Genomic DNA, 52,952 nt, shown 5'->3' with positions numbered 1-52,952 from the left:
CTCTGGCAATCTCTTGTCTAATGTCTAACAAGTCCCTGAGAATTGAACTAGCAGTTTCCATGCCTCCTGCACCTTTACCGATAATTGTCTGGGTGCCTGAATGCTCAGATGTGAAAGCAATTGCGTTTAATGTTCCATTCACACAGAGTGGATCATCGTTTGATACTTCTTTTGGTCCTACAACAAGTTCTTTGTTGCAAGATGCGATTAGTTTAATTGCACAATTATTTTTGGCAGCCTTTTTGATATCATCTACTGTGACTTTTCTAATTCCTGTACAGTTGATGTCTGGAAGTGTCACTTTCATTCCCATAATCCAATTAGCAAGGATGACTAGTTTTGCTGCAGCGTCTAATCCGTCTAAATCTAGTGATTCATCTGCTTCAACATACCCTTTGTCTTTTGCATCTTTGAGAGCTTCTTCATAAGTTACACCTGTTCCCATATTTGTTAAAATGTAATTTGTAGTTCCATTGAGAATTCCTGCAAATGATGTAATTCTTTCACCACTAAGGCTATTTTTTGCATAATCTAGAATTGGAGTTCCGCCTCCAACTGTCCCGCTAAATTTAAACATCACTTGATTGTATGTTGCAAGTTCTAGCAATGATGGGAATGCTAATGCCAGTGGCCCTTTATTTACAGATATCACATGCATGCCTTTTTTCATAGCAGTAGTTATGTGAGTCATTCCAGGTTCTGCATCTTTGTAATTGCTTGCTGTAGTCTCAATTAACACATCAGCTTCTACGTTTTTTAGCATGTCAATTCCAGACATTGAATTTTTAGAATCTGAATAATTTTTTACCGTTCCAAAATTTTTCTTTGCATCAATTAGTTTACTAAAATTTAATCCTGATGGGTCTACTGCACTTCCTTTACTATCGAAGACTCCTACCACCCTTGGCTTTAATCCATATTTTGCATATAGATCATCTGCTCTTGATTCAAATAATTTTACCAAGCTTTGACCTACAACCCCAAAACCGCATAATATGATTCTCAAATCATTTCTTTCCTTTTTGTTTCGTTTTTGTGGTTCATAATATTCTTCTTGATTTTATTATCCTTAATTGTGTTTTATTAATAATTTTTGAATATTCTTTCACAATTAACACGCCTTTGTTAATTGATGACTATTGTATATCATCATCTTTTTCATGTTGTAATGAAATTGAATTAATACAATATCTTTGATTTGTAGGCTGAGGGCCATCGTCAAATACGTGACCTAAGTGTGCTCCGCATTTGTTACAATTAACTTCAGTACGAATCATCCCATATGCATTATCTGAAACGTATTCTATCTTTTCTTCAGATATTGGTTTCCAGAAACTTGGCCATCCTGACCCTGAATCAAATTTTGAATCTGATGAGAATAATTCTTCACCACAGCACGTGCATTTGAAAGCTCCTTCTAGTTTGGTATTGTTGTATTTACCAGTAAATGGTGGCTCTGTTCCATGATTGATACAAATTTCATATTGATCAGGAGTTAACTGTTCTTTCCATTCTTCAGGTTTTTTCACAATTTTTTCTGTCATGATATTTTTTAATTATTCTGATATTAGTATATTTTTCTATTTTTTTAATTTCTTTCGCTTTTCTTCAGTTCTTTTTTCAGATTCAAATCTTTCTAAATCATATTCTTTCATGTCAACATATTTCATAATTTTGCTGAGATTTGGATGAACTTTGTTAATTTGTTTAAACATTTGTTGTGCAACTCTTCTATAATCTACATGTCCTTGTGGAACGGTTCTTAATTCGATTAAGTGACATGCTTCTCTTAAATTCATTTTCATAAAATATGGGTAGTTGTATCCAAAGTTTACGACATACTGCCCTTGTTCTGGAAGTTTAACTCTAATCTTATCAAATGTTTCTTTTGTTTTGTTCATACAGTCTTTGAACTCTTTTTCAATTCCTAAAACTTTAATTTCATTTGGAATGCTGTATCCATGATCTGTTGTTAGTAATTGTCTCTCAAGTGTAAGTGCCCTGTGTCTATGAAAATCTCTAAACATTCCAAAATTGTTACATAAATCAAAAGTATAATAGATATTTTCAAAGGCCCTTGATGGTCTATGACGTCTATTTGTACGGATTTTTGTAAATTCATTAATGATTTTAATTTTTTTGTCTTTTGATATTTTTTTTACTTGTTGTAGTATATCTTGGTATGATGTGCTAGGTGACTGTTCATACATAATACTTGTAATTATTGTGTCAATAGAATTTTTCTCTGATTCATAGTATACCAGTTTAGTAACTGTGCCTTTCTTTGGATTTGATTTAATTTCTTTAGATGTGATTGATTTTGATTTGTTTTTTATATCTCTGAGATATTTTTGGAATGCTTTTCCATATTTGTCATCTGCTCGTCTCACAAATGATTTGATTGTAGTATCCAGTTCTTTTTTGATTTTTGAGGCTAAATCTTGCTCTTCTTTTAGTTCAGATGAACCTAACACAGTAAGTAGATATTCAAACGCTCTTCCGTTTCCAGTAATTCCAACATTGGTCAAAGTTGATGCAGGTAAAAGTCCTCTGAGAATATCGAGAGCTTTGGCTTTAGTTGACCCTCTATAGATCATGTTTGCAGATTTTATATCTGATTCATTTTTTAATTTTGAAAACAATTTCTCTTTTCCATCTTTTGAATCTTTGAAACTATATTTTTCAATTGGATATTTTTCTCTGACATAATTTATCATTGGTTCAATGTTTTTTGAATAAACATCAAATGAAAAATTACAACTCTCCTCATACATATCTGCAAAACGAGATTTCATTATTTCAGGATCTCTGTAAAATCTATACTTTCCATTTTCTTTTTTGTTCCATGCAACATATCTTGATGATTTTTCTAAATATGATAATCCTATTCTTCTATCTTCAATTTTTTTTACTGCAATGTTTGATAATCCTTCAATGGCAATTTGTGCTTCTCCTAACTCTGCAACAGAATCATCACCATACTCTAAGAGAACTCTGTTGTAAAATTCTTCACCTCTAGTTTTATTTTGTAAAAATTCGTCAAGGAAAATTCGTCTCATGCTTTTGTCTGTTCTACTATATCTTGACATCAATGCACCACGATCAACTTGTCGTGGAGTAATTATTGCAAAGACATTGCCTTCCGTGTTTGAAAAGTGATCTGACAGAATATTTTTTTCTTTAATTGAGAATTCAGACACTACGAATATGCTGTTTCACAATTATTAATAGTCTATTTCTTTTTTCCAATTTGAATCAGATCGGGTCCTTTGTCTCTATTTTTGTCTTGACCTTTTGCTTGCCATCTCAATAACACTTGCTTGAATCCTTCTGCATCTTCTTCATTTTCAGTGTATAGAAGCGTTGTAACCCAGAATCCTTTTTTAGCTGTTTTTCCTCCAATTGAATTCATCCAGAAATCATTTGGTAATGTCTCCATTGCTTTGTTATTTGGATCCTTTGTGGCTTCAGTCCATCGACTTGCGACAAAATTCAAAATTTGTTCAAGTTCTTCTTTTTGAATCATGAGCCTACTATTTTGTCTCTAAATTTTAAAATTGCTAAATTTCAGGCGATGCTGAGTTAGTTAATTTAATCTTACTAAAACTAAAACTATTTCTTACACTTTGCCGGTTATACAAATCTCTAAAGTATCACACATGACAAACGACGATATCGAAATTATCGGTAAAAATGTCAAAGACATGTACGGAACATTCATGGGTAAAGTCGTAGGAACAATAACTGACTTTGACGGAAGTATTCAATCCGTCGGAATTGACTGCGGTTCACAAGGATTACAGCAAATCCAATATGAGCAACTAGTCGTTCAAGGAGAAGTTGTTATATTTATTCCAAAATGGAGACTCGACTCACAAAGACTCATTCGTGAAAAACAATTAACTCTACGTCGATTGAAAGCATTGATTGACATAGTTTCTGAAAATGATGACATGAAAACAGATGCAGAAATCATTCATGAAAAATACAAGTCAAAACTTGTATCATTAGATGAAACAGAACGTGAAATCAAAGCAATACTTGAAACAAGATTGACAGAGTTAGATGATCAAATGAAGTCTGCAAAAATGTTATCGTTTGATGCAAAAGTACAATTTAAGAGCAATGAAATCTCTGATGCAACATTTGAGACTGTGAAATCATGCACAACTGAGGTAATTGAGCATGTAACTCACGAAACAGCAGAAATCGCAAATGTAAAGAGCCGAATTGCAGACCTTGAATTGGAAGTGCAGCAGATAACAGCCCCTTCAACACCAGACATCCAAGAATCAGCCCGTTCATATCTGGAGACCACTGAACACGAACAACAAGTTGTTCAGACAATACTTCCAGAAGTACCAGTCGAATCAACAATAATACCTTCAGGACTAATTGAGGCACCTAGTACCCCTATACCAGAACCTCCAAAAGAATCTGAGGTAGCATTTGCATTTCCAGAACCACCCCAACAGGTGACAGCAGAAACTTCAAACGACGACAATGATAACGATTGGCTTGCAAGAATGGAAGCACAATAATTTTTTTATATTATTTTTTAACACTTAGAAAGATCTAACTTCATACACTTTTTGATGTCTGAGATTTTTAATATTGGGCTTGGAAATAATGATGATACTTTAAGAAAAAAATCTGATGCTGACTTTGTATCGTTTTGGGATGAACAGGCAAAGAATTTGTCCTGGTTCTCTCTTTGGGAAAAAACGCTGGATTGGAAACCTCCATTTGCCAAATGGTTCGTTGGAGGCACGATTAACGCCTCTTATAACGCACTAGATATCCATCAGGCCTCAAAATCTGATAAATCTGCAATTCTATGGGAGGGGGAAAATGGGGAATCACGAAATCTCACATATGGGCAGATGTTTACTCAAGTACAAAAGTTTGCAAATGTACTAAAATCCCTCGGTGTCAAAAAAGGAGACCGAGTTACAATTTATCTTCCGATGGTTCCAGAACTACCAATTGCAATGTTAGCATGTGCTAGAATTGGTGCTATCCACACTGTAATTTTTTCAGGGTTTAGTGCAACATCAATTAAAGACAGAGTAACTGACTCAAACTCCAAAATCATCATTACTGCTGATGGTGGATACAGACGGGGGAAAATTGTTCCACTAAAGGATGTAATTGATGAAGCAATAAGCGAATTGGATTTTGTTGAACATGTGGTAGTATTTGAGAGAGCAAAAAATAAAATTTCAATGTCATCTAAAGATAAACTCTGGACGGAATTAATTGACAGTGTTTCAGATTCTTGTCCTGCTGAAGAATTACCTAGTGATCACCCTCTTTACATTTTGTATACTTCGGGAACTACAGGAAAACCAAAAGGTGTGTTACATGGTACTGGGGGATACTTGACACATTTGTATTCGACATTCAAATGGGCATTTGACATTAAAGATTCAGACGTATTTTTTTGTACTGCTGACATTGGTTGGGTAACTGGACATAGTTATGTTGTTTATGCTCCGTTTCTTCATGGTGCAACACAAGTGATGTATGAAGGAGCACCTGATTTTCCTGATCCATCCCGAATGTGGAAAATTTTACAAAAATATAACGTTACAATTTTTTACACAACTCCAACTGCTCTGAGAATGTTTATGAAATTTGGAGATGATATTCCAAATTCTTTTGATCTATCGAAATTAAGATTACTTGGAACAGTTGGGGAGCCGATAAATCCTGAAGTTTGGAAATGGTATTTCAAAACTATAGGAAAAGAAAAATGCCCAATTATTGATACTTGGTGGCAAACTGAAACTGGTGGAATGCTAATCTCTTCTCTGCCTGGATTGGAGACTATTCCACTAAAGCCTGGTTCAGGAACTCTGCCAATTCCAGGCGTAAATATCACTATAGTTGATGAAAATGGAGATGATGTTCCTGCAAATACTAAAGGATATCTTGTAATCAAGAATCCTTGGCCGGGAATGCTTTTGACATTGTGGGGTGATGCTGAAAAATACAAGACAGTTTACTGGTCAAAATATGAAAATTGCTACTATCCTGGTGATTATGCTATGAAAGATGATGATGATTATATTTGGTTGTTAGGTCGTGCAGATGATGTTCTCAAAGTTGCAGGTCATAGAATTGGTACTGCTGAACTTGAAAGTTGCATGGTTTCTCATCCAAGTGTTGCAGAATCTGCGGCATGTGGTATTCCTGATGAAGTTAAAGGTGAGGTGATTATTGCATTTGTTGTACTAAAACAAGGTGTTTCTAATGACACTGATATTTTAGAAAAAGAATTATCAAATAAAATTAGAACTGATATTGGTGCAATTGCAACTCCAAAACAAATCTATTTTGTTTCTAAATTACCTAAAACTCGTAGTGGAAAAATAATGAGGCGATTACTAAAAGCAATTGGAAATAATGAAAAAATAGGTGATGTCAGTACTTTAGAAGATGGTACTGCAGTAACTGAAGTTCAACAAGTTTTTGATGAATTGCAAAAATCTATTAAAGCACATTCCAAATAACTATTTTTTTAAATCATCTAATTTAATTTTAGATAACATTTCAAACATTTCCTTTAGTCCATCATATTCTGATTTTGAATTTTCATCAAATTGATCGTATTCTTTTTCTTTAATTTCCTCTAATCTTTTGATTGATTCTTTGAAAAATTCTTCATATTCTTTTATTTTTTCATCTGACATTTGTGCTAAATCAAAAATCACTGTATTGCTTCCTAACAGATTTTTATTTTCATCATATAGACTAGTTGCCTGTAATAATCCTGAAAAAGTATCTCCATTTTGTTTTTTGAAGGTTATTTTTCTATCTGTCACCTTACCTGTCTCAAACCATATTTTTAGTGAATTATTCATGTCTCCCCAAGAGTCTTTTGGTACGTGCTCAAAGATTGGTTTCCCAAGAATTTCTGATTTTGCATAGCCTAGATTTGCCGCATATGTTGAATTACAATCCAAAATTACGCCTATGGAATTGATTCTTCTCCACATTATTGGGGCGTCTTTCAGAGTTTTCCTAGCTTCTGTTTGAGTCATTTTTTAAAATTATATTGACTAGTTATTAAATTGAAATCTTAGAACCATTGATCGAGATTTTGACTCTTTTTCTCCAATGCTTTTTTCAATCTGTTTAAAGTAGATTGGATTCTGTCTTCGGAGAAACTTCTTTCTTTAAGATACTTCATGACTCCTTCATAATCTACTTCATTAAACACAATCTCATCGACATCTGCTACTTCTGGATTTAAGAATATTTTTCGTATTTGTTGGAAATCAATTCCTGATAACTGTTCTTGAATTTGGGGGATGTCTTCCAACCTTGAATGCTGTTTAATTAACTTCATTGCAGTCTTTGGACCTACTCTCTCAAATCCATTTGGATTAAAATCAGTTCCAATTAAAATTCCAACATCAATTAGTTCTTCTCTGGTTAATCCAATTCCATCTAGTGTTTTCTGAGTCTCAATAATTTCTGGCAATACATCGATGTACGTATTTCTATTTGGAATTTTTCTTCTTCCACTACTTGTAAAATTTCTTACTAGTCTTTTTGCTCCACATAATATGGAGTCATAATCTTGACTAGCTGATGCATATGCTTGTCCTGTGTTTGTTAGATGTGCTGCAGTTGCTTCACCTTCTGATGGTGCTTCAATGTATGGGATGCCAAAATATGTTAGAAATTGTTTTGATTCTTTTACCATCCCATCTCGCATACTAGTTGTTTGTTGTGCAAATTTTCTTGCATCTTCCATATTTCCTTCTGCAATAGCTTTTTCATATTTCACAGTGGCATCTCTTTTGATTTGCTTTCTTCGCTCAATTTCTGCAGTTTTCAATGATGGTGGCTTTCCATCAAAAACATATACTGGTTGAATTCCTAATGAAAGAAAATTCACATTTCTATACAGTAATCCACTTAGATGACTGGTAATTCTTCCTTCAGAATCAGTTAATTGTAATCCGTCTGGGCCTCTAATACTTGCCAAGAATTGGTAAATTGCATTGTATGCATCTATTGCAATTACTTTATTTGAAAATGCCTCTAGGGTGGTTTTCTCTCTTACTACCAAATCCTTTAGGTTTAGTCCCATAGAATTTGTTGCGTCTATGAGGTATTTTGTGTTTATCTTTTAACTTTGATCGATGTTTTATTATGATTTTTGAAATCGATTTTAATATACAGATAATCTCTTGATGATTATTGCCAGTTGACTTGCCTTTACATCTGAAAGACAAAATTTTTGAAATAAAATATGATTCTAATGAAACTATTTCCAAAATTGTTTCTTATTTTCCATTTAATGAATTAGAAAAACAAGAAATTGTTTCTAATTTAGATGATGATGCATTTGATGGGTTTCACTCTATTTTTTCAAACACTGTAAGTGATGAGAAATGGAATAGAACAAAGGATCAAATCAAAAAGAAATTCAATGATGAATTATTTGATATTGATCATCTTTGATCTTTATTGTTTTTTCTGATTTGCTTTATTATGGAGTTATTCTGAGAATAGATGCCGAGATAGCCAAGTAGTACGGCGGCCGTCTCGAAAACGGCTACGCGCAAGCGTGCGGGGGTTCGAATCCCTCTCTCGGCGTACTTGACATACTAATTTCATCTTTTGAAATTATAATGAAATACATGAAGGTATAATAGAAACAATAAAATTAATTTTTAATATACTATGGATAGAATAGATCGTTTAGTTTTAACTGGAATTTTCTTAGGTACTGGAATTCCAGTACTATTGATGATTTTTGTAGCGAATGGAATTCTTGATTCTCCAATCCCATAACTTGTTTCCTACAGAATTAAATTTCTAAACTTTTAGTTTTTAATGCAAATGCTCCACATTTTGGACATCGATGTTTTTTCAAATAATCTGAATGAGTTTGACCTAGTTTTTTAGAATACGTACATTGTTCCCCGCAGTCTAGACATTCAGCGGGTAAATCTCCTTTCATAGGTTGATTGGGAAACTACCAGTACAAATAATTTCACATTTTGAATATTATTCTAAAAATTGGTATAATCTCTAGAAGTATGTTACAACATTAAATCTAAAATAAGAAAAAATGAGATATATAGAGAATTAATCCATGTTTGTTTAATATCATGAAATGTAAATATTGTGGAAAAAATTCCCTTGTAAAAAATGCCATTTTTTGTTCTAAAAAATGCAATACATACTATTCTGATGAGTTAACAAGAAAAAATAATTCAAATTTTGTTCGAGTAACTATAAGCATGGATGGAGATATATCCAAAAGTCTTAGAGCTATTCAATCTAATCTTATTCTAAATACCAATGAATCCATCTCCTTTTCTCAAGTTGTGAATCTTGTGCTGGGAGAGGGAATTAAAACAAAAAAGATGGTCTTAAAAGGCATCTGACCCTTATCTTCAAAATAACGTCTGACTCGCCCCAAATTGAATTTACGATGAGGTTCCAATTTCTACATTGCCATTCTTGATCTTTTATTTTATAATTTATTCAAAATGTTTAAACTAACATGATTGCTCAAAATTACCATGACATCTGAGATTGAATCAAAAATTCAAGATTCTGATCTTTCTAATGCTGAATTGATTTCTCATTTTCGGGAAAAATGTAAAATTTGTGGTCATCATCGAATAATGCACAATGATTTGGGTGCATGTGAGGGTGTCATGAACAAACCATGTACATCTGGCTGTGATAAATTTGAAGCAGAATGATTAATTTCTACTATTTGTAATTTTTATAATTCTTTAATATGATATTTTTACAAGTATCTTATGGGTTCAGAAAAACAACCAGAAAAAATTTTTCCTTTAGGTTATGAACCTGATGATATCCCTGTTTCTGATAATCCAAATATCCGAAATCAATTACTTGATTTCATTTTAACTTCTGGGCCGACTGAAGTTGTCGACACTGATTTGTTTGCAGTAATGGCAAAGAGGCGTTCTACTCGAAAATTCTCTGACAAACCTGTTGAAACTACCAAGGTTGATAAAATAATTGCAGCAGCAGATACTGCTCCAACAGCAGGAAACTTTCAAGGATTTGAAGTATTTTATATCAAAAGTCCAAAAATAAAAAAACTCCTAGTTGAGGCGTGTAACAAACAACCATACGTTGATGCACCTGTTGTGTTAGTTTTCTGCAAAAATCCTTCTAGAGTAAAGTTTGATTTCCCTGATGATATTTTGAAAAAATTTGCCATTCAGGATGCAACTCTTGCTGCAGGATATTCGCAACTAGCTGCTCAAGCTTTAGGATTAAGTTCTATTTGGATTGGAATGTTTGATGAACAAAAAGTAATGGATGCTATCGAAACTGATTTAGTCCCCTCATCTGTCCTTTGCATAGGATATCCTGAACAAACAAAGTTTGCTAAACCTAGAAGAAATCTCAAAGATTTGGTTCATGTAAAGTGGTAATCTATAACTGAAATTCTCCAGCTTTAAATAATCATAGTTTATTGTTTATTTCATGACTGATGCATATGTGATGCTAAATTGTGAACTTGGTGCTGAAGAGGCAATTATAGAACAACTCAAAGAACTTGAACAGGTAGTTGATGTTTTTGAAACCATTGGTACTCATGATATGATGGTAAAATTACAAGCAGAAAATTTTGAAAAAATAAGAGAAATTGTTTCATGGAATATTCAAAAACTAAAGAACGTACGTGCTACTTCTACTCTGATAAAAAAAGATAATTAAGAATAGATCCCTAGTAATTCTAATGGTTGATGAGAAAAACGAAATCGATAAATTAATTGATAATATGATTTCCAGCGGCGATGAATTAGTTAATAATCTTAAATCTGTATTGCCTACTTCTTTATCTGAATCAATGGTGATGTTTCATGAATCCAATGTTACTAATCTCAAAAAGATCAAAGAATTTTTAAATAAATAGTATTATTGTGCCTGATGATTACTACTATATCTTTTTTAATCATTATTTGAAATTCATGTCATGGGCAGATCCAGAACTATTACATTTTCTGTAGAAAAGAAAACAGGCGATGCATTTGATGCAATTTTGAGGATACCTCCAAAAATGATGCCTGATGCAAAAATCAATGATTCTGGTTGGTGGTCATTTACTGGACCTCATGGAAAATCAATGCTAAAATTTGCTGAAAATAAATCTCTTGGAATTTTAGATCATCAATATGTTGATGAAGAATCTAAATGGGATGTTCCAATGAGAGTTGTTTCAAACGGTGATGTTTCTGAAGTTGTAATTACTTTGAACAAACCTGATGAACTGACTGATGTTCAATTTGATCAAAGAATGAATGAACTGGGTGAGATGTTCAATTCAATGAAAAACATCATCGAGTCTGAATCTTAGAATTTATACTTTTTTTAGCCTGAACTAGTACAAATCATTCTTCAAGCTTAAATGTAAATTTTGTAATGTGGAATAGAGAAAAAATGCCTTATGAAGAAGTATATTTCCAGAAAATGGAAGATGAAAAATTAGAGAAACTAAAATCTAAAAAACAGAATTAATCCTTGTCTGGATTCTTGGAATTATCGTTTTGATTATTCCCTGGTCCTACAATATCTTCAGGTTTAACTCTGTTATCCCAATCTCCTCTAACTCCTTTAATGAGCGAAAGAATTCCAGCTGCAATGAATCCTAAAATGAAACCAAAGAATACGGTCTGGTCAAATATCTTAAATGAACAATTAATTTCTACTGGGGGGGAATTATCGGAATATTCGTAACATGTTCCAAACTCATTTGATTCTAGAGTGGCGGCTTGAAAATTCTCTCCAAATATCCCTAGGATGAGAAATCCTACAAAGACTAGGGCAATCCCTATAATGATAAATCTCATGTCACTCATATTTTTTTTTCTGATTTATCGTATTTACATTTTGACCTTGAAATTTACTAGTGTTATTTTTCAAGTAATGCCTTGAGATTTTCAAGTGATGCTTCATAAAATGCTGCCAAAAACACTATAAAATCTAAAAATTCTTTTTCAGACATTTTCTCACTATTAAGATATGATTGCCATGTCAACTCTACCCAATTTTTAGATTTTGGTTTGATTGAAATTGTTGCAACATATGCTCTTAATGGCAATCCTTCAGTTGCGATATATGTGAAATACTTGCTTTTTTTCCATGCAACAACATGTTCTTCAATTTTATTACCATCTTCAAATGTGATTAATCTAATAGCGCCTACGTCTGTTTTCTTTTTTGTCAAGTATACTGTTTTTTTAACATCTACAACCCATGTGGGCAATCCTACAATATTGCTAATTTTTCTCCAAACCTTATCTTTTGATGCTTTAATCCTGATTGTTTTTTTAACCGTTCCAGTATGATGTGCCTTTTTTACCATACTCCTATCGTGATATTGCACAATTTTAAATTTTAGCTGAACAACCATTTTTAATCCCCTGAAGAGAATAATATCAAATGGTCTTTGGATGGGGGAAAAAGAAACAAGAAGATACATCTGTTGATGAAATACCTCAAAATAAGGAAATTTCACTTGAAGATGTTCCAAAAATTATAAATGATCTTTCTAATTTGAGAAAGTCCCAAACCTTATCTGAAATAAATAATCTGAGAAACAAAACTGTTCCTCTAATTGAAGAATTGATGAAAATCGGTAATGTCCTTGAAAAAGATAATCTCAACATGGATGATGTAGACAAACATTTGGCAATTATTGTAGTTAGAGGTAAAAAACAAGTTATTGATATGATCAAAAAAGATGTTGTTTCATTACCAAAAATATCTTCTTTTGAAGATGCTGAAAAATTAAATTCTGTATTGAGTCTTATTCTTAAAAAAGTGGGTGATGTGTTGGGACGTCAAACTAGAGTAATTCATATTTTTGCCAAAAAATATGCATCCCAACTAAAAGAAAATCTTTCAGTGATGAATTCCAATCACTCTGAAATTAATGATTTATTGAAAAATTATGATTCTACCAAGTCCCTTTCTCAAGAAACACTTGATATCATAAAGCAAATTAAAAATTTTACAAAGTTACGTAAAGAGCAATCTCAAAAAATTGATGATATTACAAAAAATACGATTAAACTAAATGAAAAAATATCGTCCATTCAAATAAAAATCGATGAGATAAAGTCCTCTGACAATTATAAAAAATATCAAAACTTAAAAAACACTTTAGATACACACGTAAATGGAAAATCTAAAATCAAAAATCAAATTAACACACAATTTACAAAAATCTCTCGTCCTCTAAGTAGATATGAATATGCTTCATCATTAGATAAGGATCAAAAAAGCATTCTATCTAATTTAGTTTCTGAGCCATTTGATATAATGACTAGTGAAAATAAGGATTCTATTATTACTATACTTGAAAATGTCCGAAAAGGAGTTTCATCGGGTTCTATCTCTGTAAAGGATGTTGAGAAAACATTTTCTCAGATAACTGAAACAGAAGAGTCCTTGGATGTATTTGTGCACCAAGTTTCAGAGTACCATAAAAAATATCAAAAGATCCAAAATGACCTGAATTCCCTGATGCCTAAAGAATTAATTTCATTAGAAAATGATCTTGCCAAAAATACCTCCGCCTTGGATGAATCACAACTAAAATCTGAAACTTTTCAAGGTGAAATTAATGAAATTGATTCAAAAATCCCTGAACTAGTCTCTGAAATTGAACAAAAACTAAGACAATTTTCTAATACTCGATATACTGTTTTAACATCTTAAAATTAAATTAGTTCTATACTGAATACTTGATATGTTATTTAACAAGAAAAAATATGAACGCAAAGTTTTATTGAAAAAAGAAGTTCTTGATAGTATATTGTCCTTTTGTCAAATGAAACATCCTAATGAAGGAATTTTAATTTTAAAAGGAAAATCAAAAAACGGTGAAATCAAAATAGATGGATTAGTTATTCCGCCTTTTAGTGAAACTGGACCTACTTTTGCAGGATTCCCACATTCTTTTTTACCTTTTGATATGAGTTATGTTGGAATTGTGCATTCTCATCCAAGTGGTTCTGCAGAACCTTCAGTAACTGATTTGCATAATTTCTTTGGATTGGTTTCAATGATTGTCAAATCTCCATATGATGATGATTCTATTTTTGCATGGGATAGTAATGGAAATACTATTCCACTTTCTATTGAATAATTTTACAAAAAACCTGCTGACCAGCCTGAAAAAAACTGAAGAAACTTTATATCCGTTTTAAAGATACTTTTATTGAATTGAATCCTCAGCTAAAAAGATATTATATTTTCCTAGGTGCTTCTTTGGTGTTTAGTATTGGGTTACAAATTGGTCTTGGATATCTTGGTGTTCCATGGTATATCAGCATAGGTGCAGTAATGGCAATTTTCATTTTGTTGCCTATGATTATGAGGCGAAGACAAATGAGTAATGGCAGTAATTATGGTGGAGATTCAGGAACTGGCAGTGGTGGATTCTTTGGTATGGGTTCACAGGGAGGATCTAGTGGAGTTCGATATGTTTGCCTTGTTTGTAATAACAAGCACAAAGGCGGCACTTGTCCACGATGTGGTTCTAAAATGCAAAGAGCAGACTTTTAGTTGATTAGAGATGGCATTAGAAGAATTAAGAAAAAAAGTTCTATATCAGAACTCTATTGAAATTTGGATTGGAATAAGTGAAGAAAAAAACATAGACTGGTTTGACACTGATAACTATCAAAAGTTTATTGCATTTCTTCTAAAAAATAACCAAAACATGAAACAAATGTCTATTTGCTTTGATGAATCAGATAAGGCATCATATGGCGGTCACAGCAAAAAAGTATTTGCCAACAATTTGGCAGCAATTAATGATAAAAATTCAGCCTGCTATTCAATTAAACTAAATGATGGTGCTATTGAATTAATTCGAAAATTCGATCTCTAATTTACTATCTTTTCAATTTTGGATTAACTATTGCATCAAGTGCATTCCCAATAAACACAAAAGCTAATCCTGTAATGGCAATCATTATTCCAGGAGGCATAATCCACCACCACATTCCTCTAGATGCTGCTCCAAACGTATTGGCATCATGTAAAATTTGTCCCCATGTGGGAAAAGATGGATCTCCTAATCCTAGAAAACTCAACCCTGCTTCAGTTGTAATTGCAGCTGGAACTGAAATTGCAATACTTGCAAATGCATATGGCAATAATTGTGGAACTATGTGTTTCAAGATGATTTTGGAATCTTTCTGGCCCATCATGTTTGCTGCATCTACATAGCCTCTAGTTTTGATTTGGAGTGACATACTTCTAGCAACTTTAGCAATGCCTACCCATCCAAAAATTGTTAAAAATCCTACCATGACAAAAATACTATTGCTAATTGTCACTGATAGGATGATTAAAAATGGCAATGCTGGCAATGCGTAAATTACATCATTAAACCTCATCATGGTCTCATCTGTCTTTTTGCCTTTGTATCCTGCATACACTCCATAAAGCAAACCCATCACCACTGATGCAATTGAAACTACTAATCCTATGAACAATGCAAGTGGTGTTCCCCACAAAAGTCCAATTGCTAAATCTCGTCGTAATTCATCAGTTCCCATTATTCCAAATGCTTTGCCTCCGATGATTAATTGTGATTCCTGAATTTGTATTTCAGAATTTGCTCCATACATATCAATTAAAAAAATATAATTTCCTTTCAAAGGCTCATTTGTTTGAATTTTGGAAAAGACAATGTTTTCTGTAGACAGTCTTTCAAATGCAAATTCAAATTTCTCTGATTGTAAAAATAGGTTTTTCTTTATTGAATTATCCGTGGAGAAAATCCTTTCATTGTGTATAGTTTTTCCATCAGAATATGGCAGTGATGTTGTTAGCAAATCTAGTTTAATTCCATCTGGTCTAATTACTGACATTTGCAGTAGAGGTGATCCTGAATACTCTGTGGAGAATTCATAGATGAAATCATTTGGAAAATCATCGTAATCATAATTTAATCCAAATTGATGTGATGTGAGATTTATCTCTGCATTTGATCTTTTTTCAATATTTGGATTTTTCAAAATTTTGTGTTCAGGGATTTTTTCAACCATGAAAATATTTACCCAAATTGGAATTGCGACTTTTGGATTTGAAATCCAATTTCCTGGATTATTCCATTCTTGAAATGTTTCAATAGGGATACTGATCATTGCAATGACTGATGTTATGACAAGGATTGAAAGAATTGAAATCCCTGCAATTCCCATCTTACTTTTGATGAATTCTTGTTTTATTTCCTGAGGTGTAATGTTACTCATTGACCTGTCCTCACTCTAGGATCAAAATAGCCATACAGTAAATCTGCAATGAATATGCTAATTAGGAAAAATACTGTAAGTAGATATGTTGCACCAATAATTACAGGCAAGTCCATTACTGTAATTGCTTCAAAATACAGTCTTCCCATTCCGGGCCAATCAAAAACAGCTTCTGTAATTATCGCTCCTCCAAGAGACCCTGATAAACTGAGAGCTAAAATTGTAACAATTGGTGGGGCTGCATTTTTGAGTGCATGTGTGTAAATTATTTTCTTTTGATTAATCCCTATGGTTTTTTTTGCTATGATGAAATCTTCTTGCATAATTCCCACCATGAAATTTCTTACCAGATATGCCCATGAACCAAACCCAATCATTACAATTGTAATTAATGGTAATGCCATGTGGTATAGTAAGGATAGTAGATATGTCGGATCTGATGATGGAATGTCCGGTGTTGCTCTTGCAGGAAATATTTGCCATGTAAATGCAAACAGGAAGATCATTAGCATTCCTATCCACCATACGGGAAAACTAGAACTAATTATTGCAAAACTTGAAGTAATTCTATCAATTGTTGAACCAACTTTACTGCTAGAAAAAGCACCCAGGAATATTCCTATAATTGATATGATGATTGTTGCAGTTGTAAATAACAAAACTGTTCTAGGGAGTTTTTCAAATAGGATGTCTTTTACATCTGAAGATCCTTCATCACTTGTTAGAAATGTCGCATTTCCAAAATCTAGCAGCATTATTTTGTACATTGTTACCCCAATTCTTTGAGGTGAATACCAGGGGTCATCAAGTCCTAAAATTTGGATTCTTTGATCAATCTGATTTTGAATAAATCCTTCAAATTCATCCACTGAAGAGAAACTTTCTGCAATGGCTGGATTCTCTGTAATCTCAGATCTTACTTGAAAAACAATCCCTTGTTTTAGAATTGTATCCATGTTGGAGCCTACTAATGCAATTGTAATCAATAATGTAATCATCAAAACTCCGAACATTGTGGCCATTCGTGTAGCGATGTACTTTTTCATGCCCAATAATCAGTCAGTAGAGAATTAGTTTATAACAATAGATGTTTTTTCCCACAGTTTATTACTGCACAATACTACTCAGATTTAGAAAAGACATGTCCTTTGATAGAGAAAGAGAAATGCACACTGCAAAATGCGGTGACTGTGGAAATGAATGTCAAGTACCATTCAAACCAAAAGAAGACAGACCTGTTTATTGCAGAGAATGCTTCCAAAACCACAAACCAGCACCAAGAGAAGGTGGGGGTAGATTTGGTGGAAGATCCGGCGGTGGAAGATCTGGCGGATTTGGTGGAGATAGAGGTTCTAGATTTGGTAATCGAGACGACAGACCACGTGAAATGCATGATGCAAAATGTGGGGATTGTGGAACTGATTGTCAAGTACCATTCAAACCAAGAGAAGACAGACCTGTTTATTGCAGAGAATGCTTCCAAAGCCACAAAAATTAGAAATTCCGTTTTGAGTAAATTTCAAAACTCCTTTATTTTATAAAACAAAGATTTAGAATCTTTCATTGTTGCTGAATATTATGAATGACATTCCCTCAAGAAATAATATTTCAATTGGCATGATGGTGGAGATTGTCCAAAAACAAGATCAACGTTCAGGAAAATTGACTTCTGGTATTGTTAAGCGAATTCTTACGTCCAGCCACATTCATCCACATGGAATTAAAGTTGAGTTAGATTCTGGTAAAATTGGTAGAGTTCAAAAAATAACCTAGTTTTAAAAAAGACGAGAGTGAAACGAATTCTAGGCTTTACTGAGGCAGAAAAGCAAATCTCTCGTCATTGTAATTTATGCGATCATAGAATTTAAACATTATATGAATATATGAAAAATAACAGATAAAACTTTGAGATTTGTTGATACTGTATGAGTGCAAATACGATTAGAAAAGCCAAGAAACTTGTTGAAAGTGGTGGTGTGGTAAAAATTGATGAGGATTTATTTCAAATAAAATCTTCATCTGATCCTGAAAAATCATACTTTGTAACATCAGACACTTGTGAATGCCCTGGTTTCAAAAATTTCTATAAATTTCATCATGGAAAAGGACTAAAGGCAAATTGTTCTCATTTGGAAGCAATTAGGATATTCAAAGAAAATCCAGATTAGGTTATTTCAAATCTTTTACGTCTATTTTTCCGACATGTGCTTTGTTTTTTGTTATTATGATTGGTCGTAAAATTAAGCCTGGATGCTTTACCATTAATTTGATCAATTGACTGTCTGATTTTTTGATATTGTCTAAATCTAATTCTTTGTACATTTTGTCTCTTTTTCGTAACAATTCTTGTGGTTTTTTACCTGTCATTTTGATGATTTTTTTTAATTCAATTTCTGTGAAAGGATCTTTGAAGAAATCTCGTACATCTATGTCTATTTTTATTCTTTCAATACTTGAGATTGTCTTTTTGCAGGTAATGCAGGTTGATTTATGATATACTTTCAATCTGTTTTAATTTTTAACTTGGATTAAAATTTGTTTAGAAAAATGAATGATGCTGTCATATGCAACAAATGCTTTTCTTAAACTCTTCTGAATTTCTTTCAAAATCACATTCTTTACATGCTTGCCAACTTCTTTTTTTAAGAATTGAAAATGATGCATCGTATGATACTGAATACATTTTTCCACCACATGAAGGACAAGGTAATGGGATATTTATTTTCATTAATTTTTAATATGTAATTTTGAATATAAGAGACGCGTAGAATTTATCTATTCTATTTCTTCACTTGATTGTTCTGACTCTTCTTCTGAATCGTCTAAATACATTTCATTAAATTTTTCAAGAATTTCTTTAGGGATTGACAATCTGTCTAGATATGCTTGTCTTGCTTCCTCATATGTTCCTCCATTCTCAAGAATTTCTGCTCTAATTTTTTGAGCATCTAAAAAGTTATTTTGAGTATAGTTTAATTGATTGATTACTAATCCTCTGATTTCTGGATTTAGGCCTCCGATATAATCTTCATACTGGTAACCGCCATAAGTGCCATAACCTGGCTTGTATTCCTCGATTGCTTGGTTTCTAAGATTTTCAGCAATTCTTCTTTGTTGTTCTAAAAATACCTCTTCTGCAATTGGTTTTTGAGATTCTTTTTGTTTTGCAATTAGTTCGTCAAGTAATCCATGATAATATTTGAATAAAGTTTGACCTATTGGGTTTCTATCAAAATCACTTTCATTTGAGCCAAGATATTTTCTTGCTTCGTCTGTCGATAATTGTTGTTGTAACAATGAATCTGGATTTGCATCTCCTTTTACTTGAAATTGAGTACTTGATAATCCTGTCATCCCATACCATGAAGCAACTACGTTAACGGTATATGTTCCTGGTATTCTTTGGAAATTTACAAATTGTGCTTTAAATTCTCCATCAGGATTTGTGAATGCTTTAGTGGTTTCTGCACCTGTTCTAACTAAAACTTCCACGCCTCTAGTAGGCTGATATGCGTGGTCTACTACTCTTCCAGTCACAACTACTGTGTCTCCCGCATATACTGCGCCTTTTTCCATGTCTAATTCTACAATAAAATCCCAAAGTACTGCCTGAGAAGTTGGAATTAATGAGAATAAAATTACAAATGAGCATAATCCTATAACTATGGCTTTATCGTTATACACATGCATTTGTTTTGATTTTTGCAGTTAAGACAAAGTATGAATAAAAATTCGCTAATTTTCAATTTTAATTGAGTAATTATCTTTGATTTGAGCCTTGAATCTAGGTCAATTTAACAACCCCTACTAATTCTTAAACCACTAAAATTATTCTATCTTAAATCATGGATTTGAAAAAATTCAGCAATGATATTTTTGAAATGTCTGAAAAACTCTCAAAAAATCTAAAAGAAAATGATGCTTCTAAGCTGAATCATGTTGGGAAACAATTGATTGGGATGTATAAAAAAAATCTTGTTAAAATCAACCATTCTATTTTAGAGATAATCTGTGCTAGTAATCTAATCTCTAGGGGATTTACTGTTGAAGTTGAAAAAGACATTTCTGATATTCTTGTTTGTGATATTTTTGCAAAAAAAGGTGGAGGGAATAATATTATTGAAATTGAAACTGGATTTACTCCTCCTGAACATGCTATGGATACTATCGATTATTTCTCTGCAAGAATAATGAGTAAGATTGCAAGATATAGTCAATACTGCTCAAAGTTCTCTTTGGCCACTCCTGTGGTGGGATTGTTACCAATTTCTAAAATATTTCTATTGCCTCCAAATGCACGAAAAAAAGCAGATGTGCAGAGAATTAAAGATCTTTGTGATCGGTACTACAAAAATCCGCCAATAGAATATGATGATATTTTGAATGCTCATCTTCATTCAATATATCTAATTAATATCGACAAAGGATTTGCTAAAGAACTTGATCCACAAGGATACATGGATTTGACAAATGATCTGTTTGAACGAAGTGAAGTCCAGTATTGAGACTATCAAATAGAAAAAATTCAAATCCTCCTATTTCTTAGTGATATTAGGATGATTTGTGCAGCATGTGAAACTAGGAAGCATTTTGAATGCATTGATTGTATGAATAATCACAAGACTCATCTTTGTAGCTGTGATTGTCATGATGAAAATACAGAGGCTCATGAAGTAGGGAAATCTCATTAAATTTAGTTTTTAAATTTTCTTTCAATCTCTTGAGCCATAATTTCTAATTGACTTGTATCTCCTAATTTTCTATATGTTAATTTTTCTATGGTTTTGATGATACTAATTGCTGATCTATATTGTGGTATTTCAGGTTCATTTAGTTCTCCATACATTCCTATTCCTTGAATATTATTCATTTTTGCAAACCCCAGAATCAATCCATTAAAACCTGTGATGATTGATTTTTGAGGGGTGGTTTCTACGTTTAACCCCTCCATCTGTTTTGTCAGCTCTCTTGATGTTGTAGTGATGTATGTTTTGGGTTCATTATTGAAAATTCTATTCGTATGAAATCCCCCTAACGTGTAGATAAATTTTGCAGAATATTTTTTTGCAGTATCTATAACGTCTTGACACAATTCATTTAATTCGTTATTACTTTGTGGTTGTCCTTTACCTCCACCAAAAACTATCAAATCCTCGGTGTATCTATATTCCCACTTTTCATCAGGAATGTCCACATATCCTCCTCTATCAACAATATATGTTGGAAATGGTGTTTTTGCGGTTCTGAATGTTTTTGTTCTAAGTGAATCGTTGATAAAATTTACAACTATACTTCCAACATTTCCCATATCTTGCATTGCAGCTATGATGATTGGTTTTGTAATTTCTGGTTCTTCATTTTGAATGAATTCCATGACCTCTATGAAATTTAATGAAGTTTAAACGTATGTTGCCTGTTCGATTTTTTTATCATGAATTTAATTTTATAAAATATTTTTGATTTATTATGATTCAATTTTTTGAAATATTATTTTAATTTATTAATTATTTTTTAAGATTAATTATGTGGATAAGCAATCTCCATTATTTGAGGAAAAATCCTCCTTCAAACTTTAGTGATATTTTTCATATGTTTAATTTTGATTTTTTTAAGAATTTTTTCGATTTTTGTGCCTAGAGATCAACTCTGGAAATTTACCCCATAAGTAAAAATTGATATCATATTTTAACTCTTGTAGATTTTGATTTCCTTTTTTAATGATCGAGATAAATATGAAGATTCATAAGTCAAAAAAACTTTCTGTCGACAAATTATGGAAACATCCATGGAAAACATTGGCACATTAGAGTATGTTCTTGACAAATACTCTAAAATTTGGAGCTGGAAAGTCACGGGTGATCGTGCCGTCAGTATGATCTCTAGACTTGTCTCAGAGGCGTGGTATGGGGAGAATGTGAATGAAATTATTATTCCTGATAGTACAGAAACTGTAAAACAACTCAAACTTATCATGGATAGATATCCACTTGAAATTTTATCAAAATCTGTTTGGCAGAGAAAAATTGTAAAAACATATGCTCCTAAGCCTACGATCCCTCCAATCAAACTTAAACTAAAACGTGCAAAAACCGGTGAGCAGTTTAGAGGAAAACTATTGAATTTCCAAAAAGAAGGTTTGGATTTTTTATTAAAATCATCTGGAAATGCTTTACTAGCTGATGAGATGGGACTTGGAAAAACGGTTCAAACACTTTCATATGCTGCAACTGAAAAACAAACTTTCCCTCTCCTTGTTGTCGCTCCATTAGTTACGCTAAACAATTGGGAACGTGAAATTCAAAAATTTCTAAAGAAAAAAAGTAGGAATGGGCGTATACTTGAATCTGAATCTCCAAGCGTTACAATGATTAGAACTGGAAAATCACATGAACTTCCTAAGACTGATATTTACTTAATTAATTATGAATTGCTTTTCAAAAGAAATGATGATTTGGCTAAATTGGGATTAAAAACAATTGTTTGCGATGAGGTTCATAATTTAAGATCAAAAACAACTCAAAAATACAAGGCTGTAAAAAAATTAGCTGCAAACAGTTCAGTTCTTTATAGAATTGGTCTTTCTGGAACTCCAATTTACAATCGCGGCTCAGAAATTTGGCCAATTATTGATATTCTAAAACCCGGTTTATTGGGAAGTTTTAAGGAATTTTGTGAATACTTTTGTTATGTTAATGAAAAAGGAAAAGCGATTGTTTTAGAAAATAAACGTGCTTCATTAAGAAATGAATTACAAAAACATGTTATGCTTCGAAGAAAAAAAGCAGATGTTCTAAAAGAGCTCAAAGATAAAGTTCGTTACAAGGAAGTTATTGCTGCAGATACTGATTATTATCTTGAAGAATTAGATAAAGTTTGGAAAAAGGTAGAATCAGAACAAAAAGATGCAGATTCAGAATTTATTAAATCTGCTTCATACCATAGGGCCATACAAAGTGAACGACAAATTGCTGGAATTGCAAAGCTCCCACATGTAATTAATTTTGTAAAAAATATTATGGAAATTGAAGAAAGTGTTGTGGTGTTTTGTCATCATAAGGTAATACACAAGTTACTTCATGAAAGCCTGCAAGAATTCTCTCCTGTCTCTATAATTGGTGGACAATCTGATGATCTTCGTCAGGATCAAATAGACAAATTTCAAAGAGGTGAATCAAAATTAATGATTGCAGGTATTCGTGCTGGAAATGTAGGTATCAATTTGACTAGAGCAAAATATGTAATTTTTGCAGAACTTGACTGGAGTCCTGCTATTCATAGACAAGCAGAAGATAGACTTCATAGAATTGGTCAGAAAAATACTGTATTTGCCTATTATTTGATTGGAAAAGGAACTTTGGATGATCATGTTGCCAATATTTTAGTTGATAAGAGTTATGAGATTGATGAAATCATGGATGAATCAAAAGAAAATTACGAAAATAAAGACAAAGCTGAATTGATTCTGGCACAAATTCAAGATAAAATTAGATCAAAATAACTAAATCTCTAATTTTTCTTTTAGGGTGGATAGTTTTTCAATAATCGAGTCTTTTTTTGTTTGTTCTAATTGTGTATCTTGAATTTCTTTTATCGCTAATTCTATGATGCTGAGGATTTCTACATCTTGTTTTACTTCTCCAAATTTGGTATTATCAAATCCATCCGTTTCTGTCTTGTCTATCTCGAGTATCCCTTCAGGAAGTATTTCATAAACTTTGATTACTTTATCTTCTATTCTTTGGGGTGACATTAACACAAACTGATTTTTTCTTAATCTTTCAATATCTTCTTCAATTTCATTTCTAGATAATTTTAAAATATTTTCTATCTGTCCAATATTACATGATTTAATTTGTAATAATCGTAATATTTTTGCCCATGTGGGAATATTTTTACTCCAAAGAATTTCTTTTGCTAATTCAGTAATTGAAAATGAGCCGTCATTATTCAATGAAATCATCTTTCTATCTTTTAATGTTGCAAGCGAATCTAATAATTTCCCAACCCCTAATCTCTTTAATTCTGAATTCTCTAGATTGTTTTCATTAAATGTTCCATTTTCATTAATTGCTAAATGTAAAATCTCTAAATCAATTGTTCCCAGTTTTCTCATAATGTTGCCAATTTCTTAAGATTTATCATTCTTTGCACTTGAGGAATATATGTGGATTATGTTGGATTGACTTATGGTTCAATACGAACTCCCAAGATTACCTTATGGGTATGATGAACTAGAACCATTCCTTGATACAGAAACAATGAAAATTCATCATCAGAAACATCATCAGGCATATGTTGACGGGCTGAACAAATCCCTTGCTGATGTTGGAAGTGCATCTCATCCACAATACATTTCATCTGTACTCTCTGATCTAAAATCTATACCTGAATCTGGAAGAAGTGCGATTAACTTTTTTGGTGGTGGTTTTGAAAATCATAGATTGTTTTGGGAAACCATGACTCCGAATAGCGATGGACAACCAACTGGTCAATTAGAGGATCAAATTGATGTTTATTTTGATAATTTTGAAAATTTTAAAAAAGTTTTTTCTGAAAGAGCAATCAATATTCAAGGTAGTGGTTGGTGTTGGCTAGTTTTTAATTCAACATATCATAAAATTGAAATTATCACTACTGAAAATCAAACTAGTCCTTGGACTCTTGGAAAATTCCCGTTACTTGGTTTGGATGTTTGGGAACATGCATATTATTTGAAATATCAGAACAAAAGACCTGATTATGTTGATGCATGGTGGAATGTTGTTAATTGGGATTATGTTGGAAATAGATTTTCAGAACTTGCATAATTTTGTTTGATTTGGACAAATTCTTTTAAACAAAAACCATATTTTTTACTCATGAACAAGAGTCTAAGATACATTGCACTTCTTGCAATTTTACCCTTGTTTACAGCAGGTATGACGACAGATTATTTCTCGGATGCTGAAGCCCTCAAAAGCAAAGGTACTGGAACATCACAATATGGTTCTAGTACTAACATCTGTGGATTAGACCTATGCTCTAACTATCCTGGTGGTAAAACCGCTTGGAAGGCAGATCAAGGTAGTAGTGTCGCTCCTGTAGCTCCAGTTGAAAAATCTATGAAAAAAGAAACCATGATGGAAAAAGAAACCATGATGGAAAAAGAAACCATGATGGAAAAAGAAACCATGGAAGAAACTGAAGCAGACTTGGGTTCTGTACTTAGATTATCAAGAGCAAATGTTCCAGCAATAATTCCTATGCATCAAGGTTACTACAACGGTGAGGATGTTTACTATATCATCACTGATTCTAGTGATCCAACACATGCAGAAATAATTACTGAAAATCAAGGATGGCAAGTAGAACTTGCTCCTTTGTTGAAGAATGCTCCTAAAGATGCACTATCAAAAGTATACTTGTTTACCAACGGCATTGAAGGCGATGGTATACATGGATATCAAGGTCAAGTGTTCACTAGTACTCCTGCACAAGCAGATGTATACAGTGCATTGACCTCACATGTACACGTAATGTGGAATGAAGGTGCAACTCCAAGAGTGCTTGATTCAGAATCAGTAATTATGGAAGCATCTAAGAACAATGAAATTACATTAACCGAAATTAATGTAGTTTTGAATATGCCACAAATAATTTGGCCTGAAGGTCAGATGATGGTTAAGGAAGATAAAACATTAACTGATGTTACTCCTTATGGTGGCGGTCAAGTTCTTGATATAGATACAGACGAGATGAATGTAACTTTCATAGCTCATCGTGGATGGGGTCCAGATGGTAGAACAATCTATTACATTGTAACAGATGCTACTCCAAGTGGTCCTGCCGGAATGATGGGTGTTGTAAGTTCACCAACATCTGCAAGATTGATTGCAAATTCAGCAGCAGTAGATTTGTTTCAGTTCAAAAATGGTTTAACGGGTACTGGTCCATTAGGATTTCAACCTGGTATAGCAGCAGGAGCTCCTGGCGATGCTAATTATTCTCCAATGTGGAGAATCTTTATGATTGGCTGGGAAAATCCAGATGATGCTCAATTGCTAGAAACTATTGATGATATGAACGCATACAACGAAGCTGGTTTGATCAACATTGGTATTGCACGTCCAATGGATAGTGACCATATAGTTAACTGTCCATTTATTGACCCATTCCAATAAGATCTTTTTTATTTTTATTTTTTTTAATTATTGAACATTTGTTCATTTTTAAGGGTTTTTTTTAACATTTTTTCTGAAAATCAACTATCTAACTTATCTTTGATTGTGAGAATAGTATATCATGAGTATTGCTGGAATGTATATGTTAAACACAGAAGAATATAGTTCAGAGAAAATTCATCAAGCTCTATCTATGCTTTATCTTGATAGAAAGAATGAATTTCGTGAATTATCTGAGGTTCTTCTAAACAAAAAAGCACTTAGTGCAATGTCTAACTGGAAAGAATTTGTTTTAAATTTCAGCTTGGATGTTGAAGATGCTTTTAAAACGTGGTCTGGACAGAGTCCTTTAGCTCCTAGTTCTCCACAAAAAGCTTTGACTTTGTTAAGACAATTAGGTCATGATAAGACCTCCATGAATCAACTAGCGCATTTGCTAAACATGTCCTATAACATATCTTGTGAATTCAAAGAGATTTACAGACGCCTAAAATAATTTCTTTTTCTTTTTAATGTAAATATCTAAATTCTACTAAATTTTCATCTAATCCATATGGGATTCAAAAGAGGAATCAACACGTGTGTAGAATGTGAAAAAAAAATGAAAGAAGATCCTAATGACACGGGCATGTGTACTAAATGTGGTAAAGCACAAAACCGTATTGAATCAACAATATACAAAGAATTAATCGATGAAGGGAGATTCCCATAATATGGATTTTATGCTAGAAGAAGAGTTGATTGATTTGATGACTTTTTGTCTACAGAATCCTGACTCTGTAGAAATATCTGATAAACATAAACGAATTACTGAAATTGGTCATGAGTTATTTGCAGATGGTGGAATAGATGCATTGGAGAATTTCTTTTTCGTGCTAAAAAATAGAATTACTGAAGAAATAGAAAAAGATCCATCCCCAATGCGTTCGCTTTGGAATGGCCTTACTGATGAATGGCAGTATTAAATTTCTCTAGTGAGAAGTTTATCCTCTGCCGATTCTAAAAATGGCTGTACTACATGTAGGGCATGTACCCTTGATTGCAGGTTTACCATTTTTCATGGTGTATGGTTTAGGGCCGCCGATTTCTCGTTTGTCTCGACACTTTACACAATATCCTATTGTCATAATTTCATTAGACGCAAGGTCATATTAGCGAGAACTTGTTGAATTTTTTTCACTATATGACAAATCTCCGATCCCATTTATTGTGTTGCAGAACAATTTTATTCGTATCGGGGAGTTATTTGATCTTTTTTTAGGAATAAATCATTCGAATTCTTTAAATTTATAATATTTTTGCAATGTATTTTTAATAATATTAGCTCACGTTGATTGATAATTTCACGAACTCTGATAATGCACTATGGTTTTTCAAACCTTCCCAAACAAAAATTTCTGCAATATATTTTCCTGAATCACTTGGTGTCCATGATAATGATGGACTAAGTTCTTGATCTGGAGTAAGTTGACCGCTTATCCATCCTAATGATACTACAAGATCTAAATCATTTTTAATTTGCACTAGATAAACAAAATTTTGTGAACTTGTCTGATGATTTGTAATGTCTGAAGAGATCTGGATTTGTTGATTGACGTTTATGTTGTCTAATACTGGAACTCCAAATGCATTTTCTAATCTTGGTTCTATAATTGATGTCCTTTCTAACTCTGTTAATGCAAATGCTGGTGTGATGCTTACAGTGATCACTAGTATTGCTATTAGTCCTATGCCCCTGCATACCATGATCTTTTTGACATTTTTTAGTTACAAAAGCCTTTCTGCATCAAATTTTAAACATTAATTGAAAATAATTCAAAATTTCTCTAAATTTCTAATTACTGTGCTCTTTGAAGTAATAATTTTTCCTGGATTGAGAATATTGCTAGGATCAAAATATTCTTTAATTTTTTTAAATGTTTGATGGTTTTTTGAACCATATTGTTTTTTGATAAATTCTGAGCGTGCAAGCCCATCTCCATGCTCAGCAGTAATTGTACCTCCAAGTTTTAGAATTTCTTCAAAATACTCTATTGCGATCTTTTTGATTATTTTGTTTTTTTTATTTTTTGAAATTAACCGTACATGCACATTTCCATTCCCTGCATGACCATAGACGATTGATTTTGTTTTGTATTTTTTGTTTATTTTATTTAAAATTAAAAATAATTTTGGGAACTTTTCCAAAGGAACGGCAGCATCTTCAATAATGTGGGGAATTCTGTTTTCTTTTTTTATTGATTTTAAACTATAATGTAGTGATGAATCTCTATACCTCCACCACGTTGTAATTTCTTTTTGTGTTTGTAATTTTTTAACAATATGTCCTGTTGTTATTTTTTTAAATTTTTTTTCATTTAAATTGATTTTTTCATCATATTCCACAAAAAGTAGGCATTTACTTTTTTTATTAAATTTACATTTTATTTGATCAAATGTGGTTTTATCTACAAATTCAATCGCTGATGGATTTGTTTTATTGATTTCTAAACAATTTTTTGCAGCTTTTATTACTGATTCATATTCCGCAATGATTAGAATTTGTTTTTTTGGCTTATTTTTTATTTCTAATTTTGCAGATAAGATTATTCCTAATGTTCCCTCTGACCCAATTATTGTTTTATGAACATCTTTATCTGTTTTTATTTTATCTAATCTATATCCTGATGAATTCTTAGATACTTTTGGAAATCTTTCTAATTCTATGTTATTTGCAATTTTTTTAATTTGATTTGCAATTTTTTTATTTTTTGGTAAAGTTATTTTTTTAGCATTCCCGTCAATGAATGTAATTTCTTTAACATTGTCGATTACACTGCCATACTTTAGACTTCTACTGCCACTGGAGTTGTTTCCTAACATTCCTCCAACTGAACAAAATGATCCTATTGATGGATTTGGTGGGAAGAATTTTTTTGACGCCTCTAATTTTTTATCTAAATTACCTTTAATCACACCTGATTCCACTCTGACATAATTTTTGGCGAGCCTAATTGAAGAAAATTTTTTCATATCTAATATTATTCCAGAGTTTAATGCACTTCCTACAAGACCTGTCCCTGCACCTCGTACAGTTATACTGATTTTTCTTTTTTTAGCAATCTTTACTGTATGAATTACATCTGACTCGTTTTTTGGAATCACTATTATTTTTGGAATTATTTTATAAGAACTTGCATCAACTGAATAAAGTTCCCTAAATTCTCTAGTGGATACCACTTTTCCTTGAATCTTTGATTCTAATAATTCTATGATTGATTTTTTCATGTGGTAAAACTATACTTTGATTCTATAGTAATCCCATCTTTCAGGATCAAACAATGTTACAAATTCCGCCTGTTCCTTGTCTATTCTTGCTCTAATGACATCTCGTAATGCAAAACTCGTCATAAATTTGAATTTCATGGAACTTGCCTGCATGATGAACATGTGACGCATTTCACTACCTCCTTTCAATCCCCAGTATCCCATTTTTAGTGCCAATGGTTCTAAGAAAATCGTGTTTCCTTCACCATAATTTTCATCTCTAATTTCTTCACGTAATTTGTAGTTCTCTAGTGGCCCGCCTTTTGAAAATCCTACAATTTCTCCATTTTTGTTATTTAGTCTTAGAGTATTGATGATTACTTGCGGGTCTTTTACTGATTTTTCAAAATTTTCTTTTTCAAATTGTAGTGGAGATGGTAGTTCCAAAAATATTTCATATAATGTCTTTATGAATTTAGGATCATCTCTCATTGTCATGGATTCGATTGTTGGGATTAGCTTTAGATTTTCATAAGAGTAATCTGCTTGGATGGTAATTTCTTGTTGTCTAATTTTCATAAATGACAAAACTGTGTCAAAGAAATTTTTCCTCATTTCTTTTGGAAGTACTTTGAGAATCCCTTTGGCCATATCTGTTTCTTTGTTTAATAGTTCTTCAAAATATGCAACTGCACTTCTTATGATTAATGATGGTCTCCATGCTAAAGCATGGGCATTCATTTTTGCCATCTCCATTGCTTTAGTAAAATCCCCTAATGCATAACCGCTGATTCTATCGACAACTGATAGATACCATCCCATTTCCATGATGTGCTCTTGATATGGTAGATTGTTTCTTGTTAAATCAGAACTATCGAAAGATTGTTTTATTTGGCTTTCTGCATTTTTCCTTAATTGCCCACTCCAAGGATATGTAGTTCTTAAAATCAAAACTTTGATTATTTCTAAATCCATATTTGCATCTTTAATTAATTGACGAAGTTTTCTATCCATTGAAATAAATTTTAAAACACTCTCTTCATGAGGTTTATCTACGCTTTTTTGAGGATCAAAGTCATGGAATAATGCTGCAACGTATAGATATTTCAGATCTTCATTTGTAAATTTAATTTTCTCTTGTTTATTTGCTAAAAGTGAGACATAGGTTACTTCTAATTCATGATTGATGTTATGATATCCGTAATACTCTGTTCCTAATCCTTGACTTTCAAACAAATCAATTGTATAATCTAGCATTTCGACATAACAGTCGTCTTCTAATCCATTTTCTACCATGAGGCTGAGAATTTCATTTCTCATTGAGTGAGTATTTGCAAATTGCTGCAATGATCTTGATCTGATTTACTGTTTTTAAACATGATCTATTTTTTTGAATTTATTTAAAAATTATAGTTAGAAAGATTCAATAGAATTCAGGTTCGATTATTTTTGAATGCTATTTAACAAGGATTTATTGGATAAATTGATGGATTTTAATGAAAAAAATTCTCCAAAATTTACACTTTATGTTAATGAAAAAATTTATCCCATTTCCAGTACTTTGATAACTAATTCTCCAATTCCTGTAAATGAGCCCACTACTCGTGGAGGGGTATATTTTTCAGACAAATTTGCATACAAAATGAAGTGTGTTGTAGACGACCTTTCAGTCATTCCATTGTTGACTAAGAAAATGCTCGGCCCTAATACTGAATTTGGTGAACTTAAAATCACTACTCAAATTGAAGATGCTGGTAAAACTTTGCCTATTGAAATTTTTACCAATCTAACAAACAGCGTTCAGACTCCAACATCTATTGAACTTAGTTTAATTATTGTAAAGTTAGAATCTGTTTAAACCACTCTAAAATATTTATCATATTTTTCTCTACGTTCTTTATCTGATAATACTTCATATGCTTTGTTTAGTTCTGCCATTTCTTCCTCAGAATTTCCTTTAGTTTTATCTGGATGTGTCTTTTTTGCAAGCTCTCTGAATTTCTTTTTAATTTCTTCTGGGGTTGCATCTTTTGTAACTCCAATTATATCATAATAATTTGGCAGTTCATTGTCGTTTAGTGCTTCTCTGAATTCCTTGTCGTCTTTTGTATTTCTTCTCTGTCCTAATTCCTCATAATCATCTCCCCAATCAGAATGATATTTCTCAAATGTCTTATCTTTTTTTGATTCTAAATCCCCTTTATCATATGATGTTTTTCTTCGTAGAATGATATCTCTTGACAAAAATAGAAATAGGCCAATTACTGCAATTGAAAAACCTGAAAAGAGAATTATTTTTTCATCATCACTAACTTGTAATACTCTATCTGAATCGCCATTTTGGGCATACGTTGTTTGTATTGTTCCAAAACTAATTGCTAGTATTATTAAAATAGTGAAATTCTTCATTTTTTTTACCTATGATAATCTGAAATCTTCTTTTGCAGTATTTAGAACTACATGAGTTATTGTATTTTCCACATTAGGAATTGTTGCCAGCTCCTTTACAAACTTGCTCAATTCCTTTCTTTCTTTGAATTTTGCAATGATTATTGTATCTGTTGAACCTGTAATATCATATACTCCACAAACATTCTCAAATTTTGCTATTTCATCCTCAATATCCATAACTTTATCATTTTTGGCAATGATTTCAATAATTGCAGTCATTGAATATCCTATTTTTTCATGATCAATAATTGCAGTATATCCGTGGATGATCTTTTCTTTTTCTAATTTCTTTATTCTTGATAATACTGTCACAGTTGACATTCCCAGTTTTAGAGCAAGCTGCCTGGCAGATTGCCTTGCATCAACGAGTAAATTTTTGAGAATTTTCTCATCTGTTTCATCCAAGTTCATATTCTATAATGGTGAAAAATTTATTTAAATTTTCATGAAATTTATGTAAATTTGTTTGATTTTAGCAATCCCTGTCTTTAGATTTTCTTTCAGATTTAATACAAATGATGTCTAAAATAATCTATGGGTGAAATTGAGGCACTTGTCAAGAAAGGTCAGATTCTGATGGATGAAGGAGAATTTCATGATGCCCTTGGTTACTTTGAACAAGCCCTTCTATTGAACCAAGATGATCCTGATCTTTGGAATAACAAAGGAATTGCATTGCGAAGTTTAGGACGATACGAGGAATCTATGGAATGTTTTAACAAATCTCTTGAGATTGAACCTCGAGACAAATTTGCATCTTGATTTAGAATTGGTTATTGTATAATGATCGCTAATTTAATAATTAATTTTTCATATTTGAAGGGTGAGTAGTCAGATTTTATGTGAACAATTGATATCTGATGAGACAAAAAATCAGTTTATTATTGACAAAATAATATCCCATTCTGTGAGTAATGAAATTGAGAAGATGCTGACACAAGCTTTTGAATGTGTTGAAGATGAGAATTTCTCTGAAGCTTTAAAATTATATGATTTGGCCCTGAAAAAAGATCCTAGTAATGTCAATATCCTAATTGACAAAGGTGCAACTTTACAAAATATGGGTAAATTAAAACTTGCAATTCGTTCATATGATAAAGCACTTAAAATTTCACCTGGCAATATTGATGCATTGTTGAACAAAGGGTCTACATTACATTCCGATGAAAAATACCTTCAAGCCATAGAGTGCTATGATTTTGCTTTAAAGATTGACAAAAAATGTGCTATGGCACTTGCATACAAGGGTCTTTCATTGGGAGAAATGGGTGAACTTGGAGATGCCATAAAGCATTTCAAAAAGGCATTATCAATTGACAAACATTATGATTTGGCAAGTATTTCAAAAGACATTGCTCAAGAATTGTTAAAATCAATTAACGAAAAAAAATCTAAAATACAGTAACGTCGCCCGGTGCTGGCTCTCGATTTGCTTGTTTTTCATTATCTTTGAAAAAGTCTACATGCTTTGAATTCTGATGCTCCCTTAATTCTTCAATGTTCTCAAAACCTTCATGACACAAGTAGCATTTTGGTTTATGTTCGTCAACTAGAGGAAGTACCATGTTAGTTGTGATATCGTTGACTACTTATTTCTTGAGATTATCATGAATGTTTCTTCTTGGCTTTAGTTTTGATTTCATATAGTTGGAATTTGAATATGTATTTCAGAACCTTTGTTGGTTCCTTCTGATTCTGCCCAAATTTTGCCTCTGTGATTCTCTACGATCAACTTTGATAATGCTAATCCTATTCCTGATCCTCCATGTTCTCTGGTAGATGTTGTATCTACTTGATAATATTTTACAAATATTTTATTGATGTTCTCTTTTGAGATTCCAATCCCATTATCTTTTACTATGATGTTGATTTTATTTGTACTTTTTTTCACAGTAACTTTGATGATTCCATCTTTTTTTGGACAAAAGTCTATTGCGTTACTGAGTAAATTTACCATAACTTGATTGATTCTATCTTTATCACAGTTACACATTGTGTTATTTTCAAATTCTTCTATAATGCAAATCCCTTTTTTCAAAAATTCATCTTTTAACTGCTCTACACTATCTTTGACAATAACTGAAAGATTATTTATTTTCATATTGAATTCAAATTGTTTCATCTCAATTCTACTAATATCTAGCATATCTGAGACTAGATTTTGCATTTTTCCGCAACTATTTTTTATCCTGATTAATCTTTCTCTTTGATTCTCATTTAATTCTCCATATTTTTTTGACAAAAGTAAATCTACATAGCCTAATATTGGAACTAGGGGTGTTTTTAATTCATGTGTTACCATGGCAGAAAAATCCTTTTTCATTGTATCAATTTTATTTAATTCTATTACCATTTGAGAAAAATCTTGTATCAATTCTTTGATTTCATCGGGACCTTTTGCATCAATTGTTATGTCAAAGTTTCCAACAGCAATTTGCTTTGTCAATTTTCTTAAATCTTTAATCGGGGCTGATAGTTTTTTTGAAAATAATATTCCTAGTAAAATTGATAATCCTACCAATACTGGAACTGTAATCTGGAGTGCAGCTGTGCCTTCTTTTGATCCTTTCTCTATACTTGCGTATAGTAAATCTGATGTATTATCTAATGATTTTATGGTATTGCCATATTCTACATTGTTAATTTCAGCATGATGTTTCCAAGAATCTAAGTATCTTTGTTTTAACTTTGTATATTCATCACTTTCTAAAATTTCTACAGCTTGTTCAGAATTCCCTTGAGATACTAACTCAAATGCAGTATTTTCCATTTTGACTAGTTCGATGTTGATCTTATCTAGTTCTAAAATTATGTCTTTATCTATAGGTGAATATGGATCTTTGAGTATTTTGTCTAAGAGTGGTTCAGTTTCAAAATACCTTTTTTTCCATTTTTCATCTTGAGTGAAAACATAATTTCTCGCTGATTGGGTTAAAATTTCATCATAGTAAATTATTTGTCTATTATTATCTAAAACAATTGCATTAGTTTTAAAATTCTCAATTGATTCTGGAACCGTAATTTTGAGAGTGTCTATGATTGTAGAGAATTGATATATTGAAATTAATCCAATTGCTCCTGATATTGCAACTATTATGAGAAATCCAAGAATAAGACTCTGTGAGAATTTCATAAATTATGATTTTTTAAACAACTGATGAAACAACTTATGTAAAATAATACTTTATTTGGTTAATGATTTTGAACTCATTTTTAAAAGAATTTATCATATGCTAACTTTGGTGTGAAATCATCCCTGATAGTTGTATTTCACTAAGGAATATATCATGAAAGGACCATTATACGAATATGTTGGAACAACTAGTTGGGGATTCTCAAGCTTTAGATCGAGCCCTTGCTGGTGAAGAACTATCTTACAAAGATGGTTTAGAATTGATGAATTATGATAATTTACATTTACTTGGAGCAGTTGCAGATCATTCTAGAAAAAAACTAGTTGGTGATACTGTAACATTTGCAGCATCATATTACATGAACTACACCAATGTCTGTGCAGCTAGCTGTCAGATGTGTGCATTTTATAGAAAAGACGGCGCAGATGATGCATACACCTTAACTCCTCAAGAAATTGAAGCAAGAGTTGGAATTGCAAAACAGATGGGTGCTACTGAAGTTCACATTGTTGGAGGGTTTCATCCAAAACTTCCACTAGAATATTATGAAGATATGATGAGGTCAATCAAAAAGAGTCATCCTCAACTTAACATCAAAGCATTAACTGCAGCTGAGATTTATTATTTGTCAAAATTAACAAAAAATTCCACAAAGGAGATTCTATCTCGTCTAAAAGATGCAGGACTTGATTCGATGCCTGGTGGAGGAGCTGAATTGTTTCATCCAGATATTCGAGGAAAAATTGTTAGAGGAAAATGCACGGGCCAACAATGGCTCGATGTAATTGAGGAGGCTCACAATATGGATATCAAAAGTAATGTCACGATGCTTTATGGGCATATTGAAAAACCTGAACACATTGTTGATCATCTCATCAAGGTACGTGAATTACAAAAGAAAACAAATGGATTTCTAACTTTAATTCCTTTGAAATTTAGTTTAGATAATACTGAACTAGAGCAAGAACATTTGGTGAATAATGAATGTTCATCAGTTTATGATTTACGAGTTGTTGCACTCTCTAGACTGATGCTTGCAAATGTTCTAAACAACATCTCCGTTTACTGGGTTGCATATGGCAAAAAGCTTGCTCAAGTTGCATTGTCTAATGGTGGTAATGATTTAGTTGGAACTGCATTTTCTGAGGAAATATACAAATCTGCTGGAAAGGCAACTTCTTCTTCAGTTGAGGAACTTGCAACCATGGTAAAAGAGATTGGACGTACCCCTGCTCAAAGAAATACGCATTTTGGTATTTTGAAAAAATTCTAATTCATCTGTTTTTTAATAGAATCTAATTTTTCTTCCATTTTGACTTGTTTGTCTCGTCTTGAATCTATTTTGATAATTACCTCTACTCGTGCTATGCCTAAATTATGAACTGTTTCCATCATTTGTTTTGTGGCTGTATTTATGACATCCATGTTATCTGATTCTAAAATTGTCCCCATCGCGTTGATTTCGTATCTTAGGTTTTCTATTTTTTGAATTGATTCAATTGCCTTTGCAATGTAAAAACTGGCACTGGTGGTTTTAGTTGCCATTGGATATATGCTGATTTCAGCTTGTAACATATATCAAAAATACTGGTTAACTTCTATTTAATTTTCTGAATATTTTACATTCAAAATCTATTTCTAAAACAGGGTTTTTAGGAATAAAATTGCTATTTGAAAATAATCCAAATAATTTGAAGGGTATCTAATTATCTAATTTTCATAGATTTTTAGTCACAGATACATGTACATCTGGTCGAAATTTATGCCAGAGTCCACCTAGAATCACAGCTATTGATACCCAGAACACACTTACTGCAACTACAGACATTGTTCTAAATCCATTTACCAAGTCCATTGGTGCAGTTATCTCATCTGGATTTGGAGGCATTAATGCAAATACTATGGCTATGAAAATACCATATCCTACAACTGGAATAATTTTTGGTTTTGATTTTATTTTTTTAGATAATTGATAAAATACCACTGCACCAAAACCCGAGATTGCAATAAATGACAAATACAATATTGCTCTTAACACTACAGTTTCACCATCACCGACAGTAGGAGGGTTTGCAGGATATTTTAAAAATGGAATTATATACATTGTTAGCCACATTACTCCTGCAAGAGTAATTGTTTTCTTTAGGTCATTTCCTTGAGGTAATGAATTTCTAGATAATGCATAAACAATTCCAAATAATGCGCCAATAGATGTACCCAAAATAGCACCAGCTAAAACCTGTCCACTTTTTTGCCAATCACGATAAGCGTCATACTCTACCCAGAACTGTGGTGTGTCTTCTTCTTCACCTGATGCAAACAGATTTTGGTTTTCAATTCCGATTGCCTCATCAAGATATGGTTCTACTATTGCAAGATTTGCAATACCATGAATGGTTCCAGCTAGTGCACCTGAAACCAAAACTATTGCTAAGAAAATTATTGTCTTCATCATTCATCACCTAATGACAAGGAAATCCTGAGGCATGTCTCATATCATGTGTTAATTCGTGAATGTAAAGATCTTCATACGCTTGCTCTCCCAATACAATGCTGAAGATATGTCCTTGATCATAACCTACAACAAACATACCGACTGCAAAAATTATTGCAAGTATCACTATTGCAAATATGGGAACTTTAGATTCTGTTATTGTAATTCCTTTTGATTGGGACAATGTGATGCTAGATTTAATTTAATTATTTAAGTTATTGGATGATTCATCCAATTTATATAGATTAGGCATAAAATTATGGCAATGCATCAACAGATCAAGACATTACAAAAAGTTGTAACAAGAAAAGGAAATAGCAAAGCTTTGACATTTAGTATGCCACATGTTTTAAAATCAATTTTGTATCTCACAAATCAAAAATATGTTAGTCGTGCAAGTTTTTGTAAAGAACTTCACATGGGGGAAGGTGCAGTTAGAACATTGATTTTACATCTAAAAGAATTAGGATTGGTGGATTCTATTAAATCTGGAACCTTTCTTACAAATAAAGGAAAAAAATTTGCAGATAAATTTCTCACATTAATGCCGTCACAAACTTTTCTAAAGAAATGCTGTCTGACAAATGGAAAACATAACTGTGCTATTTTGTTAAATAATGAACATATTGATGATATTGGTAATGGGATGCAACAAAGAGATTTTGCGATACTTTATGGTGCTAGTGATTCATTAACTTTGATTTTTAGAGAAGGTGAATTTGTTTTCTCAGGTGATCAAATGGTTTGTTTTGAAGATGAATTGGAAATAAGGGATAATCTAATAGAATCATTAAAGCCTAAAAATGAAGATATTGTAATTATTACTTCATCCGATGACAAGTTTGTAGCAGAAATTTCTGCAATTAATACAGCCATAGGTACATTGGCAACACATGAAAAGCATTAGTTGTTTTAGAACTATATTCTAATTGAATAGAATCATTAGTTTTCTTAAATGGCTGAGTGGTTCTCAATTTTTGTTGGTAAAAAAATCCCAAATTCTGCTTGCAAACAAATATGCTATATCTCAAAAAATTTTAACAGAACTTGCAAATTTTGAATCAAGACACATTTTGTTTGCTACAATGAAATATCCGAAATCCCTCCAAGATATTTCACAAGAAGAAAAAATTCCCCTTAGTTCAGTCTACAAAAGAATCAAATCGTTGAAAGATTGTTCCTTGATACACGAACAAACAGATTTTGCTGAAAATGGACATGTTACCAGATATTATCAGAGTAAAATCAAAGATATTGAAATTAGTATTACAAAATTTGAGCCTAAAATCATGTTTACAAAAAATAAACTTGTTAAAAAATGACTAATCTTACATCATTCAAAACATGTGTTCAGTGCGGAAGGGTTTTCACCATGTATGCAATATCTGAGCAGAAACAATCATGTCCTAAATGTCAGAGAATTTTGAAACTCTGAGAAGATGTGTAGACTAATTTTTTGCAGATAGTTTTCACTAAGCATGTTGGTATATCATTCAATTTTATCAATAGTTCCTATTTTCAAAGCAGGATTTGGGGAATGTCTTTAATTCCTTATTTTTTCTATATTCTGTATGAAGAAGCAATTTTGTGGATATTGTCCTGAGGATACTTGTCTTTTAGATTGTAAAATCTGTAATCCTAAATTGAATAAAAATAGTAAATGTAACTGTTAATTTAGTCTCATTTTAGACATATTTCGTATTTTCAAAGATCTTATCTTAGATGTGTTTTATATTTCTAAATCAGCACAATTGGCAATTGATTCCAGCTTGTATCATGATGTCTCATTTTGGTATTTTTTGCTTAATAATATCTTCTTCAGTTGTTTTTTGTAATCTGTACCGTTACATGTGATTTTCCCAACATTCAAAGATGGGTAATAATGGGTAAATTTGAATTGGAACAAAATAATGATTAAAACAAAATGTGATAGATGCGGTTCTGATTTAGGCACAGAAAGTAAGAAAACAAAACAACGATTTTGTGGAAATTGTAAGAAAAAGTTTGATTTGTATAAATAACTATTTTTTGAATTATTCTGCTGGTTTCTTTTCTTTTCTTGTTACGCTGTCTTTTTTCCTTCTTGCACCGAAACTAATCAAAACCAGTAAGAATCCAACCCCAATTAAAATTCCAGATAACATCTGATAAGCTTGATTTTGATCTTCAGCAATTAGTAGATCGATAACTTCTTCTTCACTCATCCCTGATTGACCTATCGGCTGATCAGTGGATATCACTGTGACAATAATCCCTACGATGATCATTGCCAGTCCACCTGTTAGAATTCTTTTATCTACTAAAACCAATTATGTTTCAATAATTTTTATCATATATTAGGTATTTTCTTATTCTCATTTTTAGCACTAGTTGTAACTAGTAATTTTTTAAATGATGAAAACTGACTTATTCAATTAAACCACTTCGTCTTAATGCTTGCATGTAATGTTGGGTCTGTACTTTGGATTTGTCTGAATACTTGTTTTTTTCCAGCCATTTTTCTAGAGTTTCGTATTTGAATTTCAGAGTTGTTTTTAGCATTGTCTTTCGAGTGATTTGCCAGTTCTCCTCTCTAACTGATTGCACTCTGATTACAGTGGGAATCCACTTGTAAAATTGAAACTTTGACCATTCCAACTCCGATTCTTCCATTTCATTATTTTTGGAATTTAGCATATCGCATCTCTACATTCAGGCATGAGAAATGTAGTTAGAATGAATCCTCCTAGAATTGCAATTCCAAGTGAAATTAACAATCCTGCAAAAAGTGTTTTTTTCTCATCAAGTTTCATTACCATGAATATTTTTTTTGATATTAGTATATCAAGTAAATTCTAACTATTTTGCTAGTGGTAAAATATTCTAAAATCCTTCAGGTGGTCTTTGTACGAATACATTGCACACTAGTGCATCTGTTTTTTCATCCCTATATTGCACATTACATGAAACAAATTTTCCTTTGAGTGCACGTTCTAAATCTTCTTTAGTTTTTTCTTCGTATTGAGGTTGTGCAGGATCGTCAATTTTACTCATTATCACTTTTTCAACTTTGCCGTATTGCTCTTGATTGTCTTTTCTAGTGTGACTAACTAGTAACTCAAAAGCATTGTTTGTGAGAATGTTAAGTACTGCTCCGCCGATTCCATCTCCCATGAATATTATTTTTTTTCGGTTCTATAATTACTTGCTGGCAATACTAATTTCAAAGTCTGGAACAAGCCCTTTCTCTTTTGCCATTTCAAATAATCTTCTAATTGATTCCTCACCTGGGTCGCCCATGTTTACAGTTACTTTATTTACATACATTTTTACAAATTTTTCAATTAGACTTTGTTCTTTGCCCCTGGCATACTGCATTGCATATTTTATTGCATCATCAAAATGTTCTATTCCAAATTCTATAGATGCTTGAAGATACTTGTCAAACTTTACTATTGTATCCATGCCTAGGTCTGTTCTCATAACATTGATTCCTAGAGGTACTGGCAGGCCGTTTGTAGTTTTATCCCACCATTCTCCAACATCTAAAATTTTGACATTTCCTTCTTGTTCATATGATAATTGAGTCTCATGAATTACCAATCCCACATCTACTTTGCCTGACTTTACAGCTTCTGGAATGTCGCTAAAATTCATCTCAACATAATCAAATTTCCCAATCATTAATTGTAATAATAAAAATGCTGATGTCATTTTTCCAGGAATGGCAATTTTACATTTTTTAATTTCATCAATTGTCATCTGTTTTTTAGCAGTAACAATTGGGCCGTAGTTTATTCCAAAACTCCCACCGCTTCTCAAGATTGTATATCCTGGGATAAACGCACATGCATGAACTGAAACTGCAGTTACATCCAATTCCGGGTCTGTTGCTTTACGATTTAATTTCTCAATATCTTCAATAACATGATTTACCTTAAAATCTGGAGATGGGACTTTACCTGTGAACATTCCATAAAACATGAATGCATCATCTGAATCAGGAGTGTGACCTACAGAAATTTCCATAACTGCTTCCTTGATTCTGGTAATAAATACCACAAAGAACAAAAGAAAATTATTCCATTCGTCGCAGCAAAAAGATTCGCGATGTTTCTAACCGTATGATCTACTGATCTTTTAAAAAACTAAGGTTTAATACCTGAATCCAAAGTTTTGCGAATATGGCAAAATTCAAGTCTACTGCAGAGGTAATGAAAATTATCAAGAATAAAGCCAATATTCGTAACTTTGGTGTAATTGCACACGTAGACCATGGAAAGACAACTATGAGTGACAGCCTTTTGGCAAACTCTGGAATTATTGCCCCCTCTGCTGCTGGAAAAGCACTTGCAATGGACTTTGATAAAGAAGAGCAAGAAAGAGGAATTACAATTTACCAAGCAAACGTTACTTTGCTCTTTGCTCAAAAAGGCCAAGAATATGTAATTAACATGATTGATACTCCAGGCCACGTAGACTTTAGTGGAAGGGTAATTCGAAGTCTTAGAGCAATTGATGGTGCAGTAGTAGTTTGTGATGCAGTAGAAGGTATCATGACACAAACAGAAACTGTAACTAGAATGGCCCTTGAAGAAAGAGTAAAACCTGTTTTGTTTATCAACAAAGTAGACCGACTTATCAAAGAACTAAGATTAACTCCCGAAAAAATGCAAGCACAATTAGCAGAAGTAGTTTCAAATTTTAATACTCTAGTTGACACATATGCAGAACCTGAATACAAAGAGAAGTGGAAAGTATCCATTCAAGATGCAAGTGTTACATTTGGTTCTGCCAAAGACAGATGGGCAATTAACACTGATTTAATGAAAGAAAGAGGAATAACATTCAAAGATGTAATTGATGCATATACTGAAGAAAAACTTGATGAACTTATAGAGAAAGCACCACTAGCTGATGCTGTACTTGGAATGGTGGTAAAACATCATCCGGCACCACAGGATGCAATCAAGTATAGAATTCCACAAATTTGGAAAGGTGATTTAGAATCTGATGTTGGTAAAGCATTGCTTGCAGGTAGCGACGACGGTCCAACAATTATGATGGTTGTAAACATGGTGCTAGATCCTGCAGCAGGTCCTGTTGCAATTGGAAGATTGTTTTCAGGTACTATCAAAGACGGTCAAACTTTACACATTATAGATGAGAAAAGGGAAGGCAGAGTTCAATCAGTCAATTTCTTTATGGGTAACCAAAGAGAGCAAGTTGGTGAATTGGGGGCAGGTAACATTCCAGCTTTACTGGGATTAACTGAATGTAGAGCTGGAAATACTCTATCATCAATTAAAGACATTCCGATGTTTGAGGGCGTGAAATATGTTTCAGAACCTGTCGTTCAAATTGCAATCGAACCTAAACATCCTAAAGATTTACCTAAACTCGTAGATATTTTAAGACAACTTACAATTGAGGATCCAAATCTAGTTGTAAAAATTGATGAGGAGTCTGGTGAAACAATTGTTGCAGGAATGGGTGTATTGCATTTGGATGTTGCAGTACACAGAATTCAGGATGCAAAATGTGAGATTATAACATCTGAGCCTTTGATTAACTATAGAGAAACTGTAAAGGGTGGATGTGAGCCAATCATGGCAAAATCGCCAAACAGACACAACAAGATTTTCATGAAAGTAGAGCCATTAGAACCAAAAATTGCTCACATGCTAAGAACTGGTGAAATTTCAGACCTCAAAGACAAGAAAGCAGTTTCTGATTTACTAAAAGAGAATGGATGGGACACTGATACAATCAAGAGGGTTATGAAATTTGATTCGCGTGGTAATGTTTTGATTAACGGAACAAAAGGTGTTCAGTTTGTACAAGAGTCAACTGATTCTATTAATTCAGGATTTGAAGAAGTAATGAAAGAAGGACCTCTCTGTAAAGAACAGATGAGGGATTGCAAATTCATCTTTACTCACTTTGTACCTCACGAGGATACTGCACACAGAGGTTTGTCTCAATTAGGACCTGCATCAAGACGTGCATGTATGGGTGCATTACTCACTGCAGGCACTGCAGTACTGGAGCCAACTTTGGCAATTGAAGTTCGTGTCCCAACTGATTTGGTCGGTAACGTTGCAACTATTCTTTCTGGTAAACGAGGTAAAGTACTTGACATGAGCCAAAAAGGTGCATCAAGTATTGTAATTGGTGAGATTCCAGCTTCTGAAACATTTACACTATCTGAAGCAATGAGAGGCCAAACTGCCGGTCGTGCAACTTGGAATACTTCATTTAAGGCATGGACTGAAGTTCCAAAATCCATGTTGGGTCCAGCAGTAGCTGACATTAGAAAGAGAAAGGGATTAGCACCAGAACCACCAGGTGTTAACGAATTTATCGATAAAGCATAATTCTATACATCTTTTTTAAAATCGTATTTAGAATATCTTTTTTCCTTAAATTTTGAATCAAAATGTTTGTTCATTTGAACAAACAAAATTGTTATGGCTAAATCTTCAATGCTCACTCATTATACACCACTGAGTGACATTCATTACCACTCATTACCAATGTATATATACCAGATATTGTATAATGCTGACATGAGTACACAACCTCAAACTAGCGATGCATTTGCAATGTACAAGCAAAATGTTCAGAAATACTTTGAAAATATTTCAAAAATTACACCACAATATTTTCAATCTGCAACAGAATTGCAAAACGAATGTATGAAAACTTGTCAAAAAACAATTAATGCTACAGTCTCAATCCAACAAGAATTTGCAAAAAAATCCGGAATGAACACTGAAATTCCAGACTCTGCAAAAACTGCAATCGTTGATACAAATAAGCAACTTGTTCAAGCAAGCACAGTCAACAACCAATTGGTAAAAACTACCATGGATGCAACTGTTCAAAATTTCAAAACATTTAACGACAACGTTAATGCCTTTGCTGAATTAAACAAAAACATTATCCAAACTTGGATAACTCCTTTCACACAAACAAAATAGTGTGATTGCTTTTTCTTTTTTTATTTAACTTGATTAGAATGATTCATGAAATTTGATGATCACTCATCAAATCCATGGTGTGTTAGGTATTTTGTATTTTAAAATTTGTATTTAACCCCGATGGACAATTTATCAGTGGATATGTCACTAATCTCAAAAATTCCGAAGACCTTATTTCTAATGACGCTAAACTGATTGTGAGCAAACATGGTGAAGAATTATTGGGAAAAAAAGTTCAAAAAGGAACTTGTTGAGGAAGAAGACAAATTAATTCAAGAGGTAAATGACGCAGTTAGAAAAAAGCTTGCCAAGGCAGAAGAATCTGAGCCAGAATCTTAATCTTCGTATACATACAATCCATTACTTATTGTTATTTTTAATCTTGACTATTTACAGACTCTATTCATTGGCTAGTCGTATTTACTTTTGTACCGATAATGATTAATAGATGAACTATTTAATATAGGTCGACCTAGTTAAAATGAGTCAATCTGAGAGCACCCCAAAAAAATATGAGCGTGAAAGAATTCTTTTAGAGGCTATCAAAAATAATCCAGATTTACATCATAATGCATTACTGAAAACACTTGTTCCAGAATTTATGGCAAAAACAACCTTTGAGAAAACACGTAATTCATTAATTGAAAAAGAAATAATTTTCGTTCAAATTAAAGGAAATATGAAATATTATTGTCCATCTGAAGACTATGAAATTAATCTTCAACACAGAATAGAACGAAATACAAACAATTCATTTCATGATTTAAAATTGGAAGTTAAAAGATTGAATTCTGATTACCCTCATAAAGACATTGATGAAAAGACACTTCTTGCTAATTCTATATTGAGAAATCTTATACGTACAGATACCGGTTTTACAATTCTTGATTCTTCTAAAAATCCAAAAAAGACACTATATCGAGATGAGCATTTGGAAATACAACAATTAATTCATCGTGTTTTTGAGATAATTCAAAATGATAAGCATTTTGATATTATTTTCCCTACGATTGTAAGTAATTTAGAATTTTTCATACCTCAAGCATCTTGGGATAAAGATCTTATCTAGTTATTTATTCAGGGACATTCTATCATGATCAAATGGGTTTACTGTATACAAAATTTTACATGGATTTTGATGAAGATGAATGGAAGCAAATTTCAAATGATCCTATAATTTTTGAATCTATAAAAAAAGATGTAAGTTTGGAAATTGAAGATACTTCTCATAAATCATACAAACTTCTTTTTAAGAATGGTGGAAAAATTCACATGTTTCGTGTTACTGGAAAGTTTCGCTTAACTTGGGACGATGAGGATTTACTAAATTCTATAAAATAATATTGGTGGATGCCTGATTAATTTTATGTCTTTAGAAGATCAAATAAGAGTAATTTTAGATGATTTTGAACAGGCAAAATCTGAATCGATCATTGATGTTTTAAATCAAATAAAGCCTCATTTCAAAAGTGAATTAATTTTAGAATATTTACAAGGCAAAATCCAAAAAATCCAAGATTCTAGCGATGAACATGATAAAAAGAAACAATGCAGTGCACTATTGCCTTATTTTGATTGGTATTTGCAAGGATTGTAGGATTAAGAATAATAATTAATTTTATCTAATGCAGTTTTGATTGTTTTAAGATCTTTTCTACCTTGGATCATGTCTCCAATTAATTTTACAAAATATTCATTTCCTGTATCCTCAGCTTTGTGAATGTCTGATTGGTAGCATGATAGAGCTTTTTCTAAAAATTGTTTTTCTTCTTCTAACTCTTTTAAAATTTGTAAATCTGAAAGACTTGCATGAATTTTTTCAACAACTTCATTGATTTTGGGAACTGTTTTTCTAGCTTGCTGGTTTAAAATTGAACCAAATGTCGCACCTGACTCTTTTAATTCTGGACTCTCGTTGAGTGTTTTTAATCTATTTTTATAATGATTTAATGATTTGAGAATTATCTTATAGCCACCTTCATCTTTAAGATATATTCCGCCCAACCAAATTTTATCAGTCATTTATTCATGAGATTTACATGTATTATTTAATTTAGTTCTCTATTTCGTCGTACAATTTTTTTTAATTATAAATTTGAAATTATTCTATTAGTTCTTAGAATTTTTTACTGGAATTAAGCTTCTGAATGTTCTTTGAGGGCAGGTTCATTTTTGTTAATCAAATACAACAAAATTCCCGCTAACCCTACTCCCATACCACTAATGCCTACAAATGTGCCTGTATTTTTTAATAATCTTAATCCTGGGTCTGTTTGCCCTAATTCAATTGAATAAAATGATATCAATCCAAATACAAACATGGCAATGCCAATAATTGTAATAATTAATGGCATTTTCATACTGACGGTAATTTTTTCTGATTAATAAACAACAACAAAATGTGTGTTCTGATGAACAGAGTAAACCCTTTTAATTAAATTTTAATTCTATATTGTATGAATTTTAGGTTTTTTGTTTTAGGATTAATGGTTTTATTCATAATTCCAATAGTATCTGATACATATGCTCAAACAACATATGATGTGAATATTCCTACAGGTGCTGCAAGTCCAGACGCGCCATATTTTTGGCAGAGTGAAAAAGATGGTTCTACAAATGGTGACGTTGCAATTTCTCCTGGTGATACCATACTGTGGAAAAATGCTGACACTGCAGCACATACAGTAACTTCTGGTAATGTGGAGACTGGCCCAGATGATCTTTTTGATAGTAGTTTGTTTGGACCTGGTAAAACGTTCTCACATACATTTACTGAAACTGGGAACTTTGATTATTATTGTTTACTTCATCCTTGGATGGATGGAACAATAATGGTGACTGTAGGATACTCTATAATTCCTAATGTTGGAAAACAAGCAGGGGATGGTTCTACCTACTTTGATGTAGAATATGATTTTAATCGATTACTTGATAAGCCCACAATTGACACTGAGCAAAAATCCATAACTTTTGAAATTATTGGTCAGCCACAATCTGAAAACAAAGATTTGGAACTGAGATTACCTTCAGAATTAATTGATGGTAATTTTGTAATTTGGATTGATGGGGAAAAACTATCTGATTTTGATCAAGTTAGAGATGGTGATTTCAATGTTGTATTACTTTCAGTTGAACATGACTCTAAATTATTGACCATCATGGGCACCTCTGTTGTTCCAGAATTTGGAACGATGGGAATTATGATACTTTTATTTTCAATAATATCCGTGATTATTCTGAGCCAAAACTCTAGAATTCAAATAAAATTCTAAATATTGTATAAAAATCAGGCTTGAAATGGTATATTGTGAAAATATTTAGGAACTAATTGTTCTTTATCATCTAAAATTTATTTACGTGTTAATTTTTTTGATAAAGTTATTTTTACTAGATTCAATAGCCAATTAATCAAAAGTAAGATGACTCAATTAGAACAGATATCTCTTAATCAAACCATATCTAAAGTGGATGAATTAATTGATACTGGGAACGGTGATACTGGAAGATTATATCACATTCTTGAATTTTTGAAAAATAATAAACCTCTGTATCATTCAGACAAAATTTACCTTGAAAATAAATTGCACTCTTCATTTTCTGTAGAAGAAGAAATAGTTGAAGATAATGTTCTATTGCCTAAAATCCTAGAACTAATTGACACTGGAATCGGGGATGCTGGAAGATTACAATACATCTATGATACACTATCTGACAACAAACAGCTTTATCATTCAGATGCCGATTATTTGGAATCAAAATTACATCTTACAATAAAGGAGACAATTCCTGTTGAAACTCCAAAAAAACTAATTACTGAAACTCAAAAAATTACAAAAGAAATAATAGAATCAAAATCTTCACAAAAAACAAAAGGTGTGTTGCCAAAAGGATGGTCTATGGACACCGTTTCTGAGAATATAGAAAACATAACAAAAAATATTGAAGAAGAACAACAAAAAATTAAAACACAAGAAAAAATAACTGATGAAATTAATCAACAACGCAATAATTTATCCAAATTAATATCCCATAGAAAAGAATATGATCAAAAAATATCTCAAGAAAAATCTTCACTTGAATTTCAAATTAAAGAAGAACGGATGCGGATTGAAACTCAGACAAAGATATCTAATGAAATAATTGCTCAAAAAGATGAACTTGAAAAAGTGAAAAAAGAAAGATCTCTAATAATTGACAAAATTGCTTTAGAAAAAAATAGAATTTCAAAAGAATTGTTATCCCAAAAAAGACAATTAGTTCAAGCACAATTAGAACAAGAAAAAATAGAGAAACAGGTAACACGTGAGCAAGAATTACTGGCAAAAATGGCCAATGAACAAAAGGCTAGATTGCTAGAGCAGGCACAAATTGCCCGTGAAATTAAATCAAAACAAACTGAACTGGATAAAACAAAACAGGATTATGATGATATTGTATCTCAAGTAAATGAGGAGAAAGTGAAATTTGCAGAGTCTGAAAAACTCAAGAAATTGATCAAATCTCAAGAACAGGATTTAATCAAAGCAAAAGAGGAGCGACTAAATTTAATCAACACTATTGCTGCAGAAAAAGAAATAATCTCTAAAAAAACTAATGATGAAAAATTGAAATTAAAATCTCAGACTGAATTAACTAAACAACTCAAAAAAGAGGAAAAAGCATATGATTTGCTAAAAAAGAAACGTGAAAAAATTGAATCCCAAATCAAAACTAAGAATCAAAAACTCAAAGAAAAACAACAAAAATTAAAAAAACAAATTAAGGAAAAAAATAAAAAACTAAAGTCTGTTTTAAAAAAACCTGTGAATAGAAAAAATAGTAAAAAATAATTATTTGATTTTTATTGTAATTTCTTCTCCGTTGCCTATGGGGGATGTTATTGTTCTTAGTCTGGGATTTGTTTTTAGGTAATTTGAAAATTTTTTCATTTCTGCCCTATATTTTTCCGGATATAGCATATTGTCTGTGACAATATGCCGTTTGTAGATACCATTGGAAAAATTAAGTCAAAATACTGAATAATATTTTCCTTGTCTGCATCAATTAAGACAAAATCAAAGAATTTTTGATATTTTTTCTGAGAATTTAATTCTGATAATATTTTTATTGCAAATCCTTCTTTAATTGAAATTCTATCTGATAATTCTGATTTTTTAAAATTCTCTTTTGCTCTTTTAATTTTGTTTGGATTTTGCTCTATTGTGATTATTTTCCCTAAATTATCTGAAATAGCCTCTGCACACCAAATTGTTGAATATCCTGTGGATGTGCCTATTTCAAGCATATTTTTTACATTATTTAGGCGTAAAATCATGTTTAGCATTTCACCTGTCTCTTTAGTGATTGCAAGCATTCTATCTTCTGCTATGACGTCTACTTTTCTTGATTTTTCTAGATTTGATTGTGTTTCTAATTCATTAAGAACAATTTGTATGGATTCCTTCATCTGATCGGGATGGTTTTCAATAAATTTAACTTTGTCTTTGATTGTTTTTATAAAAAAATTTGATGGCTTATATTTACCAAATCTTTTTTTCTAAATTAGAAATGGCAACTAAAAAAGTTGATTTACTTGATGTAGTTCAAAAAATTCTTAATTTAGATACTAAGATGAGATTTGCAGCAATTATTGATCCTAAAGGAAATATTCGTGAGGCAATCATGAAAACAGGAAAAACTAATTTAAAAAATCAAAAGGAAGAAGAGCATTTCTGTAAACAGGTTGCTCAAAGACGTACTATGAGAAAAGAATTTGATAGGTCTCTCGGTAAAGTAAGATATGTTCATGTAGAGAGGGAAAAAGTGTCTCAAATGGTAATTTACACAAAACGAAACATTGTTTATTTTACAATGGAGCCTGAAATGCCAATTAGTACTAAAATTAGGTTAATTACAAAAATTAAAAAAATAACTGCCAGTCTTTAGACTTTTTTAACAACGATAGTTGTTAGATGTTATGACACTTCGTAAATATTTTGGTGACTCTAAAATGTTCGAATATGATAAATTTTATCGTGAATGTCAACAGGAGAATAGGCCGTTTATCAAGGCAAAAGTCAATCCAATTCATGGGCATTACCTTGTACAATTAGATTTGATGACATGTAATTATGAATTATCTATTAAAACACAAGAAAAAATTTCTAAATTGATTCAAGACGAAATTGAATATGTAGAAACAAACTTGGACTATGCATTTGAAGGGTTTAGTGTAGATAAAGAATTGGCATGGTTTGATGGTGTATCCTCAGAACATCTTGATGTTTTTTGCAATTCTCTATATGATTTATCCCTAAAATAAGACTAGAATCTAATTAAATTTTTCAAAATTTTATCAATAACTTGAATTTCTTGCTTTCGTTCCTTTATCGTGGATAAATTCCACTCTTTTGCAAATTCTGATTCTTTGTCCATCTTTTCTAAAATTTCGATATATTTTATCAGATGTATTTTGTAGTCATGAAGCATGTCTAGATACTTGTTGTGATTTTTCTCAGTTGGTGTAACCATCCCACTCCTCCTCTTTGGTATCTGGAAACATGTCTCTAATCCTTTTCATATCTTTCTCCATTGCTTCTATTCTATTTGCTAAATGACTTTTAATTGCTGGTTCTCCTTCATGATCTTTTTCTTTTTGAATATCTGAAATCACTTTGTTTAGAGATTTGTAATATGATATGTGGTTCTTTTTAGATTCTTCTGATGTATCTTCTTCTTTTACATCCATTGTATTTTATAATGTGATTGAAAATAAGTACTTGATGGTACTTTGATTTTTGTAATCCCGATACGCTTAAGTTAATAATTCATACCTAAAGTTTATGGATCTTAATGAAATACTAACAAGAGAAAGGGATTCTCTAAGAGATGAAAATGTAGAATTGAGAAAAAAAGTAAAAGAACTTGAATTAAAAATACAGGAATTAGAGAATAGAATATGAAAAATGTGTTAATTGATCAAAATTGCAAGTGGCTAGTAAATGAAGATGCTAAAAAATATCTAGAAAATTACGATAAAATATTTGTAGTTGGGGTTGATTTGAAACAAAGAGATTATGATGAGACGTTGGCAACATTTTGCAAAGATAATGATTGTGAGTTACTTACGGCTGACAATCGTGCGTATATTCATTTTTTTAGTGAGAAAAAAATTAAAAATATCCAACTTTCTGAATTCATTTATGAAGACAAGGCAGACAGGCCAATTTACCTTGTCAAGATAGTGGACTAGTTTACATTATTTGTATCAATATGTGATATTCTCAAATTTGCAAGAACTTCATTAAGGAAATCTCCTTCTGGTTGATGTGTTATGCTCTTCATTATTGATTCCCAACAATCATTTATTTTTCTTAATATTTGTGAATACATTTTATCTTTTTTAAATGCTGGATAATATGATAATAATTTCATTATTCCATCAGTTGATTGAACAATGTGTATTTGATGAATAATTGATCTTAGTCTTTCATGATAAGAGAAATTTTCTTCTTTTACAGTGATTTCAAAATTACTAATTTCCTCAAATATCATATCAACTTCTTTATGCAGATTTTTTAGTTGATTGTTTACAGATTCTGAGAGATTTATCAATTCATATTCAATGTGGGAGCGACTGTGAACTTTTTTATCAATTTCTCCTGCTTCCACTAGGGCACTAATTTCCCTGTAAACTATTTTTTCATTACCTACTTTTTTTATTACTCTTTTTGCAAGATCTGTACCTCTAATTTTTCCATTCTCATTTAATATTCTGATAATTTCTGTTTTAATTATTTCTGAATTTTTATCCATTTTTTTCTCCTAAAATTTATTTTTGATATTTTTCAATCACTGCTTTTTCCCCCATCTCGCTAATCTCTGTTACTAATTTTTCTAATATTTCAATTCCTATCTTAATGGGTTCTTTTTCTAAATTTTTGTATTCCAATTTTTGTTTGAGTACCATTCTTTCATTATTTACAAAGCTCAATAATGGCACATTTTCTCCCATATTCAAATTTATGAAAAAATCAATATACTCTTCAGTTGATTTGATTGCCATGTTTTTTATCCTCTAGTCTAGTATTTGTTTGAATTTGTTCATACTAGGTTTATTTACAATTTTGATCTATCTTGAATATGGATAGTTGTGATAGACGTGTTCGTGCTTACAAAAACGGCAAAACCTTTGATCAGTGCAGAGATATGGCAGAATCTATGAATCCTGACTTTAAAAAAAT

Annotated in this window: 78 protein-coding genes, 1 tRNA gene and 1 pseudogene (2 of these 80 only partly in view); 41 read left to right on the top strand and 39 right to left on the bottom strand. The window is 31.9% G+C overall.

The genetic code is table 11. The features are described from left to right. From ACW9W4_RS07625 to ACW9W4_RS07610, 4 genes and pseudogenes are all read right to left on the bottom strand, one after another. Window positions 1–1,015 (bottom strand): annotated as a pseudogene (locus tag ACW9W4_RS07625) (homoserine dehydrogenase) (its annotated part extends 5 nt beyond the left edge of the window); the annotation flags it as partial. 121 nt (window positions 1,016–1,136) lie between these two features. After that, complete coding sequence (gene msrB / locus ACW9W4_RS07620) at window positions 1,137–1,544, bottom strand: peptide-methionine (R)-S-oxide reductase MsrB (RefSeq protein ID WP_457761865.1); 408 nt, start codon at window positions 1,542–1,544, stop codon at window positions 1,137–1,139. 36 nt (window positions 1,545–1,580) lie between these two features. Continuing rightward, window positions 1,581–3,200, bottom strand: coding sequence for an FAD-dependent thymidylate synthase (locus ACW9W4_RS07615; RefSeq protein WP_457761864.1), 1,620 nt, complete (start codon window positions 3,198–3,200; stop codon window positions 1,581–1,583). A 32-nt stretch (window positions 3,201–3,232) separates the two neighbouring features. Beyond that, window positions 3,233–3,526: a hypothetical protein gene (locus ACW9W4_RS07610; RefSeq protein WP_179362039.1), complete on the bottom strand. Its 294-nt coding sequence runs from the start codon at window positions 3,524–3,526 to the stop codon at window positions 3,233–3,235. A 133-nt stretch (window positions 3,527–3,659) separates the two neighbouring features. On the opposite strand from ACW9W4_RS07610, the gene ACW9W4_RS07605 reads away from it, so the two are divergent. Together ACW9W4_RS07605 and acs are read left to right on the top strand one after the other, a co-directional pair. Further along, window positions 3,660–4,541, top strand: a complete 882-nt coding sequence (locus ACW9W4_RS07605; protein ID WP_457761863.1) for a CdvA-like protein — start codon at window positions 3,660–3,662, stop codon at window positions 4,539–4,541. Window positions 4,542–4,595: 54 nt separating this feature from the next. After that, the gene (gene acs / locus ACW9W4_RS07600) at window positions 4,596–6,515 is read left to right on the top strand and encodes an acetate--CoA ligase (RefSeq protein ID WP_457761862.1); all 1,920 of its coding nucleotides are present in this window, start codon (window positions 4,596–4,598) and stop codon (window positions 6,513–6,515) included. Here the strand turns inward: acs and ACW9W4_RS07595 are convergent, their stop codons facing one another. Then, window positions 6,516–7,046, bottom strand: a complete 531-nt coding sequence (locus ACW9W4_RS07595; RefSeq protein ID WP_457761861.1) for a PAS domain S-box protein — start codon at window positions 7,044–7,046, stop codon at window positions 6,516–6,518. 38 nt (window positions 7,047–7,084) lie between these two features. Next, window positions 7,085–8,104 (bottom strand): flap endonuclease-1, encoded by a 1,020-nt coding sequence (gene fen / locus ACW9W4_RS07590; RefSeq protein WP_457761860.1) that lies wholly within the window; start codon window positions 8,102–8,104, stop codon window positions 7,085–7,087. Window positions 8,105–8,214: 110 nt separating this feature from the next. Here fen and ACW9W4_RS07585 point away from each other — a divergent pair, with 110 nt between their 5' ends. Both ACW9W4_RS07585 and ACW9W4_RS07580 read left to right on the top strand, forming a co-directional pair. Next, window positions 8,215–8,478: a hypothetical protein gene (locus ACW9W4_RS07585; RefSeq protein WP_457761859.1), complete on the top strand. Its 264-nt coding sequence runs from the start codon at window positions 8,215–8,217 to the stop codon at window positions 8,476–8,478. Between the two features lie 53 nt (window positions 8,479–8,531). Next, window positions 8,532–8,613 (top strand) — tRNA-Ser (locus ACW9W4_RS07580). A gap of 214 nt (window positions 8,614–8,827) precedes the next feature. On the opposite strand, the gene ACW9W4_RS07575 is transcribed toward ACW9W4_RS07580, so the two are convergent. Next, a complete protein-coding gene (locus tag ACW9W4_RS07575; protein WP_179362032.1) occupies window positions 8,828–8,980 on the bottom strand; it encodes a hypothetical protein in 153 nt (50 codons plus the stop codon). A gap of 568 nt (window positions 8,981–9,548) precedes the next feature. Here ACW9W4_RS07575 and ACW9W4_RS07570 point away from each other — a divergent pair. From ACW9W4_RS07570 to ACW9W4_RS07550, 5 genes are read left to right on the top strand one after another with little or no spacing between them, the layout of a single operon-like run. Further along, a complete protein-coding gene (locus tag ACW9W4_RS07570) occupies window positions 9,549–9,734 on the top strand; it encodes a hypothetical protein (RefSeq protein ID WP_179362030.1) in 186 nt (61 codons plus the stop codon). A 60-nt stretch (window positions 9,735–9,794) separates the two neighbouring features. Continuing rightward, entirely contained in the window at window positions 9,795–10,442 is a 648-nt protein-coding gene (locus ACW9W4_RS07565; RefSeq protein WP_179362029.1) for a nitroreductase family protein, read from the top strand. 52 nt (window positions 10,443–10,494) lie between these two features. Further along, entirely contained in the window at window positions 10,495–10,728 is a 234-nt protein-coding gene (locus tag ACW9W4_RS07560; RefSeq protein ID WP_179362028.1) for an Lrp/AsnC ligand binding domain-containing protein, read from the top strand. A 22-nt stretch (window positions 10,729–10,750) separates the two neighbouring features. Then, window positions 10,751–10,927, top strand: a complete 177-nt coding sequence (locus ACW9W4_RS07555) for a hypothetical protein (protein ID WP_457761858.1) — start codon at window positions 10,751–10,753, stop codon at window positions 10,925–10,927. Window positions 10,928–10,987: 60 nt separating this feature from the next. After that, window positions 10,988–11,368 carry a hypothetical protein gene (locus tag ACW9W4_RS07550; protein WP_457761857.1) on the top strand — a complete coding sequence of 127 codons (381 nt, stop codon included), beginning with the start codon at window positions 10,988–10,990 and terminating at the stop codon, window positions 11,366–11,368. 157 nt (window positions 11,369–11,525) lie between these two features. Here ACW9W4_RS07550 and ACW9W4_RS07545 read toward each other — a convergent pair whose 3' ends face one another. After that, a complete protein-coding gene (locus ACW9W4_RS07545) occupies window positions 11,526–11,861 on the bottom strand; it encodes a hypothetical protein (RefSeq protein WP_457761856.1) in 336 nt (111 codons plus the stop codon). A 62-nt stretch (window positions 11,862–11,923) separates the two neighbouring features. Continuing rightward, the gene (locus ACW9W4_RS07540; RefSeq protein WP_457761855.1) at window positions 11,924–12,376 is read right to left on the bottom strand and encodes an SRPBCC family protein; all 453 of its coding nucleotides are present in this window, start codon (window positions 12,374–12,376) and stop codon (window positions 11,924–11,926) included. 77 nt (window positions 12,377–12,453) lie between these two features. Between ACW9W4_RS07540 and ACW9W4_RS07535 the strand changes: the two genes are divergently transcribed. The 4 genes from ACW9W4_RS07535 to ACW9W4_RS07520 all read left to right on the top strand — a co-directional run bounded on the left by ACW9W4_RS07535 (window position 12,454) and on the right by ACW9W4_RS07520 (window position 14,911). Next, window positions 12,454–13,734, top strand: a complete 1,281-nt coding sequence (locus ACW9W4_RS07535; RefSeq protein ID WP_457761854.1) for an exonuclease SbcC — start codon at window positions 12,454–12,456, stop codon at window positions 13,732–13,734. 31 nt (window positions 13,735–13,765) lie between these two features. Further along, the gene (locus ACW9W4_RS07530; protein ID WP_179362023.1) at window positions 13,766–14,164 is read left to right on the top strand and encodes a Mov34/MPN/PAD-1 family protein; all 399 of its coding nucleotides are present in this window, start codon (window positions 13,766–13,768) and stop codon (window positions 14,162–14,164) included. A gap of 77 nt (window positions 14,165–14,241) precedes the next feature. Beyond that, window positions 14,242–14,583, top strand: coding sequence for a hypothetical protein (locus ACW9W4_RS07525; protein WP_457761853.1), 342 nt, complete (start codon window positions 14,242–14,244; stop codon window positions 14,581–14,583). Window positions 14,584–14,593: 10 nt separating this feature from the next. Continuing rightward, window positions 14,594–14,911 (top strand): hypothetical protein, encoded by a 318-nt coding sequence (locus tag ACW9W4_RS07520; protein ID WP_457761852.1) that lies wholly within the window; start codon window positions 14,594–14,596, stop codon window positions 14,909–14,911. 4 nt (window positions 14,912–14,915) lie between these two features. Here the strand turns inward: ACW9W4_RS07520 and ACW9W4_RS07515 are convergent, their stop codons facing one another. Together ACW9W4_RS07515 and ACW9W4_RS07510 are read right to left on the bottom strand one after the other, a co-directional pair. Further along, a complete protein-coding gene (locus tag ACW9W4_RS07515; RefSeq protein ID WP_457761851.1) occupies window positions 14,916–16,283 on the bottom strand; it encodes an ABC transporter permease in 1,368 nt (455 codons plus the stop codon). Then, window positions 16,280–17,329, bottom strand: a complete 1,050-nt coding sequence (locus tag ACW9W4_RS07510) for an ABC transporter permease (protein ID WP_457761850.1) — start codon at window positions 17,327–17,329, stop codon at window positions 16,280–16,282. The genes ACW9W4_RS07515 and ACW9W4_RS07510 overlap by 4 nt, the downstream gene beginning before the upstream one ends. A 95-nt stretch (window positions 17,330–17,424) precedes the next feature. On the opposite strand from ACW9W4_RS07510, the gene ACW9W4_RS07505 reads away from it, so the two are divergent. The 3 genes from ACW9W4_RS07505 to ACW9W4_RS07495 all read left to right on the top strand — a co-directional run bounded on the left by ACW9W4_RS07505 (window position 17,425) and on the right by ACW9W4_RS07495 (window position 18,451). Further along, window positions 17,425–17,781 carry a CxxC-x17-CxxC domain-containing protein gene (locus ACW9W4_RS07505; RefSeq protein WP_179362018.1) on the top strand — a complete coding sequence of 119 codons (357 nt, stop codon included), beginning with the start codon at window positions 17,425–17,427 and terminating at the stop codon, window positions 17,779–17,781. Between the two features lie 80 nt (window positions 17,782–17,861). Next, entirely contained in the window at window positions 17,862–18,056 is a 195-nt protein-coding gene (locus ACW9W4_RS07500) for a YwbE family protein (protein ID WP_457761849.1), read from the top strand. 152 nt (window positions 18,057–18,208) lie between these two features. Beyond that, window positions 18,209–18,451: a hypothetical protein gene (locus ACW9W4_RS07495; protein ID WP_457761848.1), complete on the top strand. Its 243-nt coding sequence runs from the start codon at window positions 18,209–18,211 to the stop codon at window positions 18,449–18,451. A 1-nt stretch (window position 18,452) separates the two neighbouring features. On the opposite strand, the gene ACW9W4_RS07490 is transcribed toward ACW9W4_RS07495, so the two are convergent. The 3 genes from ACW9W4_RS07490 to ACW9W4_RS07480 are packed head-to-tail and all read right to left on the bottom strand — an operon-like array spanning window position 18,453 to window position 19,967. After that, a complete protein-coding gene (locus tag ACW9W4_RS07490) occupies window positions 18,453–18,788 on the bottom strand; it encodes an arsenate reductase family protein (RefSeq protein WP_457761847.1) in 336 nt (111 codons plus the stop codon). Between the two features lie 55 nt (window positions 18,789–18,843). After that, window positions 18,844–19,011, bottom strand: a complete 168-nt coding sequence (locus tag ACW9W4_RS07485; RefSeq protein ID WP_457761846.1) for a hypothetical protein — start codon at window positions 19,009–19,011, stop codon at window positions 18,844–18,846. Between the two features lie 47 nt (window positions 19,012–19,058). After that, the gene (locus tag ACW9W4_RS07480; protein WP_457761845.1) at window positions 19,059–19,967 is read right to left on the bottom strand and encodes a carboxypeptidase-like regulatory domain-containing protein; all 909 of its coding nucleotides are present in this window, start codon (window positions 19,965–19,967) and stop codon (window positions 19,059–19,061) included. Between the two features lie 161 nt (window positions 19,968–20,128). Here ACW9W4_RS07480 and ACW9W4_RS07475 point away from each other — a divergent pair, with 161 nt between their 5' ends. Next, complete coding sequence (locus ACW9W4_RS07475; RefSeq protein ID WP_457761844.1) at window positions 20,129–20,788, top strand: hypothetical protein; 660 nt, start codon at window positions 20,129–20,131, stop codon at window positions 20,786–20,788. A 188-nt stretch (window positions 20,789–20,976) separates the two neighbouring features. On the opposite strand, the gene ACW9W4_RS07470 is transcribed toward ACW9W4_RS07475, so the two are convergent. Further along, the gene (locus ACW9W4_RS07470; RefSeq protein ID WP_457761843.1) at window positions 20,977–21,657 is read right to left on the bottom strand and encodes a PAC2 family protein; all 681 of its coding nucleotides are present in this window, start codon (window positions 21,655–21,657) and stop codon (window positions 20,977–20,979) included. A gap of 399 nt (window positions 21,658–22,056) precedes the next feature. Between ACW9W4_RS07470 and ACW9W4_RS07465 the strand changes: the two genes are divergently transcribed. After that, a complete protein-coding gene (locus ACW9W4_RS07465) occupies window positions 22,057–23,781 on the top strand; it encodes a DEAD/DEAH box helicase (protein WP_457761842.1) in 1,725 nt (574 codons plus the stop codon). Here ACW9W4_RS07465 and ACW9W4_RS07460 read toward each other — a convergent pair whose 3' ends face one another. After that, a complete protein-coding gene (locus ACW9W4_RS07460; protein WP_457761841.1) occupies window positions 23,782–24,396 on the bottom strand; it encodes a hypothetical protein in 615 nt (204 codons plus the stop codon). Between the two features lie 73 nt (window positions 24,397–24,469). On the opposite strand from ACW9W4_RS07460, the gene ACW9W4_RS07455 reads away from it, so the two are divergent. The 5 genes from ACW9W4_RS07455 (at window position 24,470) to ACW9W4_RS07435 (ending at window position 27,408) form a co-directional block, all read left to right on the top strand. Beyond that, window positions 24,470–25,090: a superoxide dismutase gene (locus tag ACW9W4_RS07455; protein ID WP_457761840.1), complete on the top strand. Its 621-nt coding sequence runs from the start codon at window positions 24,470–24,472 to the stop codon at window positions 25,088–25,090. Window positions 25,091–25,141: 51 nt separating this feature from the next. Continuing rightward, the gene (locus ACW9W4_RS07450; protein ID WP_457761839.1) at window positions 25,142–26,443 is read left to right on the top strand and encodes a DUF7482 domain-containing protein; all 1,302 of its coding nucleotides are present in this window, start codon (window positions 25,142–25,144) and stop codon (window positions 26,441–26,443) included. Between the two features lie 121 nt (window positions 26,444–26,564). Further along, complete coding sequence (locus tag ACW9W4_RS07445) at window positions 26,565–26,939, top strand: hypothetical protein (protein WP_457761838.1); 375 nt, start codon at window positions 26,565–26,567, stop codon at window positions 26,937–26,939. 57 nt (window positions 26,940–26,996) lie between these two features. Then, window positions 26,997–27,155 carry a hypothetical protein gene (locus ACW9W4_RS07440; protein WP_457761837.1) on the top strand — a complete coding sequence of 53 codons (159 nt, stop codon included), beginning with the start codon at window positions 26,997–26,999 and terminating at the stop codon, window positions 27,153–27,155. Window position 27,156: 1 nt separating this feature from the next. Next, complete coding sequence (locus tag ACW9W4_RS07435; RefSeq protein WP_457761836.1) at window positions 27,157–27,408, top strand: hypothetical protein; 252 nt, start codon at window positions 27,157–27,159, stop codon at window positions 27,406–27,408. Between the two features lie 18 nt (window positions 27,409–27,426). Here the strand turns inward: ACW9W4_RS07435 and ACW9W4_RS07430 are convergent, their stop codons facing one another. The 4 genes from ACW9W4_RS07430 to ACW9W4_RS07415 all read right to left on the bottom strand — a co-directional run bounded on the left by ACW9W4_RS07430 (window position 27,427) and on the right by ACW9W4_RS07415 (window position 31,009). After that, complete coding sequence (locus ACW9W4_RS07430) at window positions 27,427–27,570, bottom strand: DUF5679 domain-containing protein (RefSeq protein WP_014964934.1); 144 nt, start codon at window positions 27,568–27,570, stop codon at window positions 27,427–27,429. Between the two features lie 193 nt (window positions 27,571–27,763). After that, window positions 27,764–28,189 (bottom strand): hypothetical protein, encoded by a 426-nt coding sequence (locus ACW9W4_RS07425; RefSeq protein WP_457761835.1) that lies wholly within the window; start codon window positions 28,187–28,189, stop codon window positions 27,764–27,766. A 69-nt stretch (window positions 28,190–28,258) separates the two neighbouring features. Beyond that, window positions 28,259–29,710 carry an FAD-binding oxidoreductase gene (locus ACW9W4_RS07420; RefSeq protein WP_457761834.1) on the bottom strand — a complete coding sequence of 484 codons (1,452 nt, stop codon included), beginning with the start codon at window positions 29,708–29,710 and terminating at the stop codon, window positions 28,259–28,261. Window positions 29,711–29,719: 9 nt separating this feature from the next. Then, window positions 29,720–31,009, bottom strand: coding sequence for an HD domain-containing protein (locus ACW9W4_RS07415; protein ID WP_457762073.1), 1,290 nt, complete (start codon window positions 31,007–31,009; stop codon window positions 29,720–29,722). 166 nt (window positions 31,010–31,175) lie between these two features. On the opposite strand from ACW9W4_RS07415, the gene ACW9W4_RS07410 reads away from it, so the two are divergent. Continuing rightward, a complete protein-coding gene (locus ACW9W4_RS07410) occupies window positions 31,176–31,547 on the top strand; it encodes a hypothetical protein (protein ID WP_457761833.1) in 372 nt (123 codons plus the stop codon). Here the strand turns inward: ACW9W4_RS07410 and ACW9W4_RS07405 are convergent. Together ACW9W4_RS07405 and ACW9W4_RS07400 are read right to left on the bottom strand one after the other, a co-directional pair. Further along, window positions 31,544–32,098 (bottom strand): J domain-containing protein, encoded by a 555-nt coding sequence (locus tag ACW9W4_RS07405; protein ID WP_457761832.1) that lies wholly within the window; start codon window positions 32,096–32,098, stop codon window positions 31,544–31,546. The genes ACW9W4_RS07410 and ACW9W4_RS07405 overlap by 4 nt on opposite strands. 9 nt (window positions 32,099–32,107) lie before the next feature. Continuing rightward, window positions 32,108–32,551 (bottom strand): Lrp/AsnC family transcriptional regulator, encoded by a 444-nt coding sequence (locus ACW9W4_RS07400; RefSeq protein ID WP_457761831.1) that lies wholly within the window; start codon window positions 32,549–32,551, stop codon window positions 32,108–32,110. A 123-nt stretch (window positions 32,552–32,674) separates the two neighbouring features. On the opposite strand from ACW9W4_RS07400, the gene ACW9W4_RS07395 reads away from it, so the two are divergent. Beyond that, on the top strand, window positions 32,675–32,902 hold the full coding sequence (locus tag ACW9W4_RS07395) for a tetratricopeptide repeat protein (protein ID WP_457761830.1): 228 nt from the start codon (window positions 32,675–32,677) through the stop codon (window positions 32,900–32,902). Between the two features lie 145 nt (window positions 32,903–33,047). Further along, entirely contained in the window at window positions 33,048–33,545 is a 498-nt protein-coding gene (locus ACW9W4_RS07390) for a tetratricopeptide repeat protein (RefSeq protein ID WP_457761829.1), read from the top strand. On the opposite strand, the gene ACW9W4_RS07385 is transcribed toward ACW9W4_RS07390, so the two are convergent. Both ACW9W4_RS07385 and ACW9W4_RS07380 read right to left on the bottom strand, forming a co-directional pair. Further along, entirely contained in the window at window positions 33,532–33,705 is a 174-nt protein-coding gene (locus ACW9W4_RS07385) for a hypothetical protein (RefSeq protein ID WP_457761828.1), read from the bottom strand. The genes ACW9W4_RS07390 and ACW9W4_RS07385 overlap by 14 nt on opposite strands. Before the next feature lie 74 nt (window positions 33,706–33,779). After that, window positions 33,780–35,273, bottom strand: a complete 1,494-nt coding sequence (locus ACW9W4_RS07380; protein ID WP_457761827.1) for an ATP-binding protein — start codon at window positions 35,271–35,273, stop codon at window positions 33,780–33,782. 176 nt (window positions 35,274–35,449) lie between these two features. On the opposite strand from ACW9W4_RS07380, the gene ACW9W4_RS07375 reads away from it, so the two are divergent. After that, the gene (locus ACW9W4_RS07375) at window positions 35,450–36,547 is read left to right on the top strand and encodes a CofH family radical SAM protein (protein ID WP_457761826.1); all 1,098 of its coding nucleotides are present in this window, start codon (window positions 35,450–35,452) and stop codon (window positions 36,545–36,547) included. On the opposite strand, the gene ACW9W4_RS07370 is transcribed toward ACW9W4_RS07375, so the two are convergent. The 3 genes from ACW9W4_RS07370 to ACW9W4_RS07360 all read right to left on the bottom strand — a co-directional run bounded on the left by ACW9W4_RS07370 (window position 36,544) and on the right by ACW9W4_RS07360 (window position 37,952). Then, the gene (locus ACW9W4_RS07370; protein ID WP_457761825.1) at window positions 36,544–36,849 is read right to left on the bottom strand and encodes an MTH1187 family thiamine-binding protein; all 306 of its coding nucleotides are present in this window, start codon (window positions 36,847–36,849) and stop codon (window positions 36,544–36,546) included. The two genes, ACW9W4_RS07375 and ACW9W4_RS07370, sit on opposite strands and share 4 nt — an antisense overlap. Before the next feature lie 142 nt (window positions 36,850–36,991). Further along, window positions 36,992–37,726: a CbtA family protein gene (locus ACW9W4_RS07365; protein ID WP_457761824.1), complete on the bottom strand. Its 735-nt coding sequence runs from the start codon at window positions 37,724–37,726 to the stop codon at window positions 36,992–36,994. A 10-nt stretch (window positions 37,727–37,736) separates the two neighbouring features. Beyond that, window positions 37,737–37,952 (bottom strand): CbtB domain-containing protein, encoded by a 216-nt coding sequence (locus ACW9W4_RS07360; RefSeq protein ID WP_457761823.1) that lies wholly within the window; start codon window positions 37,950–37,952, stop codon window positions 37,737–37,739. 81 nt (window positions 37,953–38,033) lie between these two features. On the opposite strand from ACW9W4_RS07360, the gene ACW9W4_RS07355 reads away from it, so the two are divergent. After that, window positions 38,034–38,675 (top strand): DUF4443 domain-containing protein, encoded by a 642-nt coding sequence (locus ACW9W4_RS07355; protein ID WP_457761822.1) that lies wholly within the window; start codon window positions 38,034–38,036, stop codon window positions 38,673–38,675. A gap of 73 nt (window positions 38,676–38,748) precedes the next feature. After that, a complete protein-coding gene (locus ACW9W4_RS07350) occupies window positions 38,749–39,090 on the top strand; it encodes a hypothetical protein (RefSeq protein ID WP_457761821.1) in 342 nt (113 codons plus the stop codon). 711 nt (window positions 39,091–39,801) lie between these two features. On the opposite strand, the gene ACW9W4_RS07345 is transcribed toward ACW9W4_RS07350, so the two are convergent. The 5 genes from ACW9W4_RS07345 to ACW9W4_RS07325 form a co-directional block, all read right to left on the bottom strand. Next, window positions 39,802–40,077 (bottom strand): hypothetical protein, encoded by a 276-nt coding sequence (locus ACW9W4_RS07345; RefSeq protein WP_457761820.1) that lies wholly within the window; start codon window positions 40,075–40,077, stop codon window positions 39,802–39,804. Window positions 40,078–40,174: 97 nt separating this feature from the next. After that, on the bottom strand, window positions 40,175–40,444 hold the full coding sequence (locus tag ACW9W4_RS07340) for a hypothetical protein (RefSeq protein ID WP_457761819.1): 270 nt from the start codon (window positions 40,442–40,444) through the stop codon (window positions 40,175–40,177). Continuing rightward, a complete protein-coding gene (locus tag ACW9W4_RS07335; RefSeq protein ID WP_457761818.1) occupies window positions 40,438–40,566 on the bottom strand; it encodes a hypothetical protein in 129 nt (42 codons plus the stop codon). Before ACW9W4_RS07335 ends, ACW9W4_RS07340 begins: the two co-directional genes overlap by 7 nt. A gap of 64 nt (window positions 40,567–40,630) precedes the next feature. Further along, window positions 40,631–40,921 carry a hypothetical protein gene (locus ACW9W4_RS07330; protein ID WP_457761817.1) on the bottom strand — a complete coding sequence of 97 codons (291 nt, stop codon included), beginning with the start codon at window positions 40,919–40,921 and terminating at the stop codon, window positions 40,631–40,633. A 27-nt stretch (window positions 40,922–40,948) separates the two neighbouring features. After that, the gene (locus tag ACW9W4_RS07325) at window positions 40,949–41,776 is read right to left on the bottom strand and encodes an MqnA/MqnD/SBP family protein (RefSeq protein WP_457761816.1); all 828 of its coding nucleotides are present in this window, start codon (window positions 41,774–41,776) and stop codon (window positions 40,949–40,951) included. Between the two features lie 155 nt (window positions 41,777–41,931). On the opposite strand from ACW9W4_RS07325, the gene ACW9W4_RS07320 reads away from it, so the two are divergent. The 6 genes from ACW9W4_RS07320 (at window position 41,932) to ACW9W4_RS07295 (ending at window position 46,327) form a co-directional block, all read left to right on the top strand. After that, window positions 41,932–44,124: an elongation factor EF-2 gene (locus tag ACW9W4_RS07320; protein ID WP_457761815.1), complete on the top strand. Its 2,193-nt coding sequence runs from the start codon at window positions 41,932–41,934 to the stop codon at window positions 44,122–44,124. Window positions 44,125–44,316: 192 nt separating this feature from the next. Then, complete coding sequence (locus tag ACW9W4_RS07315; protein WP_457761814.1) at window positions 44,317–44,730, top strand: hypothetical protein; 414 nt, start codon at window positions 44,317–44,319, stop codon at window positions 44,728–44,730. A 207-nt stretch (window positions 44,731–44,937) separates the two neighbouring features. Continuing rightward, window positions 44,938–45,069, top strand: coding sequence for a hypothetical protein (locus ACW9W4_RS07310; RefSeq protein WP_457761813.1), 132 nt, complete (start codon window positions 44,938–44,940; stop codon window positions 45,067–45,069). Between the two features lie 142 nt (window positions 45,070–45,211). Then, window positions 45,212–45,799, top strand: coding sequence for a hypothetical protein (locus ACW9W4_RS07305; RefSeq protein ID WP_457761812.1), 588 nt, complete (start codon window positions 45,212–45,214; stop codon window positions 45,797–45,799). A 32-nt stretch (window positions 45,800–45,831) separates the two neighbouring features. Then, the gene (locus ACW9W4_RS07300) at window positions 45,832–46,071 is read left to right on the top strand and encodes a hypothetical protein (protein ID WP_457761811.1); all 240 of its coding nucleotides are present in this window, start codon (window positions 45,832–45,834) and stop codon (window positions 46,069–46,071) included. Between the two features lie 25 nt (window positions 46,072–46,096). Then, window positions 46,097–46,327: a hypothetical protein gene (locus ACW9W4_RS07295; RefSeq protein ID WP_457761810.1), complete on the top strand. Its 231-nt coding sequence runs from the start codon at window positions 46,097–46,099 to the stop codon at window positions 46,325–46,327. A 2-nt stretch (window positions 46,328–46,329) separates the two neighbouring features. Here ACW9W4_RS07295 and ACW9W4_RS07290 read toward each other — a convergent pair whose 3' ends face one another. Together ACW9W4_RS07290 and ACW9W4_RS07285 are read right to left on the bottom strand one after the other, a co-directional pair. Continuing rightward, a complete protein-coding gene (locus tag ACW9W4_RS07290) occupies window positions 46,330–46,752 on the bottom strand; it encodes a hypothetical protein (protein ID WP_457761809.1) in 423 nt (140 codons plus the stop codon). 113 nt (window positions 46,753–46,865) lie between these two features. After that, on the bottom strand, window positions 46,866–47,090 hold the full coding sequence (locus tag ACW9W4_RS07285) for a hypothetical protein (RefSeq protein WP_457761808.1): 225 nt from the start codon (window positions 47,088–47,090) through the stop codon (window positions 46,866–46,868). A gap of 96 nt (window positions 47,091–47,186) precedes the next feature. Between ACW9W4_RS07285 and ACW9W4_RS07280 the strand changes: the two genes are divergently transcribed. After that, window positions 47,187–48,002 (top strand): plastocyanin/azurin family copper-binding protein, encoded by an 816-nt coding sequence (locus ACW9W4_RS07280; protein WP_457761807.1) that lies wholly within the window; start codon window positions 47,187–47,189, stop codon window positions 48,000–48,002. Between the two features lie 147 nt (window positions 48,003–48,149). Beyond that, on the top strand, window positions 48,150–49,559 hold the full coding sequence (locus ACW9W4_RS07275; RefSeq protein WP_457761806.1) for a hypothetical protein: 1,410 nt from the start codon (window positions 48,150–48,152) through the stop codon (window positions 49,557–49,559). Window positions 49,560–49,654: 95 nt separating this feature from the next. Here the strand turns inward: ACW9W4_RS07275 and ACW9W4_RS07270 are convergent, their stop codons facing one another. Beyond that, window positions 49,655–50,176 (bottom strand): O-methyltransferase, encoded by a 522-nt coding sequence (locus tag ACW9W4_RS07270; RefSeq protein WP_457761805.1) that lies wholly within the window; start codon window positions 50,174–50,176, stop codon window positions 49,655–49,657. A gap of 101 nt (window positions 50,177–50,277) precedes the next feature. Between ACW9W4_RS07270 and ACW9W4_RS07265 the strand changes: the two genes are divergently transcribed. Then, the gene (locus ACW9W4_RS07265) at window positions 50,278–50,655 is read left to right on the top strand and encodes a DUF6659 family protein (protein ID WP_457761804.1); all 378 of its coding nucleotides are present in this window, start codon (window positions 50,278–50,280) and stop codon (window positions 50,653–50,655) included. A gap of 31 nt (window positions 50,656–50,686) precedes the next feature. After that, window positions 50,687–51,031, top strand: a complete 345-nt coding sequence (locus ACW9W4_RS07260; RefSeq protein ID WP_457761803.1) for a hypothetical protein — start codon at window positions 50,687–50,689, stop codon at window positions 51,029–51,031. 2 nt (window positions 51,032–51,033) lie between these two features. Here ACW9W4_RS07260 and ACW9W4_RS07255 read toward each other — a convergent pair whose 3' ends face one another. After that, window positions 51,034–51,240 (bottom strand): hypothetical protein, encoded by a 207-nt coding sequence (locus ACW9W4_RS07255; RefSeq protein WP_457761802.1) that lies wholly within the window; start codon window positions 51,238–51,240, stop codon window positions 51,034–51,036. Continuing rightward, window positions 51,224–51,457, bottom strand: a complete 234-nt coding sequence (locus ACW9W4_RS07250; RefSeq protein WP_457761801.1) for a hypothetical protein — start codon at window positions 51,455–51,457, stop codon at window positions 51,224–51,226. Before ACW9W4_RS07250 ends, ACW9W4_RS07255 begins: the two co-directional genes overlap by 17 nt. Before the next feature lie 210 nt (window positions 51,458–51,667). Between ACW9W4_RS07250 and ACW9W4_RS07245 the strand changes: the two genes are divergently transcribed. Next, window positions 51,668–51,961, top strand: a complete 294-nt coding sequence (locus tag ACW9W4_RS07245) for a hypothetical protein (RefSeq protein ID WP_457761800.1) — start codon at window positions 51,668–51,670, stop codon at window positions 51,959–51,961. Here ACW9W4_RS07245 and ACW9W4_RS07240 read toward each other — a convergent pair. Both ACW9W4_RS07240 and ACW9W4_RS07235 read right to left on the bottom strand, forming a co-directional pair. After that, a complete protein-coding gene (locus ACW9W4_RS07240; RefSeq protein WP_457761799.1) occupies window positions 51,958–52,524 on the bottom strand; it encodes a hypothetical protein in 567 nt (188 codons plus the stop codon). The genes ACW9W4_RS07245 and ACW9W4_RS07240 overlap by 4 nt on opposite strands. A 16-nt stretch (window positions 52,525–52,540) precedes the next feature. Further along, complete coding sequence (locus tag ACW9W4_RS07235; protein ID WP_457761798.1) at window positions 52,541–52,774, bottom strand: hypothetical protein; 234 nt, start codon at window positions 52,772–52,774, stop codon at window positions 52,541–52,543. A gap of 77 nt (window positions 52,775–52,851) precedes the next feature. Between ACW9W4_RS07235 and ACW9W4_RS07230 the strand changes: the two genes are divergently transcribed. Beyond that, on the top strand, window positions 52,852–52,952 hold the 5' portion of the coding sequence (locus ACW9W4_RS07230) for a hypothetical protein (protein WP_457761797.1). Its footprint extends 148 nt past the window's final position; the window shows 101 of its 249 coding nt (coding positions 1–101); the start codon lies at window positions 52,852–52,854; its stop codon lies off the right edge, out of view.

Source organism: Candidatus Nitrosopumilus sp. bin_7KS, from assembly GCF_054095835.1.
This window is presented reverse-complemented; position numbering and strand designations above follow the sequence as displayed.

Bases quoted from the DNA above. Each gene is read 5' to 3' on its own strand.
- msrB (WP_457761865.1), bottom strand. From the start codon at position 1,544: ATGACAGAAAAAATTGTGAAAAAACCTGAAGAATGGAAAGAACAGTTA.
- ACW9W4_RS07610 (WP_179362039.1), bottom strand. From the start codon at position 3,526: ATGATTCAAAAAGAAGAACTTGAACAAATTTTGAATTTTGTCGCAAGT.
- ACW9W4_RS07605 (WP_457761863.1), top strand. From the start codon at position 3,660: ATGACAAACGACGATATCGAAATTATCGGTAAAAATGTCAAAGACATG.
- acs (WP_457761862.1), top strand. From the start codon at position 4,596: ATGTCTGAGATTTTTAATATTGGGCTTGGAAATAATGATGATACTTTA.
- ACW9W4_RS07595 (WP_457761861.1), bottom strand. From the start codon at position 7,046: ATGACTCAAACAGAAGCTAGGAAAACTCTGAAAGACGCCCCAATAATG.
- fen (WP_457761860.1), bottom strand. From the start codon at position 8,104: ATGGGACTAAACCTAAAGGATTTGGTAGTAAGAGAGAAAACCACCCTA.
- ACW9W4_RS07575 (WP_179362032.1), bottom strand. From the start codon at position 8,980: ATGAAAGGAGATTTACCCGCTGAATGTCTAGACTGCGGGGAACAATGT.
- ACW9W4_RS07570 (WP_179362030.1), top strand. From the start codon at position 9,549: ATGACATCTGAGATTGAATCAAAAATTCAAGATTCTGATCTTTCTAAT.
- ACW9W4_RS07565 (WP_179362029.1), top strand. From the start codon at position 9,795: ATGGGTTCAGAAAAACAACCAGAAAAAATTTTTCCTTTAGGTTATGAA.
- ACW9W4_RS07560 (WP_179362028.1), top strand. From the start codon at position 10,495: ATGACTGATGCATATGTGATGCTAAATTGTGAACTTGGTGCTGAAGAG.
- ACW9W4_RS07555 (WP_457761858.1), top strand. From the start codon at position 10,751: ATGGTTGATGAGAAAAACGAAATCGATAAATTAATTGATAATATGATT.
- ACW9W4_RS07550 (WP_457761857.1), top strand. From the start codon at position 10,988: ATGGGCAGATCCAGAACTATTACATTTTCTGTAGAAAAGAAAACAGGC.
- ACW9W4_RS07545 (WP_457761856.1), bottom strand. From the start codon at position 11,861: ATGAGATTTATCATTATAGGGATTGCCCTAGTCTTTGTAGGATTTCTC.
- ACW9W4_RS07540 (WP_457761855.1), bottom strand. From the start codon at position 12,376: ATGGTAAAAAAGGCACATCATACTGGAACGGTTAAAAAAACAATCAGG.
- ACW9W4_RS07535 (WP_457761854.1), top strand. From the start codon at position 12,454: ATGGTCTTTGGATGGGGGAAAAAGAAACAAGAAGATACATCTGTTGAT.
- ACW9W4_RS07530 (WP_179362023.1), top strand. From the start codon at position 13,766: ATGTTATTTAACAAGAAAAAATATGAACGCAAAGTTTTATTGAAAAAA.
- ACW9W4_RS07520 (WP_457761852.1), top strand. From the start codon at position 14,594: ATGGCATTAGAAGAATTAAGAAAAAAAGTTCTATATCAGAACTCTATT.
- ACW9W4_RS07515 (WP_457761851.1), bottom strand. From the start codon at position 16,283: ATGAGTAACATTACACCTCAGGAAATAAAACAAGAATTCATCAAAAGT.
- ACW9W4_RS07510 (WP_457761850.1), bottom strand. From the start codon at position 17,329: ATGAAAAAGTACATCGCTACACGAATGGCCACAATGTTCGGAGTTTTG.
- ACW9W4_RS07505 (WP_179362018.1), top strand. From the start codon at position 17,425: ATGTCCTTTGATAGAGAAAGAGAAATGCACACTGCAAAATGCGGTGAC.
- ACW9W4_RS07500 (WP_457761849.1), top strand. From the start codon at position 17,862: ATGAATGACATTCCCTCAAGAAATAATATTTCAATTGGCATGATGGTG.
- ACW9W4_RS07495 (WP_457761848.1), top strand. From the start codon at position 18,209: ATGAGTGCAAATACGATTAGAAAAGCCAAGAAACTTGTTGAAAGTGGT.
- ACW9W4_RS07485 (WP_457761846.1), bottom strand. From the start codon at position 19,011: ATGAAAATAAATATCCCATTACCTTGTCCTTCATGTGGTGGAAAAATG.
- ACW9W4_RS07475 (WP_457761844.1), top strand. From the start codon at position 20,129: ATGGATTTGAAAAAATTCAGCAATGATATTTTTGAAATGTCTGAAAAA.
- ACW9W4_RS07470 (WP_457761843.1), bottom strand. From the start codon at position 21,657: ATGGAATTCATTCAAAATGAAGAACCAGAAATTACAAAACCAATCATC.
- ACW9W4_RS07465 (WP_457761842.1), top strand. From the start codon at position 22,057: ATGGAAACATCCATGGAAAACATTGGCACATTAGAGTATGTTCTTGAC.
- ACW9W4_RS07460 (WP_457761841.1), bottom strand. From the start codon at position 24,396: ATGAGAAAACTGGGAACAATTGATTTAGAGATTTTACATTTAGCAATT.
- ACW9W4_RS07455 (WP_457761840.1), top strand. From the start codon at position 24,470: ATGGTTCAATACGAACTCCCAAGATTACCTTATGGGTATGATGAACTA.
- ACW9W4_RS07450 (WP_457761839.1), top strand. From the start codon at position 25,142: ATGAACAAGAGTCTAAGATACATTGCACTTCTTGCAATTTTACCCTTG.
- ACW9W4_RS07445 (WP_457761838.1), top strand. From the start codon at position 26,565: ATGAGTATTGCTGGAATGTATATGTTAAACACAGAAGAATATAGTTCA.
- ACW9W4_RS07440 (WP_457761837.1), top strand. From the start codon at position 26,997: ATGGGATTCAAAAGAGGAATCAACACGTGTGTAGAATGTGAAAAAAAA.
- ACW9W4_RS07435 (WP_457761836.1), top strand. From the start codon at position 27,157: ATGGATTTTATGCTAGAAGAAGAGTTGATTGATTTGATGACTTTTTGT.
- ACW9W4_RS07430 (WP_014964934.1), bottom strand. From the start codon at position 27,570: ATGACAATAGGATATTGTGTAAAGTGTCGAGACAAACGAGAAATCGGC.
- ACW9W4_RS07425 (WP_457761835.1), bottom strand. From the start codon at position 28,189: ATGGTATGCAGGGGCATAGGACTAATAGCAATACTAGTGATCACTGTA.
- ACW9W4_RS07420 (WP_457761834.1), bottom strand. From the start codon at position 29,710: ATGAAAAAATCAATCATAGAATTATTAGAATCAAAGATTCAAGGAAAA.
- ACW9W4_RS07415 (WP_457762073.1), bottom strand. From the start codon at position 31,009: ATGAGAAATGAAATTCTCAGCCTCATGGTAGAAAATGGATTAGAAGAC.
- ACW9W4_RS07410 (WP_457761833.1), top strand. From the start codon at position 31,176: ATGGATTTTAATGAAAAAAATTCTCCAAAATTTACACTTTATGTTAAT.
- ACW9W4_RS07405 (WP_457761832.1), bottom strand. From the start codon at position 32,098: ATGAAGAATTTCACTATTTTAATAATACTAGCAATTAGTTTTGGAACA.
- ACW9W4_RS07400 (WP_457761831.1), bottom strand. From the start codon at position 32,551: ATGAACTTGGATGAAACAGATGAGAAAATTCTCAAAAATTTACTCGTT.
- ACW9W4_RS07395 (WP_457761830.1), top strand. From the start codon at position 32,675: ATGGGTGAAATTGAGGCACTTGTCAAGAAAGGTCAGATTCTGATGGAT.
- ACW9W4_RS07385 (WP_457761828.1), bottom strand. From the start codon at position 33,705: ATGGTACTTCCTCTAGTTGACGAACATAAACCAAAATGCTACTTGTGT.
- ACW9W4_RS07380 (WP_457761827.1), bottom strand. From the start codon at position 35,273: ATGAAATTCTCACAGAGTCTTATTCTTGGATTTCTCATAATAGTTGCA.
- ACW9W4_RS07375 (WP_457761826.1), top strand. From the start codon at position 35,450: ATGTTGGAACAACTAGTTGGGGATTCTCAAGCTTTAGATCGAGCCCTT.
- ACW9W4_RS07370 (WP_457761825.1), bottom strand. From the start codon at position 36,849: ATGTTACAAGCTGAAATCAGCATATATCCAATGGCAACTAAAACCACC.
- ACW9W4_RS07365 (WP_457761824.1), bottom strand. From the start codon at position 37,726: ATGAAGACAATAATTTTCTTAGCAATAGTTTTGGTTTCAGGTGCACTA.
- ACW9W4_RS07355 (WP_457761822.1), top strand. From the start codon at position 38,034: ATGCATCAACAGATCAAGACATTACAAAAAGTTGTAACAAGAAAAGGA.
- ACW9W4_RS07340 (WP_457761819.1), bottom strand. From the start codon at position 40,444: ATGCTAAATTCCAAAAATAATGAAATGGAAGAATCGGAGTTGGAATGG.
- ACW9W4_RS07335 (WP_457761818.1), bottom strand. From the start codon at position 40,566: ATGGTAATGAAACTTGATGAGAAAAAAACACTTTTTGCAGGATTGTTA.
- ACW9W4_RS07330 (WP_457761817.1), bottom strand. From the start codon at position 40,921: ATGGGAGATGGAATCGGCGGAGCAGTACTTAACATTCTCACAAACAAT.
- ACW9W4_RS07325 (WP_457761816.1), bottom strand. From the start codon at position 41,776: ATGGAAATTTCTGTAGGTCACACTCCTGATTCAGATGATGCATTCATG.
- ACW9W4_RS07320 (WP_457761815.1), top strand. From the start codon at position 41,932: ATGGCAAAATTCAAGTCTACTGCAGAGGTAATGAAAATTATCAAGAAT.
- ACW9W4_RS07315 (WP_457761814.1), top strand. From the start codon at position 44,317: ATGAGTACACAACCTCAAACTAGCGATGCATTTGCAATGTACAAGCAA.
- ACW9W4_RS07310 (WP_457761813.1), top strand. From the start codon at position 44,938: ATGGTGAAGAATTATTGGGAAAAAAAGTTCAAAAAGGAACTTGTTGAG.
- ACW9W4_RS07305 (WP_457761812.1), top strand. From the start codon at position 45,212: ATGAGTCAATCTGAGAGCACCCCAAAAAAATATGAGCGTGAAAGAATT.
- ACW9W4_RS07300 (WP_457761811.1), top strand. From the start codon at position 45,832: ATGGGTTTACTGTATACAAAATTTTACATGGATTTTGATGAAGATGAA.
- ACW9W4_RS07295 (WP_457761810.1), top strand. From the start codon at position 46,097: ATGTCTTTAGAAGATCAAATAAGAGTAATTTTAGATGATTTTGAACAG.
- ACW9W4_RS07290 (WP_457761809.1), bottom strand. From the start codon at position 46,752: ATGACTGATAAAATTTGGTTGGGCGGAATATATCTTAAAGATGAAGGT.
- ACW9W4_RS07285 (WP_457761808.1), bottom strand. From the start codon at position 47,090: ATGAAAATGCCATTAATTATTACAATTATTGGCATTGCCATGTTTGTA.
- ACW9W4_RS07280 (WP_457761807.1), top strand. From the start codon at position 47,187: ATGAATTTTAGGTTTTTTGTTTTAGGATTAATGGTTTTATTCATAATT.
- ACW9W4_RS07275 (WP_457761806.1), top strand. From the start codon at position 48,150: ATGACTCAATTAGAACAGATATCTCTTAATCAAACCATATCTAAAGTG.
- ACW9W4_RS07270 (WP_457761805.1), bottom strand. From the start codon at position 50,176: ATGAAGGAATCCATACAAATTGTTCTTAATGAATTAGAAACACAATCA.
- ACW9W4_RS07265 (WP_457761804.1), top strand. From the start codon at position 50,278: ATGGCAACTAAAAAAGTTGATTTACTTGATGTAGTTCAAAAAATTCTT.
- ACW9W4_RS07260 (WP_457761803.1), top strand. From the start codon at position 50,687: ATGACACTTCGTAAATATTTTGGTGACTCTAAAATGTTCGAATATGAT.
- ACW9W4_RS07255 (WP_457761802.1), bottom strand. From the start codon at position 51,240: ATGGTTACACCAACTGAGAAAAATCACAACAAGTATCTAGACATGCTT.
- ACW9W4_RS07250 (WP_457761801.1), bottom strand. From the start codon at position 51,457: ATGGATGTAAAAGAAGAAGATACATCAGAAGAATCTAAAAAGAACCAC.
- ACW9W4_RS07245 (WP_457761800.1), top strand. From the start codon at position 51,668: ATGAAAAATGTGTTAATTGATCAAAATTGCAAGTGGCTAGTAAATGAA.
- ACW9W4_RS07240 (WP_457761799.1), bottom strand. From the start codon at position 52,524: ATGGATAAAAATTCAGAAATAATTAAAACAGAAATTATCAGAATATTA.
- ACW9W4_RS07235 (WP_457761798.1), bottom strand. From the start codon at position 52,774: ATGGCAATCAAATCAACTGAAGAGTATATTGATTTTTTCATAAATTTG.